Origin of the sequence: Variovorax boronicumulans (assembly GCF_030812215.1) — a bacterium.
GTDB classification, from domain to species: Bacteria; Pseudomonadota; Gammaproteobacteria; order Burkholderiales; family Burkholderiaceae_C; genus Variovorax; species Variovorax boronicumulans_C.
The window spans coordinates 230,687-288,357 of sequence record NZ_JAUSSG010000009.1 but is presented as its reverse complement, the minus strand read 5'-3'; the positions used below and the strand labels follow the sequence as shown (position 1 = coordinate 288,357).

41 protein-coding genes and 1 tRNA gene (2 of these 42 running past the window's edge) are annotated in these 57,671 nt (G+C 67.4%); 26 read left to right on the top strand and 16 right to left on the bottom strand.

Annotated features, from left to right (window positions below; genetic code table 11):
• Positions 1–1,125 carry the beginning of an isoleucine--tRNA ligase gene (gene ileS / locus J2W23_RS23780; RefSeq protein WP_307650494.1) on the bottom strand. It extends 1,725 nt beyond the left edge of the window, so the window shows 1,125 of its 2,850 coding nt (coding positions 1–1,125); the start codon lies at positions 1,123–1,125; its stop codon lies beyond the left edge, outside the window.
• Positions 1,126–1,247: 122 nt separating this feature from the next.
• On the bottom strand, positions 1,248–2,360 hold the full coding sequence (locus J2W23_RS23775) for a bifunctional riboflavin kinase/FMN adenylyltransferase (RefSeq protein ID WP_307650493.1): 1,113 nt from the start codon (positions 2,358–2,360) through the stop codon (positions 1,248–1,250).
• A gap of 167 nt (positions 2,361–2,527) precedes the next feature.
• On the opposite strand from J2W23_RS23775, the gene J2W23_RS23770 reads away from it, so the two are divergent.
• Positions 2,528–3,088: an HNH endonuclease gene (locus J2W23_RS23770; RefSeq protein WP_013539832.1), complete on the top strand. Its 561-nt coding sequence runs from the start codon at positions 2,528–2,530 to the stop codon at positions 3,086–3,088.
• Between the two features lie 2 nt (positions 3,089–3,090).
• Here J2W23_RS23770 and J2W23_RS23765 read toward each other — a convergent pair whose 3' ends face one another.
• The 4 genes from J2W23_RS23765 to J2W23_RS23750 all read right to left on the bottom strand — a co-directional run bounded on the left by J2W23_RS23765 (position 3,091) and on the right by J2W23_RS23750 (position 7,722).
• A complete protein-coding gene (locus J2W23_RS23765; protein ID WP_307650492.1) occupies positions 3,091–3,879 on the bottom strand; it encodes an enoyl-CoA hydratase in 789 nt (262 codons plus the stop codon).
• Between the two features lie 10 nt (positions 3,880–3,889).
• Positions 3,890–5,242 carry an alpha/beta fold hydrolase gene (locus tag J2W23_RS23760; RefSeq protein ID WP_307650491.1) on the bottom strand — a complete coding sequence of 451 codons (1,353 nt, stop codon included), beginning with the start codon at positions 5,240–5,242 and terminating at the stop codon, positions 3,890–3,892.
• A gap of 170 nt (positions 5,243–5,412) precedes the next feature.
• On the bottom strand, positions 5,413–6,528 hold the full coding sequence (locus J2W23_RS23755) for an acyl-CoA dehydrogenase family protein (RefSeq protein WP_307650490.1): 1,116 nt from the start codon (positions 6,526–6,528) through the stop codon (positions 5,413–5,415).
• Positions 6,529–6,540: 12 nt separating this feature from the next.
• Positions 6,541–7,722, bottom strand: coding sequence for an acyl-CoA dehydrogenase family protein (locus J2W23_RS23750; RefSeq protein WP_176660499.1), 1,182 nt, complete (start codon positions 7,720–7,722; stop codon positions 6,541–6,543).
• 230 nt (positions 7,723–7,952) lie between these two features.
• Between J2W23_RS23750 and purN the strand changes: the two genes are divergently transcribed.
• Complete coding sequence (gene purN / locus J2W23_RS23745) at positions 7,953–8,549, top strand: phosphoribosylglycinamide formyltransferase (RefSeq protein ID WP_176660500.1); 597 nt, start codon at positions 7,953–7,955, stop codon at positions 8,547–8,549.
• Between the two features lie 64 nt (positions 8,550–8,613).
• Positions 8,614–8,919: an I78 family peptidase inhibitor gene (locus J2W23_RS23740; protein WP_176660575.1), complete on the top strand. Its 306-nt coding sequence runs from the start codon at positions 8,614–8,616 to the stop codon at positions 8,917–8,919.
• Between the two features lie 22 nt (positions 8,920–8,941).
• Here J2W23_RS23740 and J2W23_RS23735 read toward each other — a convergent pair whose 3' ends face one another.
• The gene (locus J2W23_RS23735) at positions 8,942–9,175 is read right to left on the bottom strand and encodes a DUF1653 domain-containing protein (RefSeq protein WP_176660501.1); all 234 of its coding nucleotides are present in this window, start codon (positions 9,173–9,175) and stop codon (positions 8,942–8,944) included.
• A 51-nt stretch (positions 9,176–9,226) separates the two neighbouring features.
• Here J2W23_RS23735 and J2W23_RS23730 point away from each other — a divergent pair, with 51 nt between their 5' ends.
• The 3 genes from J2W23_RS23730 (at position 9,227) to J2W23_RS23720 (ending at position 13,727) form a co-directional block, all read left to right on the top strand.
• A complete protein-coding gene (locus J2W23_RS23730) occupies positions 9,227–11,080 on the top strand; it encodes a M48 family metallopeptidase (protein ID WP_307650489.1) in 1,854 nt (617 codons plus the stop codon).
• A gap of 28 nt (positions 11,081–11,108) precedes the next feature.
• The gene (locus J2W23_RS23725) at positions 11,109–12,380 is read left to right on the top strand and encodes an RsmB/NOP family class I SAM-dependent RNA methyltransferase (RefSeq protein ID WP_307650488.1); all 1,272 of its coding nucleotides are present in this window, start codon (positions 11,109–11,111) and stop codon (positions 12,378–12,380) included.
• A gap of 132 nt (positions 12,381–12,512) precedes the next feature.
• On the top strand, positions 12,513–13,727 hold the full coding sequence (locus tag J2W23_RS23720; RefSeq protein WP_042580840.1) for a DesA family fatty acid desaturase: 1,215 nt from the start codon (positions 12,513–12,515) through the stop codon (positions 13,725–13,727).
• Between the two features lie 145 nt (positions 13,728–13,872).
• Here the strand turns inward: J2W23_RS23720 and rpmG are convergent, their stop codons facing one another.
• The 3 genes from rpmG to trxB form a co-directional block, all read right to left on the bottom strand.
• Positions 13,873–14,046 carry a 50S ribosomal protein L33 gene (gene rpmG / locus J2W23_RS23715; RefSeq protein WP_007830291.1) on the bottom strand — a complete coding sequence of 58 codons (174 nt, stop codon included), beginning with the start codon at positions 14,044–14,046 and terminating at the stop codon, positions 13,873–13,875.
• 11 nt (positions 14,047–14,057) lie between these two features.
• A complete protein-coding gene (gene rpmB / locus J2W23_RS23710) occupies positions 14,058–14,291 on the bottom strand; it encodes a 50S ribosomal protein L28 (protein WP_007830293.1) in 234 nt (77 codons plus the stop codon).
• A gap of 181 nt (positions 14,292–14,472) precedes the next feature.
• On the bottom strand, positions 14,473–15,432 hold the full coding sequence (trxB, locus tag J2W23_RS23705; protein WP_307650487.1) for a thioredoxin-disulfide reductase: 960 nt from the start codon (positions 15,430–15,432) through the stop codon (positions 14,473–14,475).
• A 181-nt stretch (positions 15,433–15,613) separates the two neighbouring features.
• Here trxB and J2W23_RS23700 point away from each other — a divergent pair, with 181 nt between their 5' ends.
• From J2W23_RS23700 to J2W23_RS23665, 8 genes are all read left to right on the top strand, one after another.
• Positions 15,614–16,288 carry a Crp/Fnr family transcriptional regulator gene (locus J2W23_RS23700; RefSeq protein WP_013539844.1) on the top strand — a complete coding sequence of 225 codons (675 nt, stop codon included), beginning with the start codon at positions 15,614–15,616 and terminating at the stop codon, positions 16,286–16,288.
• A 92-nt stretch (positions 16,289–16,380) separates the two neighbouring features.
• The gene (locus J2W23_RS23695) at positions 16,381–18,801 is read left to right on the top strand and encodes a DNA translocase FtsK (protein WP_176660505.1); all 2,421 of its coding nucleotides are present in this window, start codon (positions 16,381–16,383) and stop codon (positions 18,799–18,801) included.
• 171 nt (positions 18,802–18,972) lie between these two features.
• Positions 18,973–19,605, top strand: a complete 633-nt coding sequence (gene lolA, locus J2W23_RS23690; RefSeq protein WP_176660506.1) for an outer membrane lipoprotein chaperone LolA — start codon at positions 18,973–18,975, stop codon at positions 19,603–19,605.
• 12 nt (positions 19,606–19,617) lie between these two features.
• On the top strand, positions 19,618–20,910 hold the full coding sequence (locus tag J2W23_RS23685; RefSeq protein WP_307650486.1) for a replication-associated recombination protein A: 1,293 nt from the start codon (positions 19,618–19,620) through the stop codon (positions 20,908–20,910).
• A 242-nt stretch (positions 20,911–21,152) separates the two neighbouring features.
• Entirely contained in the window at positions 21,153–22,082 is a 930-nt protein-coding gene (locus tag J2W23_RS23680; protein ID WP_176660508.1) for a branched-chain amino acid ABC transporter permease, read from the top strand.
• A 10-nt stretch (positions 22,083–22,092) separates the two neighbouring features.
• Positions 22,093–23,301 carry a branched-chain amino acid ABC transporter permease gene (locus tag J2W23_RS23675; RefSeq protein WP_176660509.1) on the top strand — a complete coding sequence of 403 codons (1,209 nt, stop codon included), beginning with the start codon at positions 22,093–22,095 and terminating at the stop codon, positions 23,299–23,301.
• 17 nt (positions 23,302–23,318) lie between these two features.
• A complete protein-coding gene (locus J2W23_RS23670) occupies positions 23,319–24,098 on the top strand; it encodes an ABC transporter ATP-binding protein (protein WP_042578404.1) in 780 nt (259 codons plus the stop codon).
• A 16-nt stretch (positions 24,099–24,114) separates the two neighbouring features.
• Positions 24,115–24,879, top strand: a complete 765-nt coding sequence (locus J2W23_RS23665; RefSeq protein ID WP_307650537.1) for an ABC transporter ATP-binding protein — start codon at positions 24,115–24,117, stop codon at positions 24,877–24,879.
• A 123-nt stretch (positions 24,880–25,002) separates the two neighbouring features.
• Here J2W23_RS23665 and J2W23_RS23660 read toward each other — a convergent pair whose 3' ends face one another.
• Both J2W23_RS23660 and J2W23_RS23655 read right to left on the bottom strand, forming a co-directional pair.
• Positions 25,003–25,977: a Bug family tripartite tricarboxylate transporter substrate binding protein gene (locus J2W23_RS23660; protein ID WP_307650485.1), complete on the bottom strand. Its 975-nt coding sequence runs from the start codon at positions 25,975–25,977 to the stop codon at positions 25,003–25,005.
• A gap of 59 nt (positions 25,978–26,036) precedes the next feature.
• Positions 26,037–27,101, bottom strand: a complete 1,065-nt coding sequence (locus J2W23_RS23655) for a CDP-6-deoxy-delta-3,4-glucoseen reductase (protein WP_307650484.1) — start codon at positions 27,099–27,101, stop codon at positions 26,037–26,039.
• Positions 27,102–27,157: 56 nt separating this feature from the next.
• Here J2W23_RS23655 and J2W23_RS23650 point away from each other — a divergent pair, with 56 nt between their 5' ends.
• Complete coding sequence (locus tag J2W23_RS23650) at positions 27,158–28,090, top strand: NAD-dependent epimerase/dehydratase family protein (protein WP_307650483.1); 933 nt, start codon at positions 27,158–27,160, stop codon at positions 28,088–28,090.
• Positions 28,091–28,101: 11 nt separating this feature from the next.
• A complete protein-coding gene (locus J2W23_RS23645) occupies positions 28,102–28,722 on the top strand; it encodes a DUF7002 family protein (RefSeq protein WP_307650482.1) in 621 nt (206 codons plus the stop codon).
• On the opposite strand, the gene J2W23_RS23640 is transcribed toward J2W23_RS23645, so the two are convergent.
• Both J2W23_RS23640 and J2W23_RS23635 read right to left on the bottom strand, forming a co-directional pair.
• The gene (locus J2W23_RS23640; protein ID WP_307650481.1) at positions 28,719–29,342 is read right to left on the bottom strand and encodes an SGNH/GDSL hydrolase family protein; all 624 of its coding nucleotides are present in this window, start codon (positions 29,340–29,342) and stop codon (positions 28,719–28,721) included. The two genes, J2W23_RS23645 and J2W23_RS23640, sit on opposite strands and share 4 nt — an antisense overlap.
• Positions 29,343–29,433: 91 nt before the next feature.
• Positions 29,434–29,518: transfer RNA gene (locus J2W23_RS23635), tRNA-Leu, on the bottom strand.
• 42 nt (positions 29,519–29,560) lie between these two features.
• Here J2W23_RS23635 and cysM point away from each other — a divergent pair.
• From cysM to J2W23_RS23620, 3 genes are all read left to right on the top strand, one after another.
• Complete coding sequence (gene cysM / locus J2W23_RS23630) at positions 29,561–30,463, top strand: cysteine synthase CysM (RefSeq protein WP_176660515.1); 903 nt, start codon at positions 29,561–29,563, stop codon at positions 30,461–30,463.
• Positions 30,464–30,526: 63 nt separating this feature from the next.
• Positions 30,527–31,105: an NUDIX domain-containing protein gene (locus J2W23_RS23625; RefSeq protein WP_176660516.1), complete on the top strand. Its 579-nt coding sequence runs from the start codon at positions 30,527–30,529 to the stop codon at positions 31,103–31,105.
• Positions 31,095–31,322, top strand: coding sequence for a sulfurtransferase TusA family protein (locus J2W23_RS23620; protein ID WP_176660517.1), 228 nt, complete (start codon positions 31,095–31,097; stop codon positions 31,320–31,322). Before J2W23_RS23625 ends, J2W23_RS23620 begins: the two co-directional genes overlap by 11 nt.
• A gap of 79 nt (positions 31,323–31,401) precedes the next feature.
• On the opposite strand, the gene galU is transcribed toward J2W23_RS23620, so the two are convergent.
• Both galU and J2W23_RS23610 read right to left on the bottom strand, forming a co-directional pair.
• Entirely contained in the window at positions 31,402–32,292 is an 891-nt protein-coding gene (gene galU, locus J2W23_RS23615; RefSeq protein WP_176660518.1) for a UTP--glucose-1-phosphate uridylyltransferase GalU, read from the bottom strand.
• Positions 32,293–32,392: 100 nt separating this feature from the next.
• On the bottom strand, positions 32,393–35,272 hold the full coding sequence (locus J2W23_RS23610; protein ID WP_176660519.1) for a valine--tRNA ligase: 2,880 nt from the start codon (positions 35,270–35,272) through the stop codon (positions 32,393–32,395).
• Between the two features lie 116 nt (positions 35,273–35,388).
• Here J2W23_RS23610 and yaaA point away from each other — a divergent pair, with 116 nt between their 5' ends.
• The 7 genes from yaaA to J2W23_RS23575 form a co-directional block, all read left to right on the top strand.
• Complete coding sequence (gene yaaA, locus J2W23_RS23605; protein WP_176660520.1) at positions 35,389–36,174, top strand: peroxide stress protein YaaA; 786 nt, start codon at positions 35,389–35,391, stop codon at positions 36,172–36,174.
• 155 nt (positions 36,175–36,329) lie between these two features.
• The gene (locus tag J2W23_RS23600) at positions 36,330–37,172 is read left to right on the top strand and encodes a 2OG-Fe(II) oxygenase (RefSeq protein WP_307650480.1); all 843 of its coding nucleotides are present in this window, start codon (positions 36,330–36,332) and stop codon (positions 37,170–37,172) included.
• Between the two features lie 10 nt (positions 37,173–37,182).
• The gene (locus tag J2W23_RS23595) at positions 37,183–38,085 is read left to right on the top strand and encodes an alpha/beta fold hydrolase (protein WP_176660522.1); all 903 of its coding nucleotides are present in this window, start codon (positions 37,183–37,185) and stop codon (positions 38,083–38,085) included.
• Positions 38,082–38,957: an NADPH-dependent 7-cyano-7-deazaguanine reductase QueF gene (gene queF, locus J2W23_RS23590; protein ID WP_176660523.1), complete on the top strand. Its 876-nt coding sequence runs from the start codon at positions 38,082–38,084 to the stop codon at positions 38,955–38,957. The genes J2W23_RS23595 and queF overlap by 4 nt, the downstream gene beginning before the upstream one ends.
• A gap of 764 nt (positions 38,958–39,721) precedes the next feature.
• Positions 39,722–41,101 carry an MFS transporter gene (locus J2W23_RS23585; protein WP_307650479.1) on the top strand — a complete coding sequence of 460 codons (1,380 nt, stop codon included), beginning with the start codon at positions 39,722–39,724 and terminating at the stop codon, positions 41,099–41,101.
• A complete protein-coding gene (locus J2W23_RS23580) occupies positions 41,098–57,099 on the top strand; it encodes a non-ribosomal peptide synthetase (RefSeq protein ID WP_307650478.1) in 16,002 nt (5,333 codons plus the stop codon). The genes J2W23_RS23585 and J2W23_RS23580 overlap by 4 nt, the downstream gene beginning before the upstream one ends.
• Positions 57,096–57,671, top strand: the 5' end (the start) of a protein-coding gene (locus tag J2W23_RS23575; RefSeq protein ID WP_307650477.1) for a non-ribosomal peptide synthetase. Its footprint extends 2,955 nt past the window's final position; 576 of the gene's 3,531 nt are visible here — the first part of the coding sequence; the start codon lies at positions 57,096–57,098; its stop codon lies off the right edge, out of view. The genes J2W23_RS23580 and J2W23_RS23575 overlap by 4 nt, the downstream gene beginning before the upstream one ends.

The following is a 57,671-nucleotide window of genomic DNA, read 5'->3' as shown; positions in this document are numbered from 1 at the left end:
GTAGCTGCCGTTGCCCTGCACCGGGTTCAGGATGTCGTCGTACGCCACACCGTGGGCGATGCAGGAGTTGAAGTCGTCCACGCCGTAGGCGGGCGAGGAGTGCACGAGGCCGGTGCCGTCGGTGGCGGTGGCGTAGTCGGCCAGGTACACGGGCGACAGGCGTTGGTAGCCAGCGTCCACGTCGTACAGCGGGTGCTCGAATTCGAGCCCGCCGAGCGCTTCGCCCTTGACCGTGGCCAGCACCTTGCCGTCGAGCGCATAGCGCGTCATGCACATCTCGACCAGCGAGTTGGCCAGGATCAAGAGGCCCCGCTCGGTGTCGACCAGCGAGTATTCGATCTCGGGATTGAGGTTGATCGCCTGGTTGGCGGGGATCGTCCACGCGGTGGTGGTCCAGATCACCGCGAAGATGTCGCCGAGGATCGTGTGGTCGGTGCCGAAGGCCTTGAGCACCTTTTCGCGGTCGTGCGCCTTGAAGGCCACGTCGATGGTCTGGCTCTTCTTGTCGGCGTATTCGATCTCGAATTCGGCGAGCGACGAACCGCAGTCGAAGCACCAGTACACGGGCTTGAGGCCGCGGTAGACGAAGCCGCGTTCGATCACGCGCTTGAACGCGCGCAGCTCGCCGGCTTCGTTGGCGAAGTCCATCGTCTTGTAGGGGTGGTCCCATTCGCCCAGCACGCCCAGGCGCTGGAAGTCGAGCATCTGTTGCGCGATCTGCTCGGTGGCGTAGGCGCGGCTCTTGGCCTGCATCTCGTCGCGGCCGAGGTTGCGCCCGAACTGCTTTTCGATGGCGTTCTCGATCGGCAGGCCGTGGCAGTCCCAGCCGGGCACGTAGAGCGCGTCGAAGCCTTCGAGCTGGCGCGCCTTGGTGATCATGTCCTTCAGGATCTTGTTCACCGCGTGGCCCATGTGGATCTGGCCGTTGGCGTACGGAGGGCCGTCGTGCAGGATGAACTTGGGCGCGCCGTGGCGGGCATCGCGCAGGCGGTGGTAGCGGCCTTCGTCGTTCCATTCCTTCACCCAGCCCGGCTCGCGCTTGGGCAGGTCGCCGCGCATCGGGAAGGGGGTGTCGGGCAGGTTCAGCGTGGAACGGTAATCGGTAGGGGAAGCAGCGTCAGACATGGTGGGGTGCGAAACAGAGGGGCTTCGACAGGCTCAGCCCGAACTGCATTGAGCGGTCGGTGCGGAAGATATAGCCGTTCGCCCTGAGCTTGTCGAAGGGCGGCAGCACGGGGCGTGCAGGGCTAAATTCGGTCGCGCGTGGTCTGGCGGTGGGTTTCTGCGTGGGTCGATGCAAAGAACGCGCGTGCGTCGCGCCCATCCTTGGCGATGCCCGCAGTGAGGGCCTCGAGGCTGGTGTAGCGCAATTCGTCGTGCAGTTTGTGCAGGAGTTCCACGCGGACGATTTTACCGTAGGCCCCTTCGGACCCCAGATGCGAGGGCCACTCCAGGCAATGGGTCTCCAGCAGCACCCGGCCGGCGTTGACGTCGTTGGCGTCCAGCGAGGGGCGCACGCCGAGGTTGGCCACGCCGGGCAGCGGCTTGTCGGCCAGACCGTGCACCAGCACCGCGAAGATGCCGCTGGCGGCCGGTTTCCAGTGCTTGAAGCGCAGGTTGAGGGTGCGAAAGCCATCGTCCCGGCCCGGCGCCGAGGCGCCCAGCGCGCGGCCGAGCTTGCGGCCGTGGACCACGTGGCCCGAAATCGTGTACGGCCGGCCGAGCAGCGTCTGCGCGTCGGCCATGCGGCCTTCGGCCAGCGCCTCGCGTACCGCGGAACTGGACACCCGCAAGCCGTGCCCGTCGCCGGGCCGCCCCAAGACGGGCGCACCCCCTCGGGGGGCAGCGGGGCGAAGCCGCGCGTGGGGGTCCGATATTTCGTAGCTGTTCATGCGCGCCACGTCGAAGCCGCGCGCATCGCCAGCCGCATCGAGCATGGCGTAGTCGCCGGCCCGCTTGGCGCCGAAGCGGAAGTCGTCGCCCACCAGCACGTAGCGTGCGCCCAGCCCGTCGACCAGCACGTTCTGGATGAATTCCTCGGGTGTCTGCGAGGCCAGCCGGCCGTCGAAGGGCAGCACGATGGTCTGCGCGACACCGCAGGCCGCGAGTTCGCTCAGCTTGTCGCGCAGGGTGCCGATGCGGGCCGGCGCGAGGTCGGGTTTCTTGGTCAGGGCGGCGAAATAGTCGCGCGGGTGCGGCTCGAAGGTCAGCACGCAACTCGGTAGCCCGCGCTGGCGGGCCTCGGTCTGCAGAAGCGCGAGCATGGCCTGGTGGCCACGGTGCACGCCGTCGAAATTCCCAATGGTGAGGGCGCAGGCGGGGGCTACGCCCGGGTGCCGGAAGCCGCGAAAAACCTGCATCGGTGAGTATCTTTTTGATAGCGCCTTTCGCCCGTCAAATGGGCGAATCAGGCCGTTTTGTCACAAAGCCGGTATATTGTGACGCAGTGCGTCGTCTGGCGTGGGTCTCCGATGCGCTCCGTGTCCCTGGTCTTTCCGTGTTCTCTCCCTTTCTTGAGGAGGCGTGTGTGAAGGTCTTGAAGCTGTCGGCCCAAGGGCTGCCCCAGTCATGGATATCGCTCGAACAGGCGGTGATCCACTACGCGGCGGACGAAGTTCGCTGGGAAGTGGGCGCGCAGGTCGCGGTGTTTCGCGGCGGGCACAACGCTGTCACGGGCGAGCAGTCGCAGATTGCGATCAACAGCATCATCGGCACCAAGGGCGTGCCGCGCATCAACCCCTTCACCCAGCGCCCGGGGCTCACCAACAGCAAGCTGTTCTCGCGGGACCGCAATGTCTGCGCCTACTGCGGCGGGCATTTCCATGAAGACGAGCTCACGCGCGAGCACATCATTCCCTTCGCCCAGAAGGGCATCGACACCTGGATGAACGTGGTCACGGCCTGCAAGCCCTGCAACCACCGCAAGAGCAGCCGCACGCCCGAGCAGGCGAACATGCCGCTGCTGTATGCGCCCTACGTGCCCAGCCTCTGGGAAGATTTCATTCTGCGCAACCGCCGCATCCTGGCGGACCAGATGGAATTCCTGATGGCGCACCTGCCGCAAAGCTCGCGGCTGCACGACACCTAGCTTCAGCGCTTCCAGTCCGGTGGCCGCTTCTCGATGAAGGCCTGAACCCCTTCGAGCGCGCTCTCGTCCATCATGTTGCAGGCCATGGTCTGGCTGGCGTCGGCCAGTGCGGCTTCGATGCCGGTTTCCAGCTGGCGGTAGAACAGGGCCTTGCCCAGCGCCAGCGCCTTGCGGGGCTTGGCGACGATGCTGGCGACCAGCGCTTCGACTGCGGCGTCGAGTTCGACCGGTGCCGCCACGCGGTTGACCAGCCCCTTCTCCCGCGCTTCCTGTGCGCTGATGAATTCACCGGTCACCAGCATCTCGAAGGCTTCCTTGCGACCCAGGTTGCGCGACAGCGTGACGCTCGGCGTGGCGCAGAACAGCCCCACGTTCACGCCGCTGACGGCAAAGCGCGCCTCGCTCGACGCCACAGCCAGGTCGCACACGGCGACCAGCTGGCAGCCTGCGGCCGTCGCAATGCCGTGCACGCGCGCGATCACCGGCACGGGCAGCCGCTGGATCGACAGCATCATCGCGCCGCAGCGTTCGAAGAGCTGCTGGTAATAGCCGAGCGACGGCTCCGCGCGCATTTCCTTCAGGTCATGGCCCGCACAGAAGGCCTTGCCCTCGGCCGCGATGACGACTGCGCGCACGGTCTCGTCGGCTGCGATGCCGCCCAGCGCGGTTTCCAGCGCGCCGAGCATGCCTTCCGAGAGGGCGTTGAAGGAGCCCGGACGGTTCAGCGTCAGCGTGACCACGCCGCGTGCATCGCGCGCTGTGAGCACGAAAGGGGAGGCTGTGTCGTTCATGGCGTGATCCTCAATAGGTCAGTTCGAGCACCGTCACATGCTCCTTCACTGCCGGCCATGTCAGGCCGGTGATGCGCTCGCCGTTGAATTCACCGGTGACCGCGCGCTGCTGCTCGCTCGCGGCGATGCGCAGCCTGGAACTCGACACGCCCGAGCCCTTGGGCGGCACGCCGGCCGGCGGGCTTTGCCCGTCGAAGCGCATGGTGTCGCGCTCTGCATCGAAGTACCCCCGCGGCCGCGTGAAGACCACGACCACATTGGCACTGCCGTCCCCGGGCGTGATGCGCTCGGGGCGCAGGTTCACGACGCCGCTGCTGCGCGGGAAAGGGCTGCGGTAGATGTGCGTGGTGCCGTAGCCGGGCGCGCTCAGCACGAATTCGTACGCCGTGCCGGGGCGCGCGCTGAACGGGCCCCAGCGGCCGTCGGCGCCGATGTTCTTGCTGTGCACTGCATCGCCCTGCCGCACGCCCGTCGCCGGGTCGACGGCGTAGATGCGAAGCTGCGCGCCATTCAGCGAGAGGTTTTCCGTGCCGATCGCGCGGCCGTCGAGCACGACGTTCGTCTCGGCCGCCACCGCCGTGCTGCGCGGCGCTTCACCGGTCAGGAACTGCCACGTCGCGGCAAACGCAGCGGGCGAGAACGAGGTCTCGCGATGATCCACGCGCGGCAGCACGACATTGGTCGCGCCCTTGAGCGCCGGCCCGTCGAAGCCGATGTTGGTCGGCTTGCCGGGGGCGCCGATCCACACGCCGTCGGGCTGTGCGTACTTGTCGTTGTTGTCCGAGCGCAGGGTGAGCCATTTCACGCCGGGCGTGACTTCGTCGCCGTTCGCGCCCTTGGGCGCATTGAGCTGCTGCATGAAGCCCGAGAGGCCCGAGAACTCGTTGTTCTCGCGGAAGCCCTTCACCGCCCAGATGCCGTGCGCCGGGTTGCCGCCCAGCACCACATGGCTCACCACTGCCGCGCCGCCGCCGTTCTGCACGTAGTTGCGGATCGTGTTGCCGCCGCGCGAGTTGCCGATCAGCACCACCTTGCCGGCACCCGTGGCCTTGAGCACCTTGTCGACCTCGGCCTTCAGGAAGACGGCCGAATCCCTGGTCGAACTGCGGCCGGGCTGGGCGATCGCGTCGTCGTCGCGCGCGACCGGGTTCGGCTGGTCCACTGCGAAGAGACGGTCGCGCGGCCAGCCGTTCGATTCGAAACGCCAGATCGTGGTCTGCCATAGCGCCGCCGAATCGCCGTTGCCGTGCATGAAGACGATCGGCGGGCGCTCGGTGTACGGGGGCGTCGGCCCTGTGGCGCAGGCAGTGAGCATGGCGGTCGAGGCGAGCCCGAGGGCAAGGATGGTGCGGCGGGATTGCATGTTTCTTTCCTGGCTGGGTTCCAAGTGAAAACGCCCGCCGGCGCAAGGCGGGCGGGCGAATCCTAGCGGAACACCGCGGAACCGGCTTTGCCGGGCCGCAGGTGTTGCCCCCTGAAAGGGGGGTGGAGAAGCGACACGAAGTACGCGAAGCCTGGGGGTAAGCCTTTGTTCTAGGCGAAGACGCCGGCTGTGTCCTGCATGCGGGCAGACACTTCACCCAGGTGATGCAGCGTGTCGCCGAAGGTCATCTCCAGCTGCGTGAGCTTGCGGAAGTAGTGGCTGCCGATGTATTCGTCGGTCACCCCGATGCCGCCATGCAGCTGCACCGAGTTGGCGGCTACGTAGCGCATCGACGTGCCCAGCTGGTACTTGGCGCGCGCCAGCGCCTGGCGCCGCTCGTCGGCCGGGGCGTTGAGCTTGAGCGTCGCGTAGTAGCTCATCGAGCGCGCGAGTTCCAGCTGCATCTTCATGTCGGCGACGCGGTGGCGCAGCGCCTGGAAGGTGGAGATGGTCACGCCGAACTGCTTGCGCTGGTTCATGTACTCGACGGTAAGGGCGACGGTCTTGTCCATCACGCCGACTGCTTCGGCGCAGGTGGCGGCAATGCCGACATCGACCGCGTATTCCAGTGCGGCCAGGCCATCGGCCGTAACCAGCGTGGCATCGGCCTTGTCGAACACGACCTCGGCCGCGCGGCCGCCGTCCTGCGTGCCGTAGCCGCGGGCCTCGACGCCGCTTGCGCTGCGCTCGACCAGGAAGAGGGCGATCTTGCCGTCCACCTTCGCCGGGACGAGGTACGCATCGGCTTCGTCGCCCACGGGCACCACGCTCTTGGCGCCGGTCAGCGACCAACCGTTGCCGGCTTTCGCGGCGTGGGCGTCGCACACGTCGAGGCGGTAGCGCGCCTTGCGCTCTTGGTAGGCCAGCACCACGATGGCCTGGCCGCCGGCGATGCGCGGCAGCCAGTTGTCCTTGGTGCCCGTGTCGGCATGGCCGCTGAGCACGGCGCCCGCGATCAGCGTCTGCGCGAAGGGCTCCAGCACGATGCCGCGGCCCAGTTCTTCCATGACGACCATGCCGGCCACCGGACCCATGCCCAGGCCGCCGTCGTCTTCGGCGATGTAGAGGCCGCCCAGGCCCAGCTCGGCCAGTTCGTCCCACGCCTCGCGCGAGAAGCCGCCCTTGGCCTCGATGCCGCGGCGGCGCTCGAAGTCATAGCCCTTGTCGACCCACTTGCGGACGGCGTCGCGCAGTTGTTCCTGGTCGTCGGTGAAATTGAAATCCATGTTCTTGTCTCCTCAGCCCAGCACCGTCTGCGCGACGATGTTGCGTTGTACTTCGTTGCTGCCGCCGTAGATGGTGGTCTTGCGCATGTTGAAGAAGGTCGATGCGAGCGGCGCGATGGCCGGGTTGCCGCCGGGGAAGTTGCCCTGCCAGCCGGCTTCCATCGCTTCGCGGATCAGCGGCAGCGAGTAGGGGCCGCCGGCCAACATCATCAGTTCGCTGTAGCGCTGCTGGATCTCGCTGCCGCGGATCTTGAGCAGGCCGGCCACGTCGAGCGAGTTCTTGCCCGAGGTGGCGGCCGAGAGCACGCGCAGCACCATCATCTCGAGCGCGACGATGTCGACCTCGAGCTTGGCGATCTCGTCGCGGAAGCGCTGGTCGTCGTAGACGCCTTCGCTCCTGGCGATGCGCTTGAGGCGTTCGAGTTCGCGCTTGGCGCGGTTCACGTCGGCGATGTTGGTGCGCTCGTGCGAGAGCAGGTGCTTGGCGTAGGTCCAGCCCTTGTTCTCCTCGCCGATCAGGTTCTCGGCGGGCACCTCGACGTTGTCGAAGAACACTTCGTTGACTTCATGGCCGCCGTCGAGCAGCTTGATCGGGCGCACGGTGACGCCAGGCGATTTCATGTCGAGCAAGAGGAAGCTGATGCCGGTCTGCGGCTTGCCTTCGTTGCTGGTGCGCACGAGGTTGAACATCCAGTCGCCGTACTGGCCGAGCGTGGTCCAGGTCTTCTGGCCGTTGACGATGTACTTGTCGCCTTTGCGCTCGGCCTTGGTCTTGACGGAGGCCAGGTCGGAACCCGAGCCGGGTTCGCTGTAGCCCTGGCTCCACCAGACTTCGCCGCTCGCGATGCCCGGGAGAAAGCGCTTTTGCTGCTCGGCGTTGCCGAAAGCCATGATCACCGGGGCGACCATCACGGGGCCGAAGGGCACGATGCGCGGGGCGCCGGCGAGGGCGGTTTCTTCCTCGAAGAGGTGGCGCTGCACGGCGGTCCAGCCGGGGCCGCCGAATTCGGTAGGCCATCCGTAGCCCAGCCAGCCCTTCTTGCCAAGAATCTTGGCCCAGTTCTGCAGATCGTCGCGCGTGAGTTCGAGCGCGTTGTGCACCTTGTGCGAAATCTCTTTGGGGAGGTTGTCCTTGACCCATGCGCGAATCTCTTCGCGGAACTTCTGTTCTTCGGGCGTGAAGCTCAAATCCATGCGTGCCTCGCTGTGTTGATCGGTCACCGCCGACGCGGTGTGTCTCCGGAGCTTCGAGTTTTAGCACGGTCGTGCTGCGATCCGGTGTCCGCGCGGCGACAAGCCAAGCGTGTGCCTCCGGCTTTTCACTTCGCGTCGCTGCGTGTAGCTCGCCATCCCCGACGGGGACGCGCGGCTCGCCTTGGGGCGGCCCGGCGGCGACCGCCGTACACGGATAATCCCGCCCTCCCATGAAGAACATCGTGATCCTGATTTCCGGCGGCGGCTCCAACATGGCGGCCATCGTGCGCGCCGCCGAGCGTGACCGCTGGGCCGAGCGTTTCGGCGCGCGCATTGCCGCCGTTGTCAGCAACAAGGCCGACGCCGGAGGGTTGGCGCTAGCCAGGTCGCACGGCATTGCCGCCGAAGTTGTTCCGCACAAGGAATTTCCGACACGCGAGGCCTTCGACGAGGCGCTGGCGAAGGCCGTCGACGCGCATTCGCCGGCGCTGGTGGTGCTGGCGGGTTTCATGCGCATCCTGACGCCGGGCTTCGTCGGGCGCTATGCGGGGCGGCTGGTGAACATCCATCCCTCGCTGCTGCCGGCCTTTCCGGGGCTCCATACCCATCAGCGCGCGATCGAAGCGGGCTGCAAGGTGGCCGGCGTGACCGTGCACCAGGTCACCACCGAACTCGACCACGGGCCGATCCTCGCTCAGGCCGTGGTGCCAGTGCTGCCCGACGATACCGCCGCCACCTTGGCGGGCAGGGTGCTGGCGCAGGAGCATCAGTTGTATCCACGCGCCATTGCCGAATGGCTCGCGGATACATCGGGTCACATTCGTTAATTTTGTTTATATTGGCAGGTTTTCGGGGGAGTTCGAAGTGAGAAATAGATACCCAAACCTGCTGATGGCTGTCGCTGGAACCGCTCTCGTGGCGGGCTGTGCAGCGCCGACACCGGCGCCCGCACCTGCCCCCGCCCCGGCGCCCGCTGCGCGGACGGAGCCGGTCTACCAGTGCAATGCCGATGGCGCCAGGTTCGCCGTTGGGCAGCCTCTGACGCCGCAGCTCGAAGCCGCGGCGCGGGCCAGGTCCGGCGCGGGGATCGTCCGCGTGCTGAAGCCGGGTGAGGCCGTCACGATGGAGTTCAACGGTGGTCGGCTCAACCTCCACGTCGATGCGCGCAACCGCGTGACCGAGGTTGGCTGCGGCTGACCCGTGCCCCCTGCCAGTCCGGCTAGAGCGGCGCGAACCTGCGCTGCACCACGCCTTCGATCTCGATTGTTTCGCCGAACATTGCGGCGGGGCGGACCCAGAGGCCATGGGCCCCGTAAAGCGCGCGATACAGCGTCATGGGCTCCAGGGTCTCGCTGTGGCGCACGGTGCCCAGGACTTCGTATTCACCGCCCTTGTAGTGGCGGTAGCGGCCTGGCGGCGTTTCGATCAGGGGTGGCAGGTCGTTGTCGTTCAACGGGGACTTCTTTCTTCAAAAACGGTCGGTGCTTGATTTGACGGGAGTCGAATGGATCGCGCGGATTTTGTTCACCTGGTTCGACTGAGCGAGCATGCCAGCGCCGACAACAGCGCGCGCTACCGGCGCAGCGTCGCGGCGTTTGCTGCGCTCGGCTACCTCTGGGTGCTGAGCTGCCTCGGGCTCTCGGTGGGCATCATCGCCTGGGTGGTTTCGTCGCTCGGGCGCGAACGCTTCAGCGTGTCGCACGGCTGGCTGCTGGCCTTCTCTCTGGGGCTGCTCTGGGCCACGGTACGTGCGCTCTGGGTGCGTTTCGACGAGCCGGAAGGCAAGGAGCTCTCGCGTGAGGATGCGCCGGCGCTCTTCGAGGCGCTGGACCGCATCCGCAGCAAGATCAAGGGGCCGCCGGTCCACCGCGTCTATCTGGACGACGATTTCAATGCCAGCATCCGGCAGGTGCCGCGCTTCGGGCTCTTCGGCGGCGCGGTCAATTCCCTGAGCATCGGCCTGCCTCTTTTGATGATGCTGAACCGGCAGCGGCTTCTGTCGGTGCTGGCGCACGAGTACGGTCATTTGCGCGGCAACCACGGCAGGCTGAGCGCCTGGATCTACCGAACCCGGCTCTCGTGGCTCAAGTTGGACGCCAGCCTGCAGCGCGACGAAGGCGTGATGGCACTGGTGTCGCAGGCTTTCTTCCGTTGGTACTTCCCGCGCTTTGCCGCGAAGACTTTCGCGCTGGCCCGGCAGGACGAATACGAGGCCGACCGCATTTCGGGCCGTCTTCTCGGGACGGCGGTGGCGGCGGCCGCCCTGACCGAGATCGCGATCAAGGGCAACTGGTACGCCAACGAGTTCTGGCCCTCGCATTGGGCCCGTGCCGAATTGGAGCCGCAAGCCCCGGGACCCTTCACGGCCCTGCGCAAGCTCGCCCACGCGCCGCCGAGCGACGATTTTGCCCGCCAGGCGCTGCGCGAGGCGATGCGCCGTGTCAGCGACCTGGACGACACCCACCCGGTGCTGCGCGACCGGCTGGAAGCACTGGGGCAGAAGGCGGTTCTGCCGCCATGGTCCGAGCGGCCGGCGCTCGACTTGCTGGCCGACAGCGCGAAATGGATCGGGCATTTCGACAACCTGTGGCGCCGCGCGCACGCCAGCGACTGGAAGCAGCACCACGCACACCGCGCGCGCATCCGCGAGCGCATCGCGGTACTGGCAGCACGGGGCGAGCGCAACACGCCCGACGAAATGGTCGAGTGGGCCGATTCCGAGCGCCGGCTCGATCCGGCCGCGCCGGTGCGCGTGCGCTACGAGAGCGCGCTGCGCATTGCGCCGGAGCACCCGGGTGCGCTGCGCGGGCTGGTCCAGATGCTGCCCGTGAGCGATCGCGCCGGCCGGCTCGCGGTGCTCGAGCGGCTGCACCAGTCGGGCGCTGCCAGCCGCTGGTGGGCTGCCAAGAGTGCCGTCGCCTCGCTGGAAGACCCCGATGCCGGGCCCCACGACGAGGAAGCGCTGAAACTCTGGCGCGGCCGGCTCAAGGAGGCGGAGGAGGCCGAGGCGCGCGCCTGGGAAGAAATTACCGAAACGCCGTTCTTCAGCCAGATCGGGCGGCACGACCTGAACGACCACGAGCTGGGTGAGCTGAAGGCGGATTTCGTTCGCTGCCTTCCCGTGTCGCGCGCCTGGCTGGTCCGCAAGAACCTCCGGGAATTCCCGTGGCGCCGTGCCTACATCGTGTTCGTCGAGCTGCCGGGGCTCGACGACGACGACCGCTGGCAGTTGTGCCGCCAGTTGGAGCAGACGCTGACCCTGCCAGGCGCCGCGCTGGTGCTCTGGGCCGGACATTCGCCCACGTTGGCAGACATCGAGCAGCACGCTTTCGGGGTGGCCTGGACGCGCGAGGCGTAGCGCGGCGGGCGCCTGAGACAATCGGGGGATGCACCCCAAAGCCCTGTTGGAGGCCACCGCCGATCTGGTCGGCCTTGTCCTGAAATTCGATCACCCGGCCGATCAGGTCGTTTCCCGCTTCTTTCGCGACCACCGCGAGTTCGGCCCGCGCGAGCGCGCCACGTTGGCCGAGACCGTCTACACCGTGCTTCGCAAGAAGCTGCTGTTCGATCACCTCTCGCCTTCTGGCAGTGGCTCGAAGGAACGCCGCATGGCGATCCTCGGCTTCCACGGTCCGCGCGATTTTCTGAAGAGCGCGCTCAACGACGCTGAAAAGCGCTGGCTAGACAACTGCGACGCCGTGAAGCCGGAAGACCTGCTGGAACGCCATCGCCACAACCTGCCCGAGTGGCTGGTGGCGCCGCTCAAGGCCCAGCTTGGCGACGGGTTCTGGCCGCTGGTCGAGAGCCTGCAGCAGCCGGCGCCGCTCGATCTGCGCGTCAATGCACTGACCGACAAGCGGGCAGAGGTGAAGGCGGAGCTTGCGAAGGCTGCTATCAAATCGGAAGCGACGCCGTTCTCACCGTGGGGCTTGCGCATCGAAGGCAAGCCGGCGCTGACCAGGCTTGACGCGTTCGCCCGCGGCGCCGTCGAGGTCCAGGATGAGGGCTCCCAACTTCTCGCGCTGCTGCTGGATGCCAAGCGCGGCGAGATGGTGGTCGACTTCTGCGCCGGCGCTGGTGGCAAGACCCTGGCCATTGGTGCCACGATGCGGAATACCGGGCGTCTCTACGCCTTCGACACGTCTGCGCACCGGCTCGACGCGCTCAAGCCACGGCTGGCGCGCAGCAAGCTGTCGAACGTTCATCCGGCAGCGATTGCCCATGAACGAGATGACCGCATCAAGCGCCTGGCGGGCAAGATCGACCGGGTGCTGGTCGACGCGCCGTGCTCGGGGCTCGGCACGTTGCGGCGCAATCCCGACCTGAAATGGCGCCAATCGCCCAAATCGGTGGAGGAGTTGACTGTCAAGCAGACGGCCATCCTGCAAAGCGCGGCCCGGCTCGTGAAATCGGGTGGCCGGCTGGTTTACGCCACCTGCAGCGTGTTGCCGGAAGAAAACGAGGCCATCGCCGAGGCTTTTGGCGCCGCCAACCCCGATTTCGAGCCCGTGGACGCCGCGGAACTGCTGCAGGGGCTCAAAGTGGAGGGTTTCGAGGCGCTTTGCGCTGGGGGGGCGGACAGCAGGCGCTATCTGCGCCTGTGGCCGCATCGCCATTCGACCGACGGTTTCTTCGCGGCCGTGTGGAACCGCAAATAGGGGCGGGACTCCAAACTAGGGTTAATCAGCGATTTTCTTGAAGGGTAAACGGCCTTGTTTTGGCCCTGCCGCTTTAAAATCGCCGGTTAGCTTAAGGCTGCACCTTCGTGTGGCTATGGAGTACCTGACTCAATGTTGCTTCCTGACTCTGCCGTTCTCAATGCGGCCATCCAATGGCTCGGACACGGCTTGTGGGACATCACATGGTGGCAAGTCGTGTTGTACACGCTCGTCACCACGCACATCACGATTGCTGCGGTCACGATTTTCCTGCACCGTACGCAAACGCACCGGGCCATGGATCTGGGCCCGATTCCCTCGCATTTCTTCCGCTTCTGGCTGTGGCTCGGCACCGGCATGGTGACCAAGGAATGGGTTGCCATTCACCGCAAGCACCACGCCAAGTGCGAAACGCAGGAAGACCCGCACAGCCCGCAGGTCAAGGGCATCGACGAAGTGTTCTGGCGCGGTGCAGAGCTGTATCGCAAGGAATCGAAGAACAAGGACACGATCGATCGCTACGGCCACGGCACGCCCGATGACTGGATCGAACGCAACCTTTATTCGCGCTACAGCTGGCAAGGCGTGGGCCTGATGCTGGTGATCAACCTGGCGCTGTTCGGTACGCTCGGAATGGCCGTGTGGGCGGTCCAGATGCTCTGGATCCCGATTACCGCCGCCGGCATCATCAACGGCATCGGCCACTACTGGGGTTACCGCAACTTCGAGGCGCCGGACGCCAGCCGAAACATCATGCCTTGGGGCTTGATCATCGGCGGCGAAGAACTGCACAACAACCACCATACCTACCCGACATCGGCCAAGTTCTCGGTCAAAAAGTACGAATTCGATATCGGCTGGATCTACATCCAGGCGATGCAGGCCATCGGCTGGGCCAAGGTCAAGAAGGTGCCGCCGAAGATGCAAATGGGCGACATCCAGCCCGTGGCCAACGAGAAGACGCTCGAGGCCGTCATCGCCAACCGCTACGAAGTCATGGCCGGCTATGCCCGCGAGATGCGTCGTGCGACCAGCGAAGAACTCGCCCTGCTGAAGACCAAGGGCGCGGACTTGTCGGTGCTCAAGGCGGCCAAGCGCTGGCTGCACCGTGACGACGACAAGGTGCCCGCGTCGGCTCGCACGCATATCGTCCAGGCGCGTGCAGCCCATCCGGTGCTCGACAAGATGGTGACGATGCGCGAAGAGTTGCGCCAGCTCTGGCTGAACACCTCGCAGTCGCGCGAGCAATTGGCGGCTGATCTGGCGGCTTGGTGCCACCGTGCGGAAGCAAGTGGCATTGCTGGTCTGCGCGAGTTCTCTACGCGCCTGCGTGCTGCTCGCGCTTGAACGAGCAGCATCCCGAGTCCCAATAAAAACCGGCCTGAGGGCCGGTTTTTTTACGCCTGCCTTCAAGCGAGCGTCAGAACGACAGGCAACAAAAAACCCGCTGGGTAAGCAGCGGGTTTTTATGTTGGGGAGAATCGGGGCTGAATTACTTCAGCTTGATTTCCTTGTATTCGACGTGCTTGCGCGCCTTCGGGTCGAACTTCATGATCGACATCTTTTCAGGCATCGTCTTCTTGTTCTTGCTGGTCGTGTAGAAGTGGCCGGTACCCGCGGTGGATTCCAGCTTGATCTTTTCGCGTCCGCCTTTGCTCGTTGCCATGATTCAGCTCCTTAAGCTTGGCCGCGTGCGCGCAGGTCTGCGAGCACGGCGTCGATACCGTTCTTGTCGATCAGGCGCAGTGCAGCGCTCGAAACGCGCAGGCGAACCCAGCGGTTTTCAGTCTCGACCCAGAAACGGCGATATTGCAGGTTCGGCAGGAACCGGCGCTTGGTTTTGTTGTTGGCGTGGGAAACGTTGTTTCCGACCATCGGGCCTTTGCCCGTTACGTCGCATACGCGTGCCATGTGGACACTCTTTCTTGAACAGCTGGCACCGGCGCAATCGTGGCGATTGCAGGTGTTTTGCAGCTTGACCTCGCCAGAAACGGGTGGCGGTACCCCGGATTTGCCTGAACGCAACAAGCCCCGCGAGAGGGCCCTGTTTCGGCAAAGCCTCGGATTATAGCCCTTTTGGGTCACCCCAGATCTAGAGCGTGCCGTCCTGCTCCAGGAAGCGCTGGGCGTCCAAGGCGGCCATGCAGCCCGTGCCTGCGCTCGTGATGGCCTGGCGGTACACGTTGTCCTGCACGTCGCCGGCGGCGAAGACGCCCGGAATGCTGGTCATCGTCGCGAAGCCCTGCAGGCCCGAGCGGGTCAGGATGTAGTTGTCCTTCATCTCCAGTTGGCCCTGGAAGATGTCGGTGTTCGGGTGGTGCCCGATGGCGATGAAGCAGCCCTTGAGATCGATCTGTTCGGTCTCGCCGGTCTGTGTGTTCTTGATCCGGATGCCGGTCACGCCCGTGCCATCGCCCAGCACTTCGTCGAGTTCGTTGTGCAGCTTCAGGACGATCTTGCCTTCGGCGACCTTCTCCTTGACCTTGTCGATCAGGATCGGCTCCGCGCGGAACTTGTCGCGGCGATGCACCAACGTGACCTTGTTCGCGATGTTGGAGAGGTACAGCGCTTCCTCGACAGCCGTGTTGCCGCCGCCAATCACGCAGACTTCCTGCTCGCGATAGAAGAAGCCATCGCAGGTTGCGCAAGCGGAGACGCCGCGGCCCATGAACTTCTCTTCGGAATCGAGGCCCAGGTACTTGGCGGATGCGCCTGTTGCGATGATCAGTGAATCGCAGGTGTAGGTGCCGCTGTCGCCGGTGAGGGTGAACGGGCGCTTGCTCAGGTCGACCTTGTTGATGTGATCGAAAACGATCTGCGTCTTGAAGCGTTCGGCATGCTCGAGAAAGCGCTGCATCAACTCCGGCCCCTGCACGCCATGCACGTCGGCCGGCCAGTTGTCGACCTCGGTGGTGGTCATCAGTTGCCCGCCCTGGGCAATGCCCGTGATGAGCAGGGGCTGAAGATTTGCACGGGCGGCATAGACGGCTGCGGTATAGCCGGCGGGGCCGGAGCCGAGAATCAAAACCTTGGCGTGTTGGGGAGCGGACATGAATAGAAAGCCTAGGATATACGCTGCATCAGCGTGTACATTTTCAGGGTGGTAGCGATATATATGGAGTATCACCGCCCGGTTCAACACCGGGTGCACGGTGTTTTCAATGCGCGCGATTGTAGTAATCCATTGGCTTGCCTTCTGGACCAACTCCGCGCGCTGTCTCAGGGATTGATAAATGTCGATGCTGTCCAACCTTGAATTGCTTCGGCGCGTTCCTTTGTTCGCGTCGTTGACGGCCACGCAGTCCGCAAGCATCGCGGATGCGATCATCAAGAAGCGCTTCAAGCGTGCCGAAGTCGTCGTGGAGCAGGGCAAGAAGTCCGATGCGCTCTACATCATCCTCACCGGGCGAGCCCGCGTGACCAGTGCCGACAGCCGGGGCCGCGAGGTCATCCTGGCCACGCTGCACCCGGGCGACTACCTCGGCGAAATGAGCCTGATCGACGACGAACCGCACTCGGCCACGGTGCGCACCGAGATCCAGTGCGACGTCCTCATGCTCGGCCGCGATGCGTTTGCGCGCTGCCTGCCCGAAAACTCCTCGATGGCCTACAACATCATGCGCGGCCTGGTCCAGCGCCTGCGCCATGCCGACCGAAAGATCGAGTCGTTGGCCCTGATGGATGTGTACGGCCGCGTGGCTCGGTCGCTGCTCGAATTCGCCGTCGACGATGGCGCCGGTAATCTCAAGGTGCGCGACAAGATTTCTCGTCAGGACTTGGCAAAGATGGTCGGCGCCTCGCGCGAAATGGTGAGCCGCGTGATGAAGGATCTGGAAGAGCGCGGTTTCGTTCAGACCCTGGACGACGGCGCGATGATCGTCAAGGAACGGCTGCTGACGCTCACATGAGCCTTCGGGCCGGGCCTTCTGGTGGCGCCGGCCTTTTGTTGTAGTGTTCGGGCGTCCGGCCTCCGATTTCCAGGGCCGGGTGCCGTGTTTTCATGACCTATTCGCTCAATACGCTTCAATCTTCTTCCGCCGCCGATGGGCAACCCGTGCGCATGCGCGCCATGCGCTTCGCCCACGAGATCACGCTGATCGCCGGATTCGCAGCACTGTTGTTCTGGCTGCTCGCGATGCTGAGCTTCACGCCCTCCGACGCCGCCTGGTCGACCTCGGGCACCGGTGGCGAAATCAAGAACTGGGGCGGCCGCATCGGCGCCTGGCTGGCCGATGGCAGCTACTACGCGGCTGGCTACTCCGTCTGGTGGTGCCTCGCAGCCGGCCTGCGGGCCTGGTTGTCTTCGCTGGCCAACTGGCTGCGCGGCGGTGAGGCCGCACCCGCCGAGCAGCCGCCTCGCGGCCGCTTCAACCGCAGCCGCCTCGCGTTCTGGTTCGGCCTCATCCTGCTGCTGTGCGCGAGCACCATGCTCGAATGGTCGCGCCTGTACCGGCTCGAATCCCACCTGCCGGGTTCGGGCGGCGGTGCGCTCGGCTATCTCGTGGGGCCGGCCAGCGTGCGATGGATGGGCTTCACCGGCTCGGCGCTGGTCGCCATCGCCGGCGGGGTGATCGGCTCGGCGCTGGTCTTCCGTTTCTCGTGGAGCCTGATTGCCGAGCGCATCGGTGCTCGCGCCTATTCACTCTTCGAGTCGCGCCGCGAGAAGCGCGAAATGGCTGCCGACATCGCCATGGGCAAGCAGGCCGCCCGTGAGCGCGCCGAAGCGGACGAGCCGGCATTCACGCGCGGCGATTCGGGCAGCAAGGGCGGCGAGCCCGCCATGACCACCGATTTCCCCGACGACGAAGAGCTCCGCATCGAACCGCGTCCCAAGCGCCGTCCGCCGTCGCCGCCGGTCCAGATCGAGCCCGCGATGACCGAAGTGCCGCGAAGCGACCGCGTCGTCAAGGAGCGCCAGAAGCCGCTCTTCAAGGAGCTCCCCGACAGCAAGCTGCCGCAGGTCGACCTGCTCGACGCGGCGCTCGTGCGCCAGGAAACAGTCTCAGCCGACACGCTCGAGATGACCTCGCGCATGATCGAGAAGAAGCTCAAGGACTTCGGCGTCGAGGTGCGCGTGGTGCTCGCCTCGCCGGGCCCGGTGATCACGCGCTACGAAATCGAGCCCGCCACTGGCGTCAAGGGCTCGCAGATCCTGGGTCTCGCCAAGGACCTTGCGCGTTCGCTCTCGCTGGTGTCGATCCGCGTGGTCGAGACCATTCCGGGCAAGAACTACATGGCGCTCGAGCTGCCGAACGCCAAGCGCCAGTCGATCAAGCTCAGTGAAATCCTGGGCTCGCAGATCTACAACGAAGGCAAGTCGATGCTCACCATGGGCCTCGGCAAGGACATCATCGGCAACCCGGTGGTGGCTGACCTCGCGAAGATGCCGCACGTGCTGGTGGCCGGTACCACCGGCTCGGGCAAGTCGGTGGGTATCAACGCGATGATCCTGTCGCTGCTCTACAAGGCCGAGGCGCGCGACGTGCGGCTCTTGATGATCGACCCGAAGATGCTCGAAATGTCGGTCTACGAAGGCATTCCGCATTTGCTGGCGCCCGTGGTCACCGACATGCGCCAGGCCGCGCACGGCCTGAACTGGTGCGTGGCCGAGATGGAGCGCCGCTACAAGCTCATGAGCAAGCTCGGCGTGCGCAACCTGGCCGGCTACAACACCAAGATCGACGAAGCCAAGGCGCGCGAGGAGTTCATCTACAACCCCTTCAGTCTCACGCCGGACGATCCGGAGCCGCTCAAGCGCGAGCCGCACATCGTGGTGGTCATCGACGAGCTGGCCGACCTGATGATGGTGGTGGGCAAGAAGATCGAAGAGCTCATCGCCCGCCTCGCGCAGAAGGCGCGCGCCGCCGGCATCCACCTCATCCTGGCCACGCAGCGGCCCAGCGTGGACGTGATCACCGGCCTCATCAAGGCCAACATTCCGACTCGCATCGCGTTCCAGGTGTCCAGCAAGATCGACAGCCGCACCATCCTCGACCAGATGGGCGCCGAGGCGTTGCTCGGCATGGGCGACATGCTCTACATGCCCAGCGGCACCGGTCTGCCGATCCGCGTGCACGGCGCCTTCGTGAGCGACGAGGAAGTGCACCGCGTGGTGGCCTACCTCAAGAGCCAGGGCGAGCCCGACTACATCGAGGGCGTGCTCGAAGGCGGCACGGTCGATGGCGATGGTGACGGCGACCTGCTCGGCGGCGGTGATGCCGAAAAAGACCCGATGTACGACCAGGCGGTCGAGGTCGTGCTCAAGAACCGCAAGGCCAGCATTTCGCTGGTGCAGCGGCATCTGAAGATCGGCTACAACCGCGCCGCGCGCCTCGTCGAAGACATGGAAAAGGCCGGCCTGGTCAGTGCCATGAGCGGCAGCGGCCAGCGCGAAATCCTGGTGCCAGCGCGCGCCGAATAATTGATTGGCGCGGCAACGGCCCGCAATTCCGGTTACGTGCTGAAAGGCAATTTGCAGAAGCGCTCGCCGGCATTGCAAATCTTTATGAAGACCTACACCTGCCGCAATTCGCGGCGGTTAGGGTCGATGCCCAGTGCAATAGCTTTTCCGAGCTTTTTCGAGGAATCCAAATTGAAAATCCGCCATTGGCTACTGATCGGCCTTCTCTGTTCCGCCAACGCCTGGGCCGGGGGGCTTGAAAGCCTCGAGACCTTCGTGAAGACGGTCAAATCGGGCCGCGCCGAATTCACCCAGACCGTGACCGCGCCCTCGCGCGAAGGCCAGCCCGGTCGCGTGAAGACGTCGACCGGCACCTTCGAATTCCAGCGTCCCGGCAAATTCAAGTTCGATTACCGCAAACCCTTTGCCCAGAGCATCGTGGCCGACGGCAAGACGCTGTGGCTCTATGACGCCGACCTCAACCAGGTCACGCAGCGTGCGCAGGCGCAGGCGCTGGGCTCCACGCCTGCCGCGCTGATTGCCGCCGCGCCCGACCTGCGTGCGCTGCAAGCTGACTTCGCGCTCGAAGCCGCGCCGGAGCGCGACGGCCTCGAATGGGTCAAGGCCACGCCCAAGAACAAGGACGGCCAGCTGCAAAGCGTGCTGGTCGGCTTCCAGGGCGATGCATTGGCGGCGCTCGAAATCCTGGACAGCTTCGGCCAGCGCTCGGTGCTCAAGTTCAGCAAGGTCGAAGTGAATCCTTCGCTTGCCGCCAGCGTGTTCGACTTCAAGGCGCCCGCAGGCGCCGACGTCGTCAAGCAGTAATCGCCACCAGGTTTGGCCACCAGTTCCCACCAACCCCTTGCCGAGCGTCTTCGCCCGAAGACGCTCGGCGAAGTGATCGGCCAGCAGCACCTGCTGGGCCCGGGCATGCCGCTGCGCATCGCTTTCGAATCGGGCCAGCCGCATTCCTGCATCCTGTGGGGCCCGCCGGGTACCGGCAAGACCACCATCGCGCGCCTGATGGCCGATGCCTTCGATGCGCAGTTCCTGAGCATCAGCGCGGTGCTGGGCGGTGTGAAGGACATCCGCGAGGCCGTCGAGCGCGCCACCGCCGCGCGCGACGGCCTGGAGCAGCAACGCACCATCGTCTTCGTGGACGAAGTGCACCGCTTCAACAAGAGCCAGCAGGACGCGTTCCTGCCGCACGTGGAGTCGGGGCTCTTCACCTTCATCGGCGCGACCACCGAGAACCCGTCGTTCGAGGTCAATTCGGCCTTGCTGTCGCGGGCCGCGGTGTACGTGCTGCAGCCGCTCACCGAGGGCGACCTCAAGCAGATCGTCGCCAAGGCGCAGTCGATCCAGGCGGTCCCGGCCATCGACGAAGCGGCCATCGACCGTCTTGTCGCTTATGCCGATGGCGATGCGCGGCGCCTGCTCAACACGCTCGAAACGCTGGCCGTCGCCGCGCGCGCCGAAAAGCTCGACAACATCACCGACGAATGGCTGCTGCGCGTGCTCGGCGAGCGCATGCGGCGCTACGACAAGGGCGGCGAGCAGTTCTACGACACCATCAGCGCGCTGCACAAGTCGGTGCGCGGCAGCGATCCTGATGCCGCGCTCTACTGGTTCGTGCGCATGCTCGACGGTGGTGCCGATCCGCGCTACATGGCGCGCCGTCTCGTGCGCATGGCCAGCGAAGACATCGGCCTGGCCGACCCCCGCGCGCTGCGCCTGGCCCTCGATGCGGCGGAGGTCTACGAGCGCCTGGGCACGCCCGAGGGCGAACTCGCGCTCGCCGAATGCGTGGTGTACCTGGCGATCGCGCCCAAGTCGAACGCGGTCTACAAGGCCTACAACGCGGTGCGCGCCCTCATCAAGAAGGACAGCACGCGCCCGGTGCCCATGCACCTGCGCAATGCGCCCACCAAGCTCATGAAGGAGCTCGACTACGGCAAGGGCTACCGCTACGCGCACGACGAGGAGGGCGGTTTCGCCGCCGGTGAAAACTACCTTCCCGAGGGGCTGGAGGGCCAGGTCTTCTATGAGCCCGTGGAGCGCGGTTTGGAGATCCGCATCGGCGAAAAGCTGCGCGAACTGCGCCGCCTGAATACCGAAAAAGACGGCTGACGCCCTCTGGCAGCCGCTCTGCCACGCCGTGCATGAACTTACGCGCATACAGCATGGCGTGAGCGGGTAAACCCCGGTCGCCGCGCACCAAATCAGCGCTGGTGCTTGCTTACAATCCCGCCCACAAATCCGCCTGCGACACATGCTGGCTGGTTTTTTGCTTGTCCAGCCAAGGGCGCCGAACCGGTGCCACGGTGGGTGAATGGCACCCCGCAACGGTGCAACACATAGGGAATCGCGTTATGGAAATATTGCTGCAGCAGATCATCAACGGTCTGGTTCTCGGCAGCATGTATGCCTTGATAGCCTTGGGCTACACCATGGTGTACGGCATCATCAACCTCATCAATTTCGCGCACGGAGAAGTGCTGATGGTGGGGGCTCTCACAAGTTGGACCATCATCGGACTCATGAAGGACGGCATGCCCAATACACCGGGCTGGCTCGTTCTTCTCATTGCATTGATCATTGCCTGCATCGTCGCGGCCACGCTCAATTTCGTGATCGAGAAGGTGGCCTACCGGCCGCTTCGCAACAGCCCCAAGCTCGCGCCGCTCATCACGGCCATCGGCATGTCGATCCTGCTGCAGACGCTGGCCATGATCATCTGGAAGCCGACCAACAAGGCGTATCCCAACCTGCTGCCGACCGACCCCATCCACCTGGGCGGTGCGGTCATCTCGCCCACGCAGGTCATGATCCTCAGCGTCACCGCGTTCTCGCTCGTGATCCTGATGTGGCTGGTCAATTACACGAAGCTCGGCCGTGCGATGCGCGCCACCGCGGAGAACCCACGCGTCGCCGCGCTCATGGGCATCCGACCCGACATGGTCATCTCGGCCACCTTCATCATCGGCGCCGTGCTCGCGGCCATCGCCGGTGTGATGTACGCATCGAACTACGGTATCGCACAGCACGCGATGGGTTTCCTGCCCGGCCTGAAGGCCTTCACCGCCGCGGTGTTCGGCGGCATCGGCAACCTGGCCGGCGCGGTGGTCGGCGGCATCCTGCTGGGCCTTATCGAAGCCATCGGCTCCGGCTACATCGGCACCCTCACGGGTGGCGTGCTGGGCAGCAACTACAGCGACATCTTCGCGTTCATCGTGCTGATCGTCATGCTCACCCTGCGACCGTCGGGCCTGCTCGGCGAACGCGTGGCGGACCGTGCGTAAGGAGCGAGCCATGAAGAACAGCAAAAACCTCGCTCTCTATGTCATCGGCGCCATCGCGGTGCTCGCCCTGCCCCTGCTGCTGCAGATGCAGGGCAACGCCTGGGTGCGCATCGCCGACATCGCCTTGCTCTACGTGCTGCTGGCCCTCGGCCTCAACATCGTGGTCGGCTACGCCGGCCTGCTGGACCTGGGCTACGTGGCCTTCTTCGCGGTGGGCGCGTACCTCTTCGCGCTCATGGGCTCCTCGCACCTGACCGAGACCTTCCCGTGGTTCGCGCAGATGTTCCCGAACGGGCTGCACACCTCGCTGCTCATCGTGATTCCGCTTGCGCTCGTGGTGGCCGGCGTGCTCGGCGTGCTGCTCGGCGCGCCCACGCTCAAGCTGCGCGGCGACTACCTGGCGATCGTCACGCTCGGCTTCGGTGAAATCATCCGCGTGTTCCTGAACAACCTGGACCAGCCGGTGAACATCACCAACGGTCCCAAGGGCATCACGGCGATCGATTCGATCAAGTTCTGGGGCCTGGACCTCGGCAAGGCCTGGAAGTTCGACGGCTTCACGATCTCCTCGGTGTCGCTGTACTACTACCTGTTCCTGGCATTGGTGATCGCCACCATCATCATTTCGCACCGCCTGCAGGTCTCGCGCATCGGCCGCGCCTGGATGGCCATTCGCGAAGACGAAATCGCCGCCAAGGCCATGGGCATCAACACCCGCAACATGAAGCTCTTGGCCTTCGGCATGGGCGCGAGCTTCGGCGGCGTTTCGGGCGCGATGTTCGCGGCCTTCCAGGGCTTCGTGTCGCCCGAGTCCTTCAGCCTGATGGAGTCTGTGATGATCGTGGCCATGGTCGTGCTCGGCGGCATCGGGCACCTGCCCGGCGTCATCCTCGGCGCGGTGCTGCTGGCTGCATTGCCCGAAGTGCTGCGCTACGTGGCCGGCCCGCTGCAATCGCTGACCGATGGGCGCCTCGATGCGTCCATCCTGCGCCAGCTTTTCATTGCGCTCGCCATGATCGTCATCATGCTGGTGCGTCCGCGCGGCCTCTGGCCGTCGCCCGAGCACGGCAAGACGTTGGCCCGCAAGGGCGGCGTGCCGGTCGACCCGGCCCATGCGGCGGTCGCCCCAGGCTCGTTGCAGACCCATGCACCCGGCATCGATAGCCCTGCCGACGAATTGCCCGGCGGTGCCGAGCGTCCCATGTCGATCAATCCGTGAGCCGAGGAGCAACTGACATGACGACAACCACAGACACCATCCTCGACGTTCGCGGCATCTCCAAGCGCTTTGGCGGCCTGCAGGCGCTTTCCGACGTCGGCATCACGATCAAGCGTGGCCAGGTCTATGGCCTGATCGGCCCGAACGGCGCCGGCAAGACGACCTTCTTCAACGTGATCACCGGGCTCTACACGCCCGACAGCGGCACCTTCGAGCTGGCCGGCAAGCCCTACCAGCCGACGGCCGTGCACGAAGTGGCCAAGGCCGGCATTGCGCGCACTTTCCAGAACATCCGCCTCTTCGCCGAAATGACGGCGCTGGAGAACGTGATGGTCGGGCGCCACATCCGCACCCATTCGGGCGTGTTCGGCGCGATGCTGCGCACCGGCAGCTTCAAGGCCGAGGAAAAAGCCATCGCCGATCGCGCGCACGAGTTGCTCGACTATGTGGGCATCGGCAAGTTCGCCGACTACAAGGCGCGCACGCTGAGCTACGGCGACCAGCGCCGCCTCGAGATCGCTCGCGCCCTGGCCACCGACCCGCAGCTCATCGCGCTCGACGAGCCGGCCGCCGGCATGAACTCGACCGAGAAGGTGCTGCTGCGCGAGCTGATCGACCGCATCCGCAAGGACGACCGCACCATCCTGATCATCGAACACGACGTCAAGCTCATCATGGGCCTGTGCGATCGCGTGACCGTGCTCGACTACGGCAAGCAGATCGCCGAGGGCACCCCCTACGACGTGCAGAAGAACGAAAAAGTGATCGAGGCCTACCTCGGAACGGGAGGCCACTGAAATGACCGAAGCAACGATGACGAGTGAAGAAGCAACCCGTGCCACCGCGGTCCAGGCCAAGGCGGCCGGCAAGACGCTGCTCAAGGTCAGCGGCCTGAAGGTCGGCTACGGCGGCATCCAGGCCGTCAAGGGCGTGGACTTCGAGGTGCGCGAGGGCGAACTGGTCTCGCTGATCGGCTCCAACGGCGCCGGCAAGACCACCACCATGAAGGCCATCACCGGCACGCTGCCTTCGGGCGCGGGCAACATCGAATTCCTCGGCCGCAGCATCAAGGGCCGCGGCGCCTGGGACCTCGTGGGCGAGGGCCTCGTGATGGTGCCCGAAGGCCGCGGCGTCTTCACGCGCATGACGATCACCGAGAACCTGCAGATCGGCGCCTACATCCGCAGCGACAAGGCCGGCATCGCAAGCGACATGGAACGCGTGTTCGTCACCTTCCCGCGCCTTCGCGAGCGCAAGGACCAACTGGCCGGAACCATGTCGGGCGGCGAGCAGCAGATGCTCGCCATGGGCCGCGCGCTGATGGCGCGCCCCAAGGTGCTGCTGCTCGACGAACCCACCATGGGCCTGTCGCCGATCATGTGCGACAAGATCTTCGAGGTGGTGCAGACCGTGGCCGCGCAGGGCGTCACGATCCTTCTGGTGGAGCAGAACGCCAACCGCGCGCTGCAACTGGCAGATCGCGGCTATGTGATGGAGTCGGGCCTCATCACGATGGACGGCGACGCCAAGGAACTGCTGCGCGACCCGCGCGTGCGGGCTGCGTACCTGGGCGAATAAACGGTGGCGGCCCTCGGCGGCCGCCTTCATGCCGGGTTGCGCGCGAGCAGGCAAATCCGTTCACCCTGAGCTTGTCGAAGCGCTGCGCAAGGCTTCGACAGGCTCAGCCCGAACGGTTTTCTATCAGTCGACCTTTGCGCCGGTGGCTTTGACCACCTTCTCGTACTTGACCAGTTCGGTTTTCATGAAAGCGCTGAACTGCTCCGGCGAGTTGCCCACCGGCTCGGCCAGCAGCGATGCAAAGCGGGTCTTCGTTTCCGGCGCATTCAGCGCGGCGACGAAGGCCTGGTTGAGCTTCACGACCATGTCGTGCGGCGTGCCGGCCGGCGCCACCAGGCCCCACCAGGTGTCGATCGAGAAGCCCTTGAGCGTGTCGGCCACCGGCGGCACCTCGGGCAGCGCGCTGCTGCGCTGCAGCGTCGTCACCGCAATCGCCTTCAGCTTGCCCGAGCGGATGTTCGGCGCCGCGGTCGCGAGGTTGTCGAAGTTGAAATCGACCTGCCCCGAGATCAGCGCCAACTGCGCCGGGTTGCCGCCGTTGTACGGAATGTGCACCGCGAAGATGCCCGCTTCCTTCTTGAAGAGTTCACCCGCCAGGTGTCCGGCGCTGCCGTTGCCGCCGCTGCCGTAGTTGAGCTTGGCGGGGTTGGCCTTGGCATAGCGGACGAGGTCTGCCACCGAATTGATATTCAGGCGCTTGGCCGTCTCGGCGTTCATCACCAGCACGTTGGGCACGCGGACCATTTGCGTGATCGGCGCGAAGTCGGTGGCGGCGTTGAACGGGATCTTGCTGTAGAGCCACGGGTTGACCGCATTGGTGGCCGTGGCCGCAATGCCGATCGTGAGGCCGTCCGGCGGCGCCTTGGCCACGATGTCGGCGCCGATGTTGCCGCCCGCGCCGGGCTTGTTGTCGACGATGACCGGGCCGAGGGTGTCCTTGACGCGCTCGGCCAGCATGCGTGCGGTGACGTCGATGGGGCCACCAGCCGCGTAGGGCACGACCAGGCGGATGGGGCGTTGCTGCTGGGCCGTGGCGTGGCCCGCGGCGAGGGTGGCGGCGCCTGCGAGCAGGGTGAGGAGGAAGCGTCTCGTCTTCATTTTTTTGTCGTCTGCAGGTGGGAAATCGAGAGTCGGGAAATCAGCCAGGTATCGGGGAATCAAGGCATGGCCTTGTCGGCCTCGGTGGTGAACGCGTCGGCAAAGAACTCTTCTTCGGGCAGGCCCGCGAGCGCCACGTAGTCGCGCTTGGCCGAGTCGACCACGATGGGCGCGCCGCAGGCATAGACCTGGTGGCCCGACAGGTCGGCGAAGTCTTCCAGTACCGCCCGGTGGACGAAGCCGGTGCGGCCGGTCCAGTTGTCGTCGGGGGTGGCGTTGGAAATCACGGGCACGTAGCGCAGATTCGGCATCTCGGCCAACTGAGCGCGCACCCATTCGTCCATGTACAGGTCCTCGGGCCGGCGGCCGCCCCAGTAGAGCGTGGCGGGGCGGTCGATGCGCTTGAACTTCATGTGTTCCAGCAGCGCCTTGATCGGCGCGAAGCCAGTGCCCGAGGCCAGCAGGATCATCGGCTTGTCGGAGTCCTCGCGCAGGAAGAAGCTGCCGAAGGGGCCTTCGATGCGCAGGATTTCCTTTTCCTTCATGACGCCGAACACATGGTCTGTGAACTTGCCGCCCGGCAGGTGCCGCAGGTGCAGCTCGATGCCCGTTCCCGGCTGGCTCAGCGTGTGCGGCGCATTGGCCATCGAGTAGCTGCGGCGCGCGCCGTCGCGCAGGATGAATTCCACGTACTGCCCCGCATGGAACTGCAGCGGTTCGCCGGCTGGCAGCTGAAGGCGCAGCATCATCACGTCGTGCGACTGTCGCGCGAGGGCCAGCACCCGCACCGGCATCTTGCGGATCGGCAGCGCCCCGGCCTCGGTGACCTGGCGCGATTCGAGCACCACGTCGCTCGTGGCGTGGGCGCAGCAGGTCAGCACGTAGCCTGCGAGCTGTTCCTCGGCGCTCAGGGCCTTGCTCTGGTGCGGGCCGAGGGTGACCTCGCCCGAGAGCTTCTTGCACTTGCAGGAGCCGCAGGCGCCGTCCTTGCAGCCGTAGGGCAGGCCGATGCCTTGGCGGATGCCGGCCGCGAGGATGGTTTCGTCGCCGTGAACCACGAAATGCCGCCCGCTGGGTTCGACGGTGATGGAAAAGCCGGCTTCGTGCGGCGGTGCAGCAGTCATCTGTATTCTTCGGCTTGTTTTTCAGCCTGGGTCTTAAACGGAAAGGGAACAGGATTTTGCCTTCAATCAATAGCCCCTCCGGCGCGCTGCCGGCGCGGTTCCGGCGCGAGCGCCTGCTGATCGTCGGTTGCGGCGATGTCGGCCAGCGGGTGGCGCGCGACCTGCGTGGCCGCATGGAGCTGGTGGCGCTCACGTCTTCGGCGGAGCGGGTCGCCACGTTGCGAGCAGCGGGAATCCGCCCGGTGGTGGGCAACCTGGACGAGCCGGCCACGCTGCGCCGGCTGGCGGGCATCGCGACGCGGGTGCTGCACCTCGCGCCGCCCGCGCGCGATGGCGGCGCGGCCTGGTGGCGCGACCAGCGCACCACGGCCCTGGCGCGTGCGCTGCGGCTGCGCTCGGTGCCTCTGGCCCTCGTCTACGGCTCGACCAGCGGGGTGTACGGCGATTGCGGCGGCGCCCGCGTGAGCGAGACGCGCGCCGTGCGGCCCGACACGCCACGCTCCCACCGGCGCGTGGACGCCGAGCGCGCCGTGCGCTGGCTCGGCCGCAGCGCGGGCGTGCGCGCGAGCATCCTGCGCATTCCGGGTATCTATGCCCCGGACCGCGAGAACGGTACACCCCGCGCGCGCCTGCAGCGCGGCACGCCGGTGCTGAGGCAGGAGGACGACGTCTACACCAGCCACATCCATGCCGACGACCTCGCGCGCGCCTGCATCGCGTCGCTGTTCCGGGGGCGGCCGCAGCGCATCGTCCATGCGTCGGATGACACCGAGCTGCGCATGGGCGACTACGTCGATCTCGCGGCCGATCTCTACGGCATGCAGCGGCCGCCGCGCGTGGCGCGCGAGGAGGCACAGCGTCAGTTGCCGCTGCAGTTGCTGAGTTTCATGGGCGAGTCGCGCCGGCTCGACAACACGCGGCTCAAGCGCGAGCTGCGCGTGCGGCTCGCGCACCCGACCGTGCACACCGGCCTGCGCGCCCAGGCCTGACGACCCGCGCCATGCCCAGCCTGCCTGCAGAGGCTTTTCACTTCGTCGACCGGGCCAACTGGGCGGCCGTGCAGGCGCAAGGGTTGTGCAGCACTGACGAGCTGCTGCGCCGCGGCGTGTTCGGTGCCGAGGTCGAGGCGGCTGTGCGCGCCCATCGCCCGAGGGGCGTGACCTTGCCCGACGGCTGCTACATCCGCGATCAGTGGCCCATGCCGCCGCAGGCGCTCGCGCGTTGCCTCGATCCGGGCCTTGCACCGGCCGACTGGTATGCGCTGCTCAACAGCTGCGTGTTCTTCTGGCTCGATCCCGATCGCGTGGCGCGCCATCGGGCTGCGCTGGGCGACCGCCCGCAGGTGCTGCTGACCTTCGATGCCAGGGCGCTGGCGGCTGCCTGCGAGGCTGCGGCGCATGTGACACCGTTCAATACCGGCAGCGCCATGCGCAAGGCGGCGCCACGCGGGCTGCGCACGCTGGTGCCGCTGGCGCAATGGCAGACGGGCGGATGGACCTCGGAAGCGCTGCCTCGGCAACCGGTGCGCGCGGCCAGCCATCGGCCGGCGGAACTGGTCTTTCTTCGTGCCGCGATGCCGGATGCGATGCGCTTCGTCACCGCGACCGAGGCGATCGGCTAGCCCTGTCTGGCGGGAGGCGCGCACTCGGGCGCGACCTGATCGAGGGCCAGCACAAGCCGCTCCACGAGGCGCGTGCTGTACGGTTGACGGGGATGGATGTCGTCCACCATGTCGGTGGCGTCGAAGCGCGCCGCGCCCCAGTCGGCAAACAACACGCCTTCTTCCTGGGCCACGCGGCGTGCCGTGGCGTCGTAGCCGTCCCGCTGCGGCAGGCGGTCGGCCTTTACCTGCGAGAGGCCGGTGACGATCGATGTCTTGCCGGCCGCCTGGACGTAGTCGACCATCCCGCGCAAGGCCGGCTCGTATTGGTAGCCGTTGCCGGCATCGTTGATGCCGTATTGCAGCACCACGACGCGCGCCGGCATCGGTTGCAGCACGAAGGACGGCAGGCGCTTGTGGGCGCTGTCGCCCGGTGAGCTGTAGTCGGCAACCGTCCAGGCGGGGCGAATGCGCTTGAGTGCGGCGGCCGGCGGTTCCTTGATGCGGTTCGTTGTCGAGGCGCCGAATCCGCCGTAGAGAATCGAATCGCCCCACAGGGCGACGGTGCAATCGGGTGCGGCGACGGCAGGACCGGCACCAAGCGCCAGGGTCAGCCAGAGAAGAGCGGGAAGGGGGCGCACCGTACGGCGCGAGCGCTGGGGCATGGCGTTCAGTGTGCCTCCCGTTGATGAAAGGGGAGTCTTCTTTCCCATGTCGACAGCAAGGTATCGATGGTGCCCGGGGCCGGAATCGAACCGGCACACCTTTCGGTGGGGGATTTTGAGTCCCCTGCGTCTACCAATTTCACCACCCGGGCAGGGTTCTGAACGAAGCCCAAAATTATGGCACAGTGGCTGCCATGAATTATCCGACGATCGAAGACGCCATTGGCAAGACCCCCCTGGTCGCCCTGCAACGCATCGATGCAGCCGAAAACGCCAAGCGCGGCAACGTGATCCTCGGCAAGCTCGAAGGCAACAATCCCGCGGGTTCGGTCAAGGACCGGCCGGCACTCTCGATGATCAAGCGCGCCGAGGAGCGCGGCGAAATCAAGCCCGGCGACACGCTGATCGAAGCCACCTCGGGCAACACCGGCATCGCGCTCGCGATGGCCGCGGCCATCAAGGGCTACCGCATGGTGCTGATCATGCCGGAGGACCTCTCCGTCGAACGCGCCCAGACCATGAAGGCCTTCGGCGCCGAACTGGTGCTCACGCCCAAGAGCGGCGGCATGGAATACGCCCGCGATCTCGCCGAGCAGATGGTCGCCCAAGGCAAGGGCCGGGTGCTCGACCAGTTCGCCAACCCCGACAACCCGCGCATCCACTACGAGACGACAGGCCCCGAGATCTGGGCCGACACCAAGGGCAAGATCACGCACTTCGTGAGCGCCATGGGCACCACGGGCACCATCACCGGCGTCTCGCGCTTCCTGAAGGAAAAGAACCCCGCCGTGCGCATCATCGGCGCGCAGCCGGCCGAAGGCTCTCGGATTCCGGGCATCCGCAAGTGGCCCGCCGAGTACCTGCCGAAGATCTACGACCCGAGCCGCGTCGACGAGGAAATCAGCGTGAGCCAGGACAACGCCGAGGAAATGTGCCGGCGCCTCGCGCGCGAAGAGGGCATCTTCGGCGGCATCTCGGCGGCCGGCGCACTGTGGGCGGCGCTCGAGGTCGCCAAGAAGGTCGAGAACGCCACCATCGTCTTTGTGGTGTGCGATCGAGGTGATCGCTACTTGTCGACCGGCGTCTTCCCCGCGTAAGCCAATAGAAACCCGCCGCGGCACTCGACCCCGGGTGCCGTGAGCCATAAAAAGAGCAGCCCCATGCCCCACCCCAAGTTTTGCCAGGTCTGTGCCACGCCGCTGGAATGGATCGCGTTGATGGAAGACGGCGGTCCCAAGGAGCGCCTGCGCTGCCCGAACTGCGGCCACACGCACTGGAACAACCCCACGCCCGTGCTCGCGGCCATCGTCGAGTACCGCGGCCAGGTGCTGCTGGCGCGCAATGCGTCGTGGCCGTTCAAGATGTATGCGTTGATCACTGGCTTCATGGAAGCCGGCGAGACGCCCGAGGAAGGCGTCGCGCGCGAGGTGAAGGAAGAAACCAACCTCGACGTGAGCGCCACGAAGCTCGTGGGTGCCTACGACTTCCAGCGCATGAACCAGATCATCATCGCCTACCACGTGGTGGCCGATGGCGAGGTGAAGCTCTCGCCCGAGCTGGTCGATTACCGCCTCTACGACCTGCCGGACCTGAAGTGCTGGCCCGCGGGCACCGGCTATGCGCTGGCCGACTGGCTGCGCACGCGCGGCCACGAACCCGTGTTCTTCACCGCGGCCGAGAACGAGGAGCGCCGCCGCGGGCTGCAGTTGCCGCCCGAGGAGCCCAAGCATGGAAGTTGATCGCGAAATCGACACGCGCGGACTGAACTGCCCGCTGCCCATCCTCAAGGCGAAGAAGTCGCTCAACGACATGGCGAGCGGTCAACTGCTCAAGGTGGTGTCGACCGACCCGGGCTCGGTGCGCGACTTCCAGGCCTTTGCGCGCCAGACCGGCAACGAGCTGATGGAGCAGCAGACCATCGGCACCGACTTCATCCACGTATTGAAGCGGCGCTAGCAAGCGGCAAGCGCGGCACGAGCGCAAAAAGACAAAGGGGCCTTGCGGCCCCTTTGTCTTTCGTGCTTCCCGTTGCGCCTCAGAGCTTCAGGCTCTTGAGGTATTCGCGGAATTCGGCGCCCACCTCGGGGTGCGCGAGTGCCAGTTCCACGCTGGCCTGAAGGAAGCCTTCCTTGCTGCCGCAGTCGTAGCGGATGCCCTTGTAGGCGTAGGCGTAGACCGATTCCTTCTTCATCAGCGCCGCGATGCCGTCGGTGAGTTGGATCTCGCCGCCCGCGCCCTTGGGCTGGTTGCGGATCTCGTCGAACACGCCCGGCGTGAGGATGTAGCGGCCCGCCACGCCCAGGCGCGAGGGCGCGTCTTCGGGCTTCGGCTTCTCGACCATGCGGTTGACCTTCACGAGGCCCTCCTCGATCTGCTCGCCGGCCACGATGCCGTAGCGCTTGACGTGCGCGAGCGGCACTTCCTGCACCGCCAGCAGCGAGCCGCCCAGGCGCGCGAACGCGGCCGTCATCTGTGCGAGCACCGGCTCGCCGCCCTCGGGGCCGACCATCAGGTCGTCGGCCAGCAGCACGGCGAAGGGCTCGTTGCCGACCAGGTGCTCGGCGCACAGCACCGCATGGCCAAGGCCCAGCATGCGAGGCTGGCGCACATAGGAGCAGGTCATGTCGTCGGGAGAGACCGAACGCGCGATCTTCAGCAGCGCATCCTTGCCGGCGGCTTCGAGCTGGCTTTCGAGTTCGTAGGCGGTGTCGTAGTGATCTTCGATGGCGCGCTTGTTGCGGCCGGTCACGAAGATCATGTCGCGGATGCCTGCTGCATAGGCTTCTTCGACGGCGTACTGGATCAGCGGCTTGTCGACCACCGGCAGCATTTCCTTCGGTTGTGCCTTGGTGGCCGGCAGAAAGCGGGTGCCAAAGCCTGCAACAGGAAATACGGCCTTGCGGATGCGTGTCGAGGAAGTGGACATGGGCAGTTCAGCGTCTTTCTGAAAGGGGAGGGAAATTCCGGATGCGGGACGGCAAGAAGCCGCATCCAGAATCCTAAACGCCTTCGATGCCCTGCGTCTGTCAGCCTAGGCGTACAAGTTGGTCGCGAAGTCGCTCCAACATGGCGCTAAAGTCAGTCAGACGTTTACGTTCTTGCTCGATCACCGCCGGCGGGGCCTTGGCGACGAAGGCTTCGTTGCCAAGTTTGGCGTGGACCTTGGCGATCTCACCTTCGATGCGCGCGATCTCCTTGCCGATGCGAAGCTTCTCTGCGGCCTTGTCGATCTCCATGTGCAGGCACAGGCGCGCAGCGCCCACCACTGCCACGGGTGCCGCTTCGGCCGCCGCCTGCCACGAGGCTTCGTCGTCGAAGACCTTCACTTCCTTGAGCTTGGCGAGCGCCTGCAGCACCGGTGCCGATTCGCGCAGGAACGCCGCGCCTTCGGCATCGTCGGCCACCGCGTAGAGCGGCAGGCGCGTGGCGGGCGACACGTTCATCTCGCCGCGCAGCGTGCGGCATGCATCCACCAGCGCCTTCAGGCGCGCGACGTGCGCCTCGGCCGCCTCGTCGATCTTCTCGGGCTGGCTCTTGGGATAGGCCGCGATCATGATCGACTCGCCTTCGCGGCCCGCCACCTTCGAGACCTTCTGCCAGAGCTCTTCCGTGATGAACGGAATGACAGGATGCGCGAGGCGCAGCAGCGTCTCGAGCGTGCGGATCAGCGTGCGGCGCGTGGCGCGCTTCTGCGAGTCGTCGCCGGTCTGGATCTGCACCTTGGCGATTTCCAGGTACCAGTCGCAGAACTCGTCCCAGGCGAACTGGTAGATCGCGTTGGCCACGTTGTCGAGGCGGTACTCCTCGAAGCCCTTGGCCACTTCGGCTTCCACGCGCTGCAGCTGCGAGACGATCCAGTAGTCCGCGCGGCTGAACTTCAGGTAGCCGTGGGCCGGGCCGCCGACCTTGCACTCTTCCTTCGTGTGCTCCAGCAGGCCGCAGTCCTGGCCTTCGCAGTTCATCAGCACGAAGCGCGTGGCGTTCCACAGCTTGTTGCAGAAGTTGCGATAGCCCTCGCAGCGCTTGGAGTCGAAGTTGATGTTGCGACCCAGCGATGCAAGCGATGCGAACGTGAAGCGCAGCGCATCGGCGCCGAAAGCCGGAATGCCGTCCGGAAATTCCTTCTGCGTGTTCTTGCGCACCGCGGGCGCCGTCTCGGGCTTGCGCAGGCCCTGCGTGCGCTTGTCGAGCAGCGCGGGCAGTTCGATGCCGTCGATCAGGTCGACCGGGTCGAGCACGTTGCCCTCGGACTTGCTCATCTTCTTGCCCTGCGCATCGCGCACCAGGCCGTGCATGTACACGTCCTTGAAGGGCACCTTGCCGATGAAATGCTTGGTCATCATGATCATCCGGGCGACCCAGAAGAAGATGATGTCGTAGCCCGTCACGAGCACCTGCGAAGGCAGGTAAAGGTCGAGGTCCTGCGTCTTTTCGGGCCAGCCCAGCGAAGAGAAGGGCACCAGCGCCGCGGAGTACCAGGTGTCGAGCACGTCCTCGTCGCGGGTCAGCTTCTTGCCCGGCGCCTTGGCCTGTGCATCGGCCTCGCTCTCGGCCACGTACACATTGCCTTCCTCGTCGTACCAGGCCGGGATCTGGTGGCCCCACCAGAGCTGGCGCGAGATGGTCCAGTCCTGGATGTTCTCCATCCAGTGGTTGTAGGTGTTGACCCAGTTCTCGGGCACGAAGCGCACCTCGCCCGACTTCACCACGTCGATGGCCTTCTGGGCGATCGATTGCCCATCGGCGCCGGGACGCGTCATCGCCACGTACCACTGGTCGGTGAGCATCGGCTCGACGATGGCGCCCGAGCGCGCGCAGCGCGGCACCATCAGCTTGTGCTTCTTCACCTCGATGAGCAGGCCGAGCGCGTCCAGGTCGGCCACGATGGCCTTGCGCGCCACGAAGCGGTCCATGCCGCGGTACTTCTCGGGCGCGTTGTCGTTGATGGTCGCGTCCAGCGTGAGGATGCCGATCATCTCGAGCTTGTGGCGCTGGCCGACCGCGTAGTCGTTGTAGTCGTGCGCGGGCGTGACCTTCACGACGCCGGTGCCGAACGTCTTGTCGACGTAGTCGTCCGCAATGATCGGGATCAGGCGGTCCACCAGCGGCAGCTTCACGCGCTGGCCGATCAGGTGCTTGTAGCGGTCGTCCTCGGGGTGGACCATCACGGCCGTGTCGCCGAGCATGGTCTCGGGCCGGGTGGTGGCCACGGTCAGCGTGCCGCTGCCGTCTTCCAGCGGATAGGCGATGTGCCAGAGCGAGCCGTCTTCTTCTTCGCTCTCGACCTCCAGGTCGCTCACCGAGGTCTTCAGGACCGGGTCCCAGTTGCCCAGGCGCTTGCCGCGGTAGATGAGGCCCTCTTCGTACAGCTTCACGAAGGTCTGCGTCACAACCGCCGAGAGGTCGTCGTCCATCGTGAAGTACTCGCGGCTCCAGTCCACCGTGTCGCCCATGCGGCGCATCTGCTGGGTGATGGTGTTGCCCGATTTCTCCTTCCATTCCCACACGCGCGCCACGAAGTTCTTGCGGCCCAGGTCGTGGCGGCTGATCTTCTGCTCCTGCAACTGGCGCTCCACCACGATCTGGGTGGCGATGCCGGCGTGGTCGGTGCCCGGCAGCCACAGCGTGTTGTCGCCCTTCATGCGGTGGTAGCGCGTGAGGCTGTCCATCACCGTCTGGTTGAACGCATGGCCCATGTGCAGCGTGCCCGTCACGTTGGGCGGCGGCAGCTGGATCGCGAACGAATCGGCGCCTTCCTTGGGCTGCTGCGTGCCGCGGTAGCCGGCCTTCGCGTAGCCGCGCTTTTCCCATTCGGGGCCCCAGTGCGCCTCGATGGCGGTGGGTTCGAACGATTTGGACAGGCTCTCCAGTCCAGGTTGGGCGGCAGGGGTGGTGGGTTCGCTCATGGGGAATGCAGGGAAGTGCAGAGCGGCGCCTTCGAGGGCGCCGCGTGGGGACAGGTGGGACAGCCGGCGATTTTACCGGGCGGCTTGGTGACACGGCAGCCACTCATAATTCCGGGATGCTCTTCCTGCTTTCCCCTGCAAAGTCACTCGACTACGACACTCCGGTCCCCTCTGAAGTCCCTGCCACCCAACCCCATTTCGAAGCGCCCCGCGGCCCCTCGGTCGAACTGATCAAGATCCTGCGCGAGAAGTCTCCGCTCGAGATCTCCGAGTTGATGCACCTGTCGGACAAGCTCTCCGCCCTCAACGTGGCGCGCTACGAGGCGTGGTCCGCCAGGAGCACCGCGAAGAACGCCCGCCAGGCCGCCTTCGCGTTCGACGGCGACGTCTACGGCGGCCTCGATGCGCGCAGCTTCACGCCCGCGCAACTGGCCTGGGCGCAAGAGCACGTCTGCATCCTGAGCGGCCTCTACGGCCTCTTGCGCCCGCTCGACCGCCTGCAGCCCTACCGCCTCGAAATGGGCACGCCATTGGCCAACCGCCACGGCAAGGACCTGTACGCCTTCTGGGGCTCGCGCATCGCCGAGCACCTGAACGAGCGCCTCGCGGCCGACCGCACGCCGGTGGTCGTCAACGTCGCCTCGCAGGAATACTTCAAATCGGTCGACCAGAAGGTGCTCAAGGCCCGCGTGGTCGAATGCGTGTTCCAGGAGTGGAAGGGCGACAAGTACAAGATCGTGAGCTTCTTCGCCAAGCGCGCCCGAGGCCTGCTGGCCCGCTGGGCCGTGCTGCACAAGGCGGCCACGCCCAAGGCGCTGGAAAAGTTCGATCTCGAGGGTTATGGTTTCGACGCGAGCGTATCGACAGCCGAAAGGCTGGTGTTCAGGAGGAAGATGGAATGACCCCCAGTCTTCGCGCACTTCGTGTCGCTTCGCCAACCCCCTTCCAGGGGGCAACACCGGCGGCCCGGCAGAGCCGGTTCCGCGGTGTTCCTGGAAGGGGCCGCGGTGGTTTCATGTGCTGCGAAGCTTGCCGCAGCGTGCAGGAGTATTGAGAGATGTCCCAACCGATCAGTCCGGAGTTGCGCGAATGGCTGGTGGCCCAATTGGCGGCCGGTCACTCGGTGCCTGCACTGCGCGCGTCGATGCGCGCGGCCGGCTGGCACGATTCGGCCACCGACGTGGCGCTGGCCCAGCTGGAGGCCGGCTTCCCGAATGTCGAGGTGGCGCTGCCGCCGGCGCGCACCGAGATGCCCGGCCCCGATCTCGATGGTGCGCCGCTGTACCTGGATGTCGGCGACCGCCGCGTGCAGGTGCTGCAGACGATGCGGCATCCGCGCGTCATCGTCTTCGGCAACCTGCTGTCCACCGAGGAGTGCGAAGGACTGATCGCCGCCGCGCGCGTGCGGCTCGCGCGCTCGCTCACCGTGGAAACACGCACCGGCGGCGAAGTGCTCAACGTCGATCGCACCAGCGACGGCATGTTCTTCGAGCGCGGCGAGAACGAGATCGTCGCGCGCCTGGAGCAGCGCCTGGCCACGCTGCTGCGTTGGCCGCTCGAATACGGCGAGGGCCTGCAGATCCTGCGCTATGCGCCCGGCGCGCAGTACCGCCCGCACTACGACTACTTCGACCCCAACGAGTCCGGCACGCCCACCATCCTCAAGCGCGGCGGCCAGCGCGTGGCCACGCTCGTGATGTACCTGCAGGAGCCCGAGCAGGGCGGCGCCACCACCTTCCCCGACGTGGGGCTCGAAGTGGCGCCCGTGCGCGGCACCGGCGTCTTCTTCAGCTACGACCGGCCCGACCCCGTCACCCGCACGCTGCACGGCGGCGCGCCGGTGCTGGCCGGCGAAAAGTGGGTCGCCACCAAGTGGCTGCGAGAGCGCGAATTCAAATGACAAGGACCGGATGAAAGTCACCGCCAACGGGCTGCAGATCGAAGTCGACGACACCGGGGGCGAAGGACGCCCCGTCATCCTGCTCATCATGGGCCTGGGCATGCAGTTGGTGGCGTGGCCCACCGCCTTCGTGCAGCAACTGGTCGATGCGGGTTTTCGCGTGGTGCGCCACGACAACCGCGACATCGGCCTGAGCCAGGGCTTCGACCATGCGGGCGTCGGCAACATCGTGTGGGAAACCATTCGCCATCGGCTCGGCCTGAAGGTGCGCTCGGCGTACACGCTGCAGGACATGACGCACGACTCGATCGGCGTGCTCGATGCGCTGGGCATCGCGCGCGCGCACATCGTCGGTGCCTCGATGGGCGGCATGATCGCCCAGCGCCTGGCCGCCACCGCGCCCGAGCGCACCGCCAGCCTCGTGAGCATCATGAGTTCGAGCGGCGCGCGCGGCCTGCCGGGCCCGCGCCGCGAGGTGGCCGCGATGCTCATGCGCCGCCCGTTGGGCAAGGGCGAAGCCGAGCTCGTGGCGCACAGCATCCGGCTGCTGCGGCTCATCCAGAGCCCCGCCTATCCGCAGACCGACGAAGAACTGGCAGAGCGCCTCACCTTCAGCATGCGCCGCGCCTACCACCCGGCCGGGCTGATGCGTCAGATGCTCGCCATCGGCGCCGACGACGACCGCCCCCAGGTGCTCGCGCGCATCCGGCGCCCGACGCTGGTGCTGCACGGCGACGCCGATGCGCTCGTGCCCATCGCCTGCGGCCGTGACACGGCGCAGCGCATCCCGGGCGCGACCTTCGTTTCGATTCCCGGCATGGGCCACGACCTGCCGCCCGAGGTCTGCACCATCCTCGCCAACCACATCGCGCCGTTCGCCCATGCGGCGGACGCCAAGGACAAGACGCCATGAGCCTGGACAACCACCCCGACAACCCCAACACCCCCGAGCAATCGCAACTGGGCCGCGCTTCGGCCTACGCCGACAAGTACGACCCGTCGCTGCTCTTTCCCATCGCGCGCGCCACGCAGCGCGAGGCCATGGGCATCAAGACCGGCGCCTTGCCCTTCTTCGGCGCCGACCTCTGGACCGCCTTCGAGGTGAGCTGGCTGAACCCGCGCGGCAAGCCGCAACTGGCCATCGCGCACTTCACCATTCCCTGCGAAACGCCCAACATCATCGAGAGCAAGTCGTTCAAGCTGTACCTCAACAGCTTCAACAACAGCACCTTCGCCAGCATCGATGCGGTGCGCGAGCACCTGCGCACCGACCTGGCCGAAGCGGCGTGGCGCGGCAGCGACCAGTCGGCCGGCATCGGCGTGAAGCTGCTCACGCCCGACCTCTTCGACCGAGAGCCGGTGCACGAGATCGACGGCCTGGACCTCGACCGGCTCGACATCGAGTGCACGCACTACCAGCCCGCGCCCGAGCTGCTGTCGAGCGACGACACGCAGCCGCCGGTGAACGAAACCCTCACCAGCCGCTTGTTGAAGAGCAACTGCCTGGTCACCGGCCAGCCCGACTGGGGCAGCGTGCAGATCCGCTACAGCGGTCCGCAGATCGACCAGGCCGGGCTGCTCGCGTACATCGTGAGCTTTCGCAACCACAACGAGTTCCACGAGCCGTGCGCCGAGCGGATGTTCACGGACATCTGGAGCCGCTGCAAACCGACCAAGCTCGCGGTGTATGCGCGCTACACGCGGCGCGGCGGCCTGGACATCAATCCGTTCCGCACCAGCTGGCCGCAGGCGCTGCCGCCGAACATCCGCACCGCGCGCCAGTAGCGCGGCAGCAGGCCCGGCAGCCGCTCCCGCAGCGGTTGCGTGAGCCCCTGCGAGCATGCGCGCCCGTCTCGAGGCGTCTGCCGCCGGCTGCAACGGCCGGCGGGCTTGGTCTTGCACGCCCCGAATGCATGAAACACCCGGTATTTCCGGGGATTTGGCCTTCAGTCAAAAGGCTCCATACGTTCTGTTGAAATTGTGACGAGGCTGTGTCGTTCCATTCATTGAAATAGAACGAATCTTCTTAATTGCGTGGCGCCATTCCCGCGTTCTGGCGAATTTGCGCCAACAAATTAAAACAATACGTCGTTTATTTCAAACGGCCATGGTGAATATCGCCAGGCCCGTTCTTGTCCGGCTGCCGGTGCCTCGTTGTCATCTGAACACATAGCAAAAAACCGGGATTGCGTTTCGAATTAGACTGACTTCCCTCTGTGGGCGAGGTAAGTTCACGTCGCCGCCATGAATTGAAACAGAACGAATCTTGTAATTAATTCGGTGACTCTATTCCAAAGTTCCTATTGTGCCGGCGCCAACAAATTTAAACATAAACACCGCACTGTTCATGCTATTCGCGTGGCGCGCGCGGCCGCAATGAACGGAAATGGAACGGATTTTCTTAATCGACGGGCTTTCTCTGCTTCAAAGCTTCTCACCGTGTTCGCATTCAATAATTCGAGCACTGCGCCATTTGTATTAACCGTGCCCGCGTCTTGGCTTCGGTGAACGCGGGAATTCACAGAACGCACGCCATGCAGGAAGCGACCGTGCAAACCGCCACCACCGCGCCCCGCGACGAACCGGTCCCTTCGCTCCTCCCGTCGCATCCCGCCCCGTTGCGCACGCGATCCACGTTCGCGCTGCTCTGGCTGAGCGAGACGGCCTTCGACCTGGGCACCACGCTGGTCAGCTTCGCGGTGGGGGTGTGGATCTTCTCCCGCACCGGCTCCGCGCAGGACTATTCGTTCTCGGTGCTGGCCGCCGCGCTGGCGGCAATGCTCGCCACGCCATTCGCCGGCGCCCTGGCCGATCGCCACGACCGGCGCTGGGTGGTGCTGTCGTGCGATGTCGCAGCCATCGCCGGCACCTTCGCGATCGTGCTGGCCTTGACGTCCGGCCGCCTGGGCATCGGCGCGCTGTATGCCTACGCCGCGGTCGCGGCGGCGGTCGGCGCGTTGCGGCGCCCGGCGATCCGGGTGGCGGTCAGCCGTTTCGTGCCCAGGGATCGCTTCGCGCAGGTCGGCGGGCTGACCGGCATCTCCCGCGCGCTGGTGCAGGTCGGTGCGCCCGCCGCGGCGGGCTTCCTGATGGCGCGCATGGGCCTGCAGGGTGTGATGGCGACGCAGCTGTGCCTGCTGCTGGCCGGCGCGGCGCTGGTGTTCGCGGCCTTGACGCGGGCCGGCGGCGACGTGCGCGGCGGGCCGCGCGCCGGTGATTCGCCCGTGCGCACATCGCCGTGGGCCAGTTTCTCCGGCGCGCTCGCGTACCTGCGGGAGCAACCGCTGATGGCCGCCTTGCTGGGCTACGGCGCGCTGGTGCAGTGCCTGCTGGTGCTGGCGACGACGCTGGTCACGCCGTTGGTGCTGTCCACCCACTCCAGCGATGTGCTGGGGCTCGTCATGTCGGTCGGCATCGTCGGCGGCCTGCTCGGGTCGGTGCTGGTCGCCACCGCCTTCATCCGGCGCGGGCTGATGCGGTGGGTGCTCGCCTGCGACGCGGTGCAGTGCGCGGCGGTGCTCGCGGCCGGCTGGGCGACCACGCCGGCCTGGTGGTGCGCGGCGGCGTTCGTGTGCCTCTTCTGCGGCAGCACCTCGGTCGCGTGTTCGCACGCGCTGTGGATGCGCAAGGCGCCGATGGGCCGCCAGGGCAGCGTGTTCGCGCTGATCACCGCATCCAACATGGCGGTGATGTGCGCGGTGCTGCTGGCCGGCGGCTGGCTCGCCGATGCGGTGCTGGAGCCTGCGCTGCGCCCCGGCGGCGCGCTGGCTTCCTCGGTCGGCGTGTGGTTCGGCACGGGGCCGGGCCGCGGCATCGGCCTGCTGTTCTTCGTGAGCGGCGCGATCGGCCTGGTGCTGACTGTTCTCGCGCTCGGCCACCCGCGCTTGCGCCGGCTCGAAACGCTGGTGCCGGACGGCAGCCAACCATGAGCAGCCACGCAGTCCTTCATCCCCTGAGCTCGCCCCAGCAGGCGGTCTGGCTCGACCAGTCGCTCGCGCCCGACCTGCCTTGCTACAACATCGGCGTCGCAGCGCGACTGGAGGGGCCGACCGACCTCGACCGGCTGGAGGCGGCGATCCGCGCGGTCGCCGGGCGCCACCAGGCGCTGCGCACCGTGCTCGAGCGCGGCGGCGACGGCGGCCCGATGCAGCGCTTCGCCGACGCGGTGGACGACGCACCGCTGCAGCGCTTCGACTTCCGCGGCGAGGCCGATCCGGAGGCGAGCGCCCGGGCGCACCTGCGCGTCGCGTTCCTCGCCCCGTTCGCGCTGTACGGCCAGCGGCTGTGGCGCATGCAATGGCTGCAGGTCGGGCCCGGATGCGGCTACTGGCTCGGGTGCTTCCATCATTTGGTCGCGGACGGCTGGTCGGTGTCGCTGATCGGCAATGCCGTGGCCGAGGCCTACAACCGGCTCGGGCGCGGCGAGTCCGCGGTGGCAGACGACGGTCGCGCGGGCGACGACTACGAAGACTTCATCCGCAAGGACGCCGAGTACCTGGCCTCGCCGCGCTACGCCGCCGACCGCGACTTCTGGTTGCAGCGCCATGCGCGCCCGGCCGCGCCGCTGTTCGAGGACGCGCATTCGCAGCGCGGCCGCGCCGGCCGCCAGGTCGCGCAAACCGTCTGGCACCTGGACCGCGCCGACCACGACCGCCTCGGCGAAGTGGCGGCGGCCGAGGGCGCATCGGGCACGCATTTCCTCGCCGCGCTGCTCGCGGTGTACTTCGCAGGCCTGGCGAACGGGCGCGAAGACGAGGTGGTGATCGGCATGCCGGTGCACAACCGCACCGGTGCCGCGCAAAGGCGCATGCCCGGCATGTTCTCCGGCGCGATTCCCGTCGGCATCGCGCTCGACCCCGAAGAGACCTTCGCGCAGACGCTGCGCCGCGTCGCCGCCGAGCTCAAGCAGTGCTATCGCCACCAGCGCTATCCGCTGGCCGACCTGCACCGCGAACTGCTGGCCGGCAGGGGCGAGCGCCGCGGGCTGTTCGATGTGTCGCTGTCGGTCGAGAGCTTCCAGGGCGACCTGGGGTTCGAAGGCATCTGCAGCACGGTGCTGCCGCTGCACAACGGCCACGAGCGCCAGCCGCTGGCGGTGTACGTGCGCGACTACGAGCACGGGCGCCCGGTGCACATCGAGTTCAACCACGATCCGGTGCTGTTCCCGGCGCACGAGATGGCCGCGCACCTGCGGCGGCTGCAGGGCCTGTGCCGTGCCGCGACCGATGCGCCGGACACCCGCGTGCGCGACCTGGCGCTGATGGACGCGGCCGAGCGCGAGCGCGTGGTGCACGGCTTCAACCGGCCCCGGCGCGATACCGGTGCGCCGTCGTTGATTCACGCACTGTTCGAGCGGCAGGCCGCGTCCGGTCCCGATGCCATCGCGGTGCAGTTCGAGGACCAACGGCTGAGCTACGGCGAACTCAACCAGCGCGCCAACCAGCTGGCCCATCACCTGCGCGCGCTGGGCGTCGGCCCCGACGACCTCGTCGCGATCGGTCTCGCGCGCGGGCTCGACATGGTGATCGCGATCCTGGCCACGCTCAAGGCCGGCGGCGCCTACGTTCCGCTGGACCCGGTGTACCCGGACGAGCGCCTCGCGCACATGCTGCACGACAGCGCGCCGGTGGCATTGCTCGGCGACAGTGCCTTGCTCGACCGCCTGCAGACGCCGGCGCGGTGCCGGCGAGTGAACCTCGGCCAACCCGCGCCGTGGGCCGGCGCGCCGGCCGGCAACCCGCAGGTCGAAGGGCTCGCGCCGTCGCACCTGGCCTACGTGATCTATACCTCCGGTTCGACCGGGCTGCCCAAGGGCGTGATGGTCGAGCACGCCCAGGTCAGCCGCCTGTTCGAGGCGACGCGGCCATGGTTCGGCTTCGGCCGCGACGACGTGTGGACGCTGTTCCATTCCTTCGCTTTCGATTTCTCGGTGTGGGAGCTGTGGGGTGCGTTGATCCACGGCGGGCGCCTGGTGGTGGTGCCGCACGCAGTGAGCCGCGCGCCGGCCGCGTTCCATCGGCTGGTGTGCGAGCAGGGCGTGACGGTGCTCAACCAGACGCCGAGCGCGTTCCGCCAGTTCACGGCCGCCTGCCGCGCCGGGCCGTCGCATGCGCTGCGCTGCGTGGTGCTCGGCGGCGAGGCGCTGGACACGGCGGCGCTCGCGCCCTGGTACGCAGAGGCGCGCAACGCGGGCACGCGCCTGGTCAACATGTACGGCATCACCGAGACCACGGTGCATGTCACGTACCGCGTGCTCGAGGCCGCCGACGCGGGGCGCACCGGCGCGAGCCCGATCGGCGTGCGCATTCCCGACCTCGCCGTGTACGTGCTCGACGCGCACGGCCGGCCGCTGCCGGCCGGCTGCACGGGCGAGATGTACGTCGGCGGCGCCGGTGTCGCGCGCGGCTATCTGCGCCGGCCCGAACTCGATGCGCAACGCTTCGTGCCCGATCCGTTCAGCGATGCACCGGGCGCGCGCATGTACCGCACCGGCGACCTCGGGCGCTATCGGGCAGATGGCAGCCTGGAATACATCGGCCGCAACGACCGGCAGGTCAAGGTCCGCGGGTTCCGCATCGAGCCGGGCGAGATCGAGGCGCGGCTGGTGCGGCTCGATGGCGTTGCCGATGCGGTCGCCATCGCGCGCGAGGACACGCCGGGCGACACGCGGCTGGTCGCCTATCTCGTGGCCGGGGATGCGTTCGATGCATCCGCCGCGCGCGCCGCCCTGCGCGAGCACCTGCCGGACTACATGGTCCCCGCCGCCTTCGTCGTGCTGGACGCATTGCCGCTGACGCCGAACGGCAAGCTCGATCGCAAGGCGCTGCCCGCGCCGGACCCGCGCGACAGGCACGGGCGCGACCATGAACCGCCGCAAGGCGCGACCGAAGAGGCGCTGGCGCGGCTGTGGGCCGAAGTGCTCGGCATCGAGCGCATCGGCCGCCACGACAACTTCTTCGAACTCGGCGGCCATTCGATCCTTGCCGTGCAACTGGTCGAACGCATGCAGCGCGAAGGCCTGGAAGCGGACATCCGCCAGCTGTTTTCCGAACCGACGCTGGGCGCGCTCGCGGCCCGTGTGACGCACACCGGGCAGGGCGCGGCGCCGGTGCCCGCCAACGCCATCCCGCCGCAATGCGAGCGCATCACGCCGCAGATGCTGCCGCTGGTGCCGCTGACCCAGGCGCAGATCGACCGGATCGCCGATGGCGTCGCGGGCGGCATGCGCAACGTGCAGGACATCTATCCGCTCGCGCCGCTGCAGGAGGGCATCCTGTTCCACCACCTGCTGCAGGGCGAGGGCGATGCCTATGTGCTGCCCGCGCTGTTGCGTTTCGACGACCGCGCGCGGCTGGACCGCTTCATTTCGGCGCTGAGGCAGGTGATCGCGCGCCACGACATCCTGCGCACCGCGGTGCAGTGGGAGGGGCTGGACGCGCCGGTGCAGGTGGTCTGGCGCAGCGCCGAACTGACGTTGCACGAGATGCACTTCGACGCGGCCCATGGCGATGTGCAGGCGCAGTTGCAATCGCATGCCGATGCACGGCGCGTGCGGCTGGACCTGCGCCGCGCACCGATGCTGCAGGCCCACGCGGCCTTCGATCCGGTGTCGCAGCGCTGGCTGCTGCAGCTGCTGCACCATCACCTGACGCTGGACCACACCACCACCGAGCTGATCCTGCGCGAGGTAGTGGCGCTGCTGCAGGGACGTGGCGAAAGCCTGCCCGCGCCGGTGCCGTTCCGCGATTTCGTCGTGCGGTCGCGGCAAGGCGTGGGCGATGCGGCGCACGAGGCGTTCTTCCGCGCGATGCTCGGCGATGTCGACGAGCCGACCGCGCCCTTCGGCCTGGTCGATGTGCAGGGCGATGGCTCGCAGGTCGAGCAGGCGCGCATCGCCTTGCCGGCGGCGTTGTCCGCGCGGCTGCGCACGCTCGCCATGCGCCACGGCGTGGGCGCGGCCAGCCTGTTCCACCTGGCCTGGGCGCGGGTGCTGGCGCTGTGCAGCGGGCGCGACGACGTGGTGTTCGGCACGGTGCTGTTCGGCCGCATGCAGGGCGGCGCGGGCATCGACCGCGCGATGGGCATGTTCATCAACACCTTGCCGGTGCGCATCGCGCTCGGCGGTCGCGGCGCGGCAGAGGGGCTGCAAGAGACGCATGCGGCGCTGAGCGAGCTGCTGCGCCATGAGCACGCCTCGCTGACGCTGGCCCGGCGTTGCAGCGGCCTCGCCCCGAACACGCCGGTGTTCTCGGCGCTGCTCAACTACCGCCACAGCCGCGGCGAAAGCTTCGGCGACAGCGAGATCGCCGAGGGCATGCACTACGTCGGCGGGCGCGATCTCACGAACTACCCGTTCAGCCTGTACGTCGACGACCTGGGCAGCGATTTCGTGCTGACCGCGGAGATCCATGTCTCGGTGTCGGCGGAGCGCGTGGCGGGTTTCATGGCGCAGGCGTTGGCGGCATTGGCAGAGGCGCTGGAGCACGCGCCGGAGACGCCGCTGCTGTCGCTCGATGCGTTACCCGTCGGGGAGCGCGAGCGCGTCTTGCGCGGCTTCAACGACACCCGGTGCGAGTACGGCGCGCCTGCGCTCGTGCACGAGGCCTTCGAGCAGCAGGCGGCGGCGCACCCGGATCGCATGGCACTGGAACTCGACGGGGCGCAGCTGAGTTATCGCGAACTCAACGAACAGGCGAACCGCCTGGCGCGGCACCTGAACCGGCTCGGCGTGGGTCCGGACGACCGCGTGGCGATCTGCGTGGAGCGCAGCCTGGCGATGGTGGTGGCGATCCTGGCCACCCTCAAGGCCGGCGGTGCCTGCGTGCCGCTGGACCCGGCGCATCCCGATGAACGGCTGGCGCAGATGCTGCGCGACAGCGATCCGGTGGTGGTGTTGAGCCAGTGGGGATTGGCCGAGCGGCTGGATGCCGCCGTGGTTCTGCTGGATGAGGCTGAGCCCGCATGGGCCCATGCATCCGCGGCCAACCTGCACGCGACCGAACTGGGCCTGCGCCCCGAGCACCTGGCCTATGTGATCTACACCTCCGGCTCGACCGGCGTGCCCAAGGGCGTGGCGATGCCGCACCGGGGCTTGGTCAACCTGCTGGCCTGGCAGCGCGAGCAGTTGCCCGAACCCGCGCGCACCTTGCAATTCGCCGCGTTGGGGTTCGATGTGGCCTTCCAGGAGATCTTCAGCACGCTCGCCGGCGGCGGCACCCTGGTGCTGCTGCATGAAGCACTTCGGCAGGACCTGCCGGCCTTGGCCGAATGGATCGCCGAGGAGTCGATCGAGCGGCTGTTCCTGCCGTACATCGCGCTGCAGAACCTCGGCGAACTGTGGTCGCAGCGCGGCGAGCCGCTGGCGATGCTGCGGGATGTCATCACCGCAGGCGAGCAGTTGCGCATCACACCGGCGATGCGCCGCATGTTCGCCAGGCATCCGCAGGCGAAGTTGCACAACCACTACGGCCCGACCGAAACGCATGTGGTCAGCGCGCACACGCTGAGCGGTCCACCAGACGCGTGGGAAGACCTGCCGCCCATCGGCCGGCCGATCGGCAACAGCCGCATCTACGTGCTGGATGGGCAGCGCAACCCGGTGCCGGTAGGCGTCATTGGGGAGCTGTATCTGGGCGGGGTGCAGGTCGCGCAGGGTTATCTGGCGCAGCCGGACCTCACTGAGCAGCGGTTCCTCATCGATCCGTTCGGTGGCGCACGCATGTACCGAAGCGGTGACCTGGGCCGCTGGCGTGCCGACGGCAGCATCGAATACCTTGGGCGCAACGACCACCAGGTCAAGGTGCGCGGCTACCGCATCGAACTGGGCGAGATCGAGGCGCAACTGGCGCGTGCAGAAGGCGTGCGAGAAGCCGCAGTGATCGCACGCGAAGACCAACCCGGCGACAAGCGCCTGGTCGCCTACCTCACCGGCCATGCCGATGTCGGGCAACTTCGCGCGGAACTCAGCAAGCAGCTGCCGGACTACATGGTCCCCGTGGCCTACGTCGTGCTCGATGCATTGCCCCTGACCGCGAACGGCAAGCTCGACCGCAGGGCACTGCCCGCACCCGATGGCCAGGCCTTCGGCCATCGCAGCAGCTACGAGGCCCCGCAAGGCGAGATCGAACAAGCCCTGGCCGACATCTGGACGCAATTGCTCGGCGTGCAGCGCGTCGGCCGCAACGACGACTTCTTCGAGCTCGGCGGCCATTCGCTGCTGGCGATCCGGTTGCTCGAACAGCTGCGCCGGCGCGGCTGGTCGGCGGACATCCGCTCGCTGTTCACGCATCCGAAGCTGGCCGCCCTGGCCGCGACGATCCGGCACGACGTTGCGGTGGCTGTGCCGCCTCATCTGATTCCACCGGATTGCCAGGCGATCGAGCCGGCAATGCTGACGCTGGTCGATCTCGACGCGGCCGCGATCGAACGCATCGCCAGCGCCACGCCCGGTGGCGCGGCCAACATCCAGGACATCTATCCGCTCGCGCCGCTGCAGCAGGGCATCCTGTTCCACCACCTGCTGGAGCGCGATGCCGACACCTATGTGCTGCCGACGCTGCTCGCGTTCGACAGCAGGCCGCGCATGGACCGCTTCATCGCATCCCTGTCGCGGGTGATCGAGCGCCACGACATCCTGCGCACCGCGGTCCACTGGGACCAGCTTGCCGAGCCGGTGCAGGTCGTGTGGCGGCGCGCCGCGTTTGCCGTGGACACGCTGGCGTTGGCGCCCGGCACGGACACGGCAGCCGAGCGCCTGCGCGCGCATCCGCAGGTGCGGGGCCTTCGCATCGACGTGCGCCGCGCGCCCATGCTGCATGGCTTTGCCGCCCGCGACGATGCCGCCGGCGGGCGCTGGCTGCTGCTGCTGTCCTATCACCACCTCGTGATGGACCACACCACGCTGGAGCGGCTGGTGGAGGAGATCGACGCCATCGAGCGCGGCGATGCCGCCGGGTTGCCGCCGCCGGTGCCGTTCCGCAACTTCGTCGCAGAGGCGCGCCATGGGGTGAGCGAAGCGGCGCACGAAGCCTTCTTCCGCGCGATGCTCGGCGATGTCGACGAGCCGACCGCGCCTTTCGGCCTGGTCGACGTGCAGGGCGATGGCTCGCGGATCGAGCAGGCGCGCCTGACGCTGCAGCCGGCCCTCTCGGCGCGGCTGCGCACGCTCGCCATGCGCCACGGCGTGGGTGCGGCCAGCCTGTTCCACCTGGCCTGGGCGCGGGTGCTGGCGCTGTGCAGCGGGCGCGACGACGTGGTGTTCGGCACGGTGTTGTTCGGCCGCATGCAGGGCGCTGCCGGCGCCGATCGCGCGGTCGGCATGTTCATCAACACGCTGCCGGTGCGCATCGCGCTCGGTGGCCGCGGGCTGGCGCAGGGCCTGCGCGACACGCATGCGGCACTGAGCGGACTGCTGCGCCACGAACATGCGCCACTGGTGCTGGCCCAGCGTTGCAGCGCGATGCCGGCGCAGGTGCCGCTGTTCTCCGCATTGCTCAATTACCGGCACCGCCGCGTCGCCGCTGGGCAGGTGCTCGACGGCGTGCGATTGCTCGACGTGCGCGACCGCACCAACTATCCGTTCGGGCTGTATGTCGATGACGACGGGAGCGATTTTGAACTGACGGTGCAGGTCGATGAAGCGGTCTCGGCCGGACGCATCGCGGGATTCGTGCAGCAGGTGTTGCAGGTCTTTGCGCAGACTTTGGAAGAGGCGCCAGAGACGTCGCTGCTGTCGCTCGATGCGTTGCCCGTCGAGGAGCGCGAGCGTGTCTTGCGCGGCTTCAACGACACCCGGTGCGAGTACGGCGCGCCTGCGCTCGTGCACGAGGCCTTCGAGCAGCAGGCGGCGGCGCACCCGGATCGCATGGCGCTGGAACTCGACGGGGCGCAGCTGAGTTATCGCGAACTCAACGAACAGGCGAACCGCCTGGCGCGGCACCTGAACCGGCTCGGCGTGGGTCCGGACGACCGCGTGGCGATCTGCGTGGAGCGCAGCCTGGTAATGGTGGTGGCGATCCTGGCCACGCTCAAGGCCGGCGGTGCCTGCGTGCCGCTGGACCCGGCGCATCCCGATGAACGGCTGGCGCAGATGCTGCGCGACAGCGATCCGGTGGTGGTGTTGAGCCAAGGCGTTCTGGCTGGCCGGCTTGGTGCGACATCGGTCTTGCTCGACGAGGCACAACCGGTGTGGGCCAACGCATCCGCGGCCAACCTGCACGCGACCGAACTGGGCCTGCGCCCCGAGCACCTGGCCTATGTGATCTACACCTCCGGCTCGACCGGCGTGCCCAAGGGCGTGGCGATGCCGCACCGGGGGCTGGTCAACCTGCTGGCCTGGCAGCGCGAGCAGTTGCCCGAACCCGCGCGCACCTTGCAATTCGCCGCGTTGGGGTTCGATGTGGCCTTCCAGGAGATCTTCAGCACGCTCGCCGGCGGCGGCACCCTGGTGCTGCTGCATGAAGCACTTCGACAGGACCTGCCGGCCCTGGCCGAATGGATCGCCGAGGAGTCGATCGAGCGGCTGTTCCTGCCGTACATCGCGCTGCAGAACCTCGGCGAACTGTGGTCGCAGCGCGGCGAGCCGCTGGCGATGCTGCGGGATGTCATCACCGCGGGCGAGCAGTTGCGCATCACACCGGCGATGCGCCGCATGTTCGCAAGGCATCCGCAGGCGAAGTTGCACAACCACTACGGACCGACCGAAACGCATGTGGTCAGCGCGCACACGCTGAGCGGTCCACCAGAGGCGTGGGAAGACCTGCCGCCCATCGGCCGGCCGATCGGCAACAGCCGCATCTATGTGCTGGATGGGCAGCGCAACCCGGTGCCGATAGGTGTCGTCGGTGAGCTGTATCTGGGCGGGGTGCAGGTCGCGCAGGGTTATCTCACGCAGCCTGAACTCACTGAGCAGCGATTCCTCATCGATCCGTTCGGTGGCGCACGCATGTACCGAAGCGGTGACCTGGGCCGCTGGCGCGACGACGGCAGCATCGAATACCTTGGGCGCAACGACCATCAGGTCAAGATGCGCGGCTACCGCATCGAGCTGGGCGAGATCGAGGCGCAACTGGCGCGTGCGGACGGCGTGCGAGAGGCCGCAGTGATCGCACGCGAAGACCAACCCGGCGACAAGCGCCTGGTCGCCTACCTCACCGGCCATGCCGATGTCGGGCAACTTCGCGCGGAACTCAGCAAGCAGCTGCCGGACTACATGGTCCCCGTGGCCTACGTCGTGCTCGATGCATTGCCCCTGACCGCGAACGGCAAGCTCGACCGCAGGGCGCTGCCCGCACCCGATGGCCAGGCCTTCGGCCATCGCAGCAGCTACGAGGCCCCGCAAGGCGAGATCGAACAGGCCCTGGCCGACATCTGGTCGCAACTGCTCGGCGTGCAGCACGTCGGCCGCAACGACAACTTCTTCGAACTCGGCGGCCATTCGCTGCTGGCCATCCGGCTTGTCTCCCGGATCCGCGAGCGCTTCGATGCCGAACTCGCACTGGCCACGCTGTTCGCGCAGCCGCGCCTCGCCGCATTGGCGCCAAGCGTGGCCGCAGCCGGCCCCGGCGAACTGACCGCGATCGCACGCGCCGACCGCAGCCGTCCCCTGCCGCTGTCGCCGGCGCAGCAGCGCCTGTGGTTCATTGCCGGCGTCGATGCGCAGGCCAGCGTCGCGTACCACATCCCCGGCGCATTGCGCCTGTGCGGCGCGCTCGACCGCAGGGCCCTGCGCGCCGCGCTGGACCTGGTCGTGGCCCGGCACGAAGCCTTGCGCACGCGCTTCGTCGCGGTCGATGGCCAGCCCTGGCAGCACATCGACCCGCCAGGCGGCCTTGCCTTGCGCGAGCAGGATGCGGGCGGATCGGACGCTGCGCAGATCGAAGCCCTGTGCCGCGAAGCCGCCGCCGAGCCCTTCGATCTCGCAGCCGGTCCACCGATCCGCGGCCTTCTGCTGCGCGTCGCCGACAACGAACATGTGTTGCTGGTCGTCATGCACCACATCGTCTCCGACGGGTGGTCGCTGAGCGTGCTGATGCGCGAGGTCGCCACCGCCTACAGCGCGCTGCGGGGCGGGCGAGCGCCGTCGCTGCCTTCGCTGCCGGTCCAGTACGCCGACCATGCGGTGTGGCTGCACGCGCACCTGCAAGGCGCGGCGGCGCAAGCCCGGTTGCAGGAATGGGTCGCGCATTTGCAGGGCGCTCCGTCGCTGGTCGGCTTGCCATGCGACAGGCCGCGCCCCGCGCTGCAGGACTACCGCGGCGCAAGCGTCGAGGTCGCCCTCGACGCAGAGACCACGCAAGCCCTGCGCGCACTCGCCCAGCGCCACGGCGCGACCCTCTACATGGCCGTGCTGGCCGCCTGGGCCGCCGTGGTGGCGCGCTACAGCGGACAGCCGCAGGTGGTGATCGGCAGTTCGCATGCCGGCCGGGGCCGGGCCGAGATCGAGCCGCTGATCGGCTGCTTCATCAACACCCAGGCGCTGAAGATCGCGCTGGACGGCAGCCCGACCGTTGCCGACCTGCTGGCCCAGGTGCGCCACGCCGCATTGCAGGCCCAGGCGCGCGAGGCGGTGCCGTTCGAACGGCTGGTCGAGGCGCTGAACCCGCCGCGCTCGTTGGCCCATCACCCGGTGTTCCAGCTGATGCTGGCCTGGCACAACACGCCCCCCGTGGCGTTGGAACTGGCGGGCCTCGCCGTCGAGCGGGTCGAGAGCCTGCCGGCCGGCGCGCAGTTCGACCTGGCGCTGGACCTGCAGGAGGAGGGCGACCGCATCGCCGGCAAGCTCAACTACGCCACCGCATTGTTCGACGAGGCCACGGTGCGCCGCCATTGGCACAGCCTGGTGGCGATGCTGCGCGGCATGGCGGCCGACGAAAGCCGGCCGGTCGATCGCATCGCATTGATCGACGCCGATGCGCGGCATCGGTTGCTGCACGCGTTCGCCGCAGGCGCATCGGCGCCGCCCGAACATGCGCTTGCGCACGCGGCTTTCGAACGCCAGGCCGCGCTGCGGCCGCAAGCCATCGCGCTGGAACACGACGGCGAGCGGCTCGGCTACGGCGAGCTCGACCGGCGTGCCAACCGGCTTGCCCATCACCTGCGCGGCCTCGGCGTCGGTGCCGGGCACCGCGTGGCGCTGTGCCTGCCGCGCGGCTTCGACCTGATCGTCGCGTTGCTCGCCACGCTCAAGGCCGGTGCCGCGTATGTGCCGCTCGATCCGTCTTACCCGGAGCAGCGGCTGGCCTGGCAGTTGAACGACTGCGCGCCCTCGGTGCTGCTCACGCACACCGGCCTGCGCGCACGCCTCCAGCCGCCGCCGGGCTGCACGGCGATCGCGCTCGATGCGCATGCGCCATGGGCGACCGCGCCTGTACGCGCGCGCGCACCCGATGGCAGCGGCTTTCCCGGCGACGGCTCCCATCTCGCCTACGTGATCTACACCTCCGGCTCCACCGGCACGCCCAAGGGCGTGATGGTCGAGCACCGTCAGCTGGCCCACCAGATCGCGGCGCTGCAATCGCTCTACGGCTTCAATGCCGAAGACCGCGTGCTGCAGTTCTCCGGACTCGGCTTCGACGTCGCCGGCGAGGAGATCTTCGGTGCGCTCAGCCATGGCGCGACGCTGGTGCTGCGCACCGACGCATGGCTTGCCGAACCCCGGCGCTGGTGCGACCTCTGCGCCGCCCACAAGCTCACCATCGCCAACCTGCCGACGCTGTTCTGGCAACGCATTGCCCAGGCGAGCGAAGCGGTGTTGCCGCCGTCGCTGCGCCAGGTCGTGATCGGTGGCGATGCGGTCGGCGCCGCCGCGCTCGATGCGTGGTGGCGGCGCAGCGGCCATCGCCCGGCGCTGGCCAATGCCTACGGTCCGACGGAGACCACGATCAACGCGACGGTTGCGTTCTGCCGCGCCGAGGACTCGCCACAGAGCATCGGCCGCCCGATGCCCAATGCGCGCGTCTACCTGCTCGATGCCCAGGGCGAGCCGGTGCCCATCGGCGCCGTCGGCGAGATATGGATCGGCGGCGCCGGCGTGGCGCGCGGCTACCTGCGGCAGCCCGAACTGACCGCGCAGCGCTTCGCGGCCGATCCGTTCGTGGCGCCGTCCGCGAATGCGCCGATGCCGCGCATGTACCGCAGCGGCGACCTCGGCCGCTGGCGTGCCGACGGTTCGATCGAGTTCCTCGGCCGCGACGACCGGCAGGTCAAGATCCGGGGCTTTCGCATCGAGCCCGGCGAGATCGAGGCCGCGCTGATGCGCGTGGGCGGCATTCGCGAAGCGGCGGTGATCGCCGCCGAAGCACAAGGCGACGACAGGCGCCTGCTGGCCTATGTGGTCACCGACGACGCGCCCGATGCGGCGCAATGGCGCGCACGCCTGGCCGAACACCTGCCCGATCACATGCTGCCCGCCGCCTTCGTGCGGCTGGATGCACTGCCGCTCAACGCCAGCGGCAAGCTCGACCGCGCCGCCTTGCCCGCGCCGGACGACGACGCCTACGCGCAGCGCAGCTACCAGGCACCGCAAGGCGAGCACGAGCAGGCGATGGCACGCATATGGTCGTCGCTGCTCGGCGTTGCGCGCATCGGCCGCGACGATGGCTTCTTCGAGCTCGGCGGGCATTCGCTGCTGGCGGTGCGCATGCTCTCGCAACTGCGCCAGCACTTCGGCATCGAGCTGGCGCTGGCAACGGTGTTCGCCCGGCCGCGGCTCGCGGAACTGGCGGCCGAGATGGCGCGGGCCGCGCCTGCCGCAGCCGATCCGATCCCGAAGGCGGACCGCGCCGCGCCGCTGCCGCTCTCGCATTCGCAGCAGCGCCTGTGGTACGTGACACGCATCGATGCACAGGCCGGCGCGGCCTATCACCTGCCTGCCGCGCTGCGCCTGCGCGGCGCGCTGGATCGCATCGCGTTGCAGCAGGCACTGGACCGCATCGTCGCTCGGCACGAATCGCTGCGCGCGCGCTTCGTCGTCATCGACGGCGAGCCGCGCCAGCGCATCGAACCGGCGCACGGCGTCGAGCTCGCCTATCGCAAGCTCGACCAACTCGGCGACAGCGCCTTGCGCGCGCTGTGCCAGGCCGAGGCCGCAGCGCCGTTCGACCTTGCGCGCGACCCGCCGCTGCGCGTGCAGTTGCTGCGCCTGGCCGAAGACGACCACGTGCTGCTGGTCACGATGCACCACATCGTTTCCGACGGCTGGTCGCTCAGCGTGATGGCGCACGAGTTCTCGGTGCTGTACGGCGCGTTCCGCCGCGGCGAGCCCGATCCGCTGCCGGCCTTGCCGATCCAGTACGGCGACTACGCCGCGTGGCAGCGCCGCCGCCTGCAGGGCGAGGCGCTGCGGCCGCAGTTGCAATACTGGGTCGAGCGCTTGCGCGATGCGCCGCCGCTCATCGGCCTGGCCACCGACCGGCCACGGCCGGCGCAGCAGGACTACCGCGGCGCCAGCATCGACGTCGGCCTCGACGAGGCGTTGACGCGTGCACTGGAGGCGCTGGCGCAGCGGCACGGCGTGACCGTGTACATGGCGGTGCTTGCGGCATGGGCGGCGGTGCTTGCGCGGCTCGGCGGCCAGTCGCGCGTGGTGCTCGGCAGCAGCATCGCGGGGCGCGACCGCGCCGAGCTGGAGCCGCTGATCGGTTTCTTCGTCAACGCACAGGCGCTGCGCTTCGACATCGAGGACGGCCTCGATGCCGGCGGACTTCTCGCGCAGGCCCGGCAGGTCGCACTGCAGGCGCAGCAGCATCGCGACGTGCCTTTCGAGCAGGTGGTCGAGGCACTCAATCCGCCGCGCTCGAGCGCCTTCAACCCCGTCTACCAGGTGCGGCTGGCATGGCAGAACACGCCGCCTGCGCACCTGCAGCTCGAGGGCCTCGAATTCGACAACCTCGCAAGCCATGCTGGCAGCGCGCAGTTCGACCTGTCGCTCGACCTGGAGCCGGCGGGCCAATGCATCGCCGGCCAGTTCAACTACGCGACCGCGCTGTACGACGAAGCCACGGTGCGGCGCCACTGGCACGCGCTGGTGGCGATGCTGCGCGGCATGGTGGCCGATGCCTCTGCGCCCGTGGACCGCATCGGCCTGATGGCCGCGGACGAACACGCGCAGGTGCTGCATGCGTTCAATGCCGCGGGGCACACCGGCTGCGATGGCCTGCTGCATCGCCTGTTCGAAGCGCAGGCCGCCGCGCAGCCGCGCACGCTGGCGCTCGCCCATGAAGACGAAGCGCTCGACTACGGCGAACTGAACCGCCGCGCCAACCGCGTCGCCCACCATCTGCGCAGCCTGGGCGTGCGCCCCGACGACCGCGTGGCGCTGTGCCTTGCGCGCAGCGTGGACCTGGGCGTCGCGCTGATGGCCGTGCTCAAGGCCGGCGGCGCCTGCGTGCCGCTGGACCCGGTGCACCCCGACGACCGCCTCGCCCACATGCTGGCCGACAGCGCGCCGGTGGCGGTGCTGACCCACGCCCGCCTGCGCGACCGCCTGCAGGTGCCCGAAGGCTGCGCGGTGCTGGTGCTCGACGACGCATCGCCGCCCTGGCGCGATGCGCCCGCGAACGATGTCGAGGTGGCGGGCCTCACGCCGGCCCACCTGGCCTATGTGATCTACACCTCCGGTTCGACCGGCGTGCCCAAGGGCGTGATGGTCGAGCACCGCAACGTGCTCAATTTCCTGCACGGGCTGGAGCAGCGCATCCACGGCCCGGCGCCGGACTGCCGGCGCGTGGCATGGAACTCCTCGTTCGGTTTCGACATGGCGGTCAAGGCCTGGGGACAGCTCGCGTTCGGCCGCAGCGTGTACCTGCTGCCCGAGCGCGCCCGCCTCGATGCGGAAGCCCTGCTCGACTTTCTGGAGCGCCATGCCATCGAGGCGATGGAGTGCACGCCCTCGCACCTGCGCATGCTGCACGCGGCCGGCTTCGGCCGGCAGCGGCGCGCCGGTTCGCTGCGCAAGCTGCTGCTCGGCGGCGAGGCGCTCGATGCCGCGACATGGCGGCACCTTGCCGAGGCCGGCACGGTGCAGTTCCACAACATGTACGGCCCGACCGAATGCAGCGTTGACGCCACCTGCGGCCCGGTCGAGGGCGCGGTGCCGCACATCGGCCGCCCGATGCCGGGCGCGCGCGTCTACCTGCTCGATGCGCACGGCGAGCCGGTGCCCATCGGCGTGGCCGGCGAAATCCACATCGGCGGCGCCGGTGTTGCGCGCGGCTATCTCGGGCAGCCTGGGCTCACCGCCGAGCGCTTCCTGCGCGATCCGTTCGCGAACGCGCGGGAACTCGACGCGCGCATGTACCGCACCGGCGACCTCGGCCGCTGGCGCGCCGACGGCACCATCGAGTACCTGGGCCGCAACGACTTCCAGGTCAAGGTCCGCGGCTACCGCATCGAGCTTGGGGAGATCGAAGCGCGGCTCGCGCGGCTGGACGGGGTGCGCGAAGCCATCGTGATCGCAAGCACCGAGCCGCCCGGCGAGCCGCGCCTTGTCGCCTACCTGCTCGCGCAGCCGGGCGCCGTGCTGGAGCCTGCCATGCTGCGCGCGCAACTCGGCGCGCAACTGCCCGACTACATGCTGCCCGGCGCCTTCGTCGTGCTCGCGGCCTGGCCGCTGAATGCGAACGGCAAGCTCGACCGCAAGGCCCTGCCGCCGCCCGACGACGACGGCCTCGCGCGGCAGGCGTATGCCGCGCCGGAGACCGACATCGAGGTCCGTCTCGCGGCGGTGTGGCGCGAACTGCTCGGCGTCGAGCGGGTCGGCCGCCACGACAACTTCTTCGAGCTCGGCGGACATTCGGCGCTGGCGATCCAGCTGATCCACGCCATGGGCGCGCAGCAACTGCAGGTCGATGTGCAGATGGTGTTCAACGCGCCGACCCTGGCCGACCTCGCCGCGGCGACCGTGCAACTGGAGGAGATCGTCCTGTGAGCCCGTCGCACCTGCTCGACACGCTGGCCGCGCGCGGCCTCACCCTGCGCCTGGACGGCGAACGGCTGGCGCTCCAGGGCGATGCGCGCCTGCTCGCCGACCCGGCCCTGGTGCAGGCCTTGCGCGAGCGCAAGCCCGAGCTGATCGCGCTGCTGCGCGAGCGCGGGCGCAGCGACCCGCTGGCTTACCGCATCGACGAAGCCACCGGGGCGATCACGCCCGCGATGCTGCCGCTGCTCGCGCTCGACCAGGGCGCGATCGACCGCCTCGTGGCGCAGGTGCCGGGCGGCGTGCGCAACGTGCAGGACATCTACCCGCTCGCGCCGCTGCAGGAGGGCATCCTGTTCCATCACCGGTTGCACGAAGGTGAAGGCGAGGGCGGCGATGCCTATGTCATGCCGACGCTGCTGCGCTTCGACGGCCGCGAACGGCTCGACGGCTTCGTGCAGGCCCTGCGCGAGGTGATCGCGCGGCACGACATCCTGCGCACCGGCGTGCACTGGGAGGGGCTGGAGCGGCCGGTGCAACTGGTGCATCGCAAGGTCCACCTGGACATCGACGTGCTGCCCGCC

What these genes read in the sequence shown, in the direction of transcription:
- J2W23_RS23645 (WP_307650482.1), top strand. Translation starts at nt 28,102, where the DNA reads ATGCCCAGCCTGCCTGCAGAGGCTTTTCACTTCGTCGACCGGGCCAAC.
- J2W23_RS23730 (WP_307650489.1), top strand. Translation starts at nt 9,227, where the DNA reads ATGGATCGCGCGGATTTTGTTCACCTGGTTCGACTGAGCGAGCATGCC.
- J2W23_RS23740 (WP_176660575.1), top strand. Translation starts at nt 8,614, where the DNA reads ATGGCTGTCGCTGGAACCGCTCTCGTGGCGGGCTGTGCAGCGCCGACA.
- J2W23_RS23655 (WP_307650484.1), bottom strand. Translation starts at nt 27,101, where the DNA reads ATGACTGCTGCACCGCCGCACGAAGCCGGCTTTTCCATCACCGTCGAA.
- J2W23_RS23695 (WP_176660505.1), top strand. Translation starts at nt 16,381, where the DNA reads ATGACCTATTCGCTCAATACGCTTCAATCTTCTTCCGCCGCCGATGGG.
- J2W23_RS23675 (WP_176660509.1), top strand. Translation starts at nt 22,093, where the DNA reads ATGAAGAACAGCAAAAACCTCGCTCTCTATGTCATCGGCGCCATCGCG.
- J2W23_RS23755 (WP_307650490.1), bottom strand. Translation starts at nt 6,528, where the DNA reads ATGGATTTCAATTTCACCGACGACCAGGAACAACTGCGCGACGCCGTC.
- J2W23_RS23750 (WP_176660499.1), bottom strand. Translation starts at nt 7,722, where the DNA reads ATGGATTTGAGCTTCACGCCCGAAGAACAGAAGTTCCGCGAAGAGATT.
- purN (WP_176660500.1), top strand. Translation starts at nt 7,953, where the DNA reads ATGAAGAACATCGTGATCCTGATTTCCGGCGGCGGCTCCAACATGGCG.
- rpmB (WP_007830293.1), bottom strand. Translation starts at nt 14,291, where the DNA reads ATGGCACGCGTATGCGACGTAACGGGCAAAGGCCCGATGGTCGGAAAC.
- J2W23_RS23720 (WP_042580840.1), top strand. Translation starts at nt 12,513, where the DNA reads ATGTTGCTTCCTGACTCTGCCGTTCTCAATGCGGCCATCCAATGGCTC.
- J2W23_RS23665 (WP_307650537.1), top strand. Translation starts at nt 24,115, where the DNA reads ATGACGAGTGAAGAAGCAACCCGTGCCACCGCGGTCCAGGCCAAGGCG.
- J2W23_RS23625 (WP_176660516.1), top strand. Translation starts at nt 30,527, where the DNA reads ATGCCCCACCCCAAGTTTTGCCAGGTCTGTGCCACGCCGCTGGAATGG.
- cysM (WP_176660515.1), top strand. Translation starts at nt 29,561, where the DNA reads ATGAATTATCCGACGATCGAAGACGCCATTGGCAAGACCCCCCTGGTC.
- J2W23_RS23775 (WP_307650493.1), bottom strand. Translation starts at nt 2,360, where the DNA reads ATGCAGGTTTTTCGCGGCTTCCGGCACCCGGGCGTAGCCCCCGCCTGC.
- J2W23_RS23700 (WP_013539844.1), top strand. Translation starts at nt 15,614, where the DNA reads ATGTCGATGCTGTCCAACCTTGAATTGCTTCGGCGCGTTCCTTTGTTC.
- trxB (WP_307650487.1), bottom strand. Translation starts at nt 15,432, where the DNA reads ATGTCCGCTCCCCAACACGCCAAGGTTTTGATTCTCGGCTCCGGCCCC.
- J2W23_RS23765 (WP_307650492.1), bottom strand. Translation starts at nt 3,879, where the DNA reads ATGAACGACACAGCCTCCCCTTTCGTGCTCACAGCGCGCGATGCACGC.
- J2W23_RS23595 (WP_176660522.1), top strand. Translation starts at nt 37,183, where the DNA reads ATGAAAGTCACCGCCAACGGGCTGCAGATCGAAGTCGACGACACCGGG.
- rpmG (WP_007830291.1), bottom strand. Translation starts at nt 14,046, where the DNA reads ATGGCAACGAGCAAAGGCGGACGCGAAAAGATCAAGCTGGAATCCACC.
- queF (WP_176660523.1), top strand. Translation starts at nt 38,082, where the DNA reads ATGAGCCTGGACAACCACCCCGACAACCCCAACACCCCCGAGCAATCG.
- J2W23_RS23600 (WP_307650480.1), top strand. Translation starts at nt 36,330, where the DNA reads ATGTCCCAACCGATCAGTCCGGAGTTGCGCGAATGGCTGGTGGCCCAA.
- J2W23_RS23725 (WP_307650488.1), top strand. Translation starts at nt 11,109, where the DNA reads ATGCACCCCAAAGCCCTGTTGGAGGCCACCGCCGATCTGGTCGGCCTT.
- J2W23_RS23580 (WP_307650478.1), top strand. Translation starts at nt 41,098, where the DNA reads ATGAGCAGCCACGCAGTCCTTCATCCCCTGAGCTCGCCCCAGCAGGCG.
- yaaA (WP_176660520.1), top strand. Translation starts at nt 35,389, where the DNA reads ATGCTCTTCCTGCTTTCCCCTGCAAAGTCACTCGACTACGACACTCCG.
- J2W23_RS23660 (WP_307650485.1), bottom strand. Translation starts at nt 25,977, where the DNA reads ATGAAGACGAGACGCTTCCTCCTCACCCTGCTCGCAGGCGCCGCCACC.
- J2W23_RS23620 (WP_176660517.1), top strand. Translation starts at nt 31,095, where the DNA reads ATGGAAGTTGATCGCGAAATCGACACGCGCGGACTGAACTGCCCGCTG.
- J2W23_RS23610 (WP_176660519.1), bottom strand. Translation starts at nt 35,272, where the DNA reads ATGAGCGAACCCACCACCCCTGCCGCCCAACCTGGACTGGAGAGCCTG.
- galU (WP_176660518.1), bottom strand. Translation starts at nt 32,292, where the DNA reads ATGTCCACTTCCTCGACACGCATCCGCAAGGCCGTATTTCCTGTTGCA.
- J2W23_RS23670 (WP_042578404.1), top strand. Translation starts at nt 23,319, where the DNA reads ATGACGACAACCACAGACACCATCCTCGACGTTCGCGGCATCTCCAAG.
- J2W23_RS23680 (WP_176660508.1), top strand. Translation starts at nt 21,153, where the DNA reads ATGGAAATATTGCTGCAGCAGATCATCAACGGTCTGGTTCTCGGCAGC.
- J2W23_RS23760 (WP_307650491.1), bottom strand. Translation starts at nt 5,242, where the DNA reads ATGCAATCCCGCCGCACCATCCTTGCCCTCGGGCTCGCCTCGACCGCC.